The organism is Citrobacter sp. Cpo126 (assembly GCF_030332445.1).
In the GTDB taxonomy this organism is placed as follows: Bacteria; Pseudomonadota; Gammaproteobacteria; order Enterobacterales; family Enterobacteriaceae; genus Citrobacter; species Citrobacter portucalensis.
Genome location: NZ_JAOWHT010000014.1, coordinates 57672 through 115342 on the forward strand (window position 1 = coordinate 57672; position 57671 = coordinate 115342).

At 52.9% G+C, this 57671-nt stretch carries 54 protein-coding genes and 2 tRNA genes (2 of these 56 cut by a window edge); 35 read left to right on the top strand and 21 right to left on the bottom strand.

What is annotated here, in order from left to right:
- The 3 genes from codB to gltB all read right to left on the bottom strand — a co-directional run.
- Positions 1-586, bottom strand: the start of a protein-coding gene (codB, locus tag OGY17_RS00345; protein ID WP_032945130.1) for a cytosine permease. It extends 665 nt beyond the left edge of the window; only the first 586 of its 1251 coding nucleotides appear in the window; the start codon lies at positions 584-586; its stop codon lies off the left edge, out of view.
- A gap of 247 nt (positions 587-833) precedes the next feature.
- Positions 834-2252 carry a glutamate synthase small subunit gene (locus tag OGY17_RS00350; protein ID WP_032945128.1) on the bottom strand — a complete coding sequence of 473 codons (1419 nt, stop codon included), beginning with the start codon at positions 2250-2252 and terminating at the stop codon, positions 834-836.
- A 12-nt stretch (positions 2253-2264) separates the two neighbouring features.
- On the bottom strand, positions 2265-6725 hold the full coding sequence (gene gltB, locus OGY17_RS00355; RefSeq protein ID WP_122973812.1) for a glutamate synthase large subunit: 4461 nt from the start codon (positions 6723-6725) through the stop codon (positions 2265-2267).
- 684 nt (positions 6726-7409) lie between these two features.
- Between gltB and mnmL the strand changes: the two genes are divergently transcribed.
- The 4 genes from mnmL to mtgA all read left to right on the top strand — a co-directional run bounded on the left by mnmL (position 7410) and on the right by mtgA (position 12477).
- Entirely contained in the window at positions 7410-8339 is a 930-nt protein-coding gene (gene mnmL / locus OGY17_RS00360; protein WP_122973815.1) for a tRNA modification radical SAM protein MnmL/YtqA, read from the top strand.
- A gap of 201 nt (positions 8340-8540) precedes the next feature.
- Positions 8541-10877: an aerobic respiration two-component sensor histidine kinase ArcB gene (gene arcB, locus OGY17_RS00365; RefSeq protein ID WP_020996355.1), complete on the top strand. Its 2337-nt coding sequence runs from the start codon at positions 8541-8543 to the stop codon at positions 10875-10877.
- A gap of 230 nt (positions 10878-11107) precedes the next feature.
- Complete coding sequence (elbB, locus tag OGY17_RS00370; protein WP_032945124.1) at positions 11108-11761, top strand: isoprenoid biosynthesis glyoxalase ElbB; 654 nt, start codon at positions 11108-11110, stop codon at positions 11759-11761.
- Positions 11758-12477 carry a monofunctional biosynthetic peptidoglycan transglycosylase gene (gene mtgA, locus OGY17_RS00375; RefSeq protein ID WP_003828772.1) on the top strand — a complete coding sequence of 240 codons (720 nt, stop codon included), beginning with the start codon at positions 11758-11760 and terminating at the stop codon, positions 12475-12477. The genes elbB and mtgA overlap by 4 nt, the downstream gene beginning before the upstream one ends.
- A gap of 66 nt (positions 12478-12543) precedes the next feature.
- Here mtgA and npr read toward each other — a convergent pair whose 3' ends face one another.
- The 11 genes from npr to OGY17_RS00430 form a co-directional block, all read right to left on the bottom strand.
- Positions 12544-12816, bottom strand: coding sequence for a PTS phosphocarrier protein NPr (gene npr, locus OGY17_RS00380; protein ID WP_003828770.1), 273 nt, complete (start codon positions 12814-12816; stop codon positions 12544-12546).
- Positions 12813-13667, bottom strand: a complete 855-nt coding sequence (gene rapZ, locus OGY17_RS00385; protein WP_003025085.1) for an RNase adapter RapZ — start codon at positions 13665-13667, stop codon at positions 12813-12815. The genes npr and rapZ overlap by 4 nt, the downstream gene beginning before the upstream one ends.
- 45 nt (positions 13668-13712) lie before the next feature.
- Positions 13713-14204: a PTS IIA-like nitrogen regulatory protein PtsN gene (ptsN, locus tag OGY17_RS00390; RefSeq protein ID WP_032945121.1), complete on the bottom strand. Its 492-nt coding sequence runs from the start codon at positions 14202-14204 to the stop codon at positions 13713-13715.
- A gap of 83 nt (positions 14205-14287) precedes the next feature.
- The gene (gene hpf / locus OGY17_RS00395) at positions 14288-14575 is read right to left on the bottom strand and encodes a ribosome hibernation promoting factor (protein WP_003025078.1); all 288 of its coding nucleotides are present in this window, start codon (positions 14573-14575) and stop codon (positions 14288-14290) included.
- 22 nt (positions 14576-14597) lie between these two features.
- Positions 14598-16031: an RNA polymerase factor sigma-54 gene (gene rpoN, locus OGY17_RS00400; protein WP_032945120.1), complete on the bottom strand. Its 1434-nt coding sequence runs from the start codon at positions 16029-16031 to the stop codon at positions 14598-14600.
- Between the two features lie 46 nt (positions 16032-16077).
- On the bottom strand, positions 16078-16803 hold the full coding sequence (lptB, locus tag OGY17_RS00405) for an LPS export ABC transporter ATP-binding protein (protein WP_003828761.1): 726 nt from the start codon (positions 16801-16803) through the stop codon (positions 16078-16080).
- A 6-nt stretch (positions 16804-16809) separates the two neighbouring features.
- On the bottom strand, positions 16810-17358 hold the full coding sequence (gene lptA, locus OGY17_RS00410) for a lipopolysaccharide ABC transporter substrate-binding protein LptA (RefSeq protein WP_032945118.1): 549 nt from the start codon (positions 17356-17358) through the stop codon (positions 16810-16812).
- Positions 17327-17902 carry an LPS export ABC transporter periplasmic protein LptC gene (gene lptC, locus OGY17_RS00415; protein WP_008785932.1) on the bottom strand — a complete coding sequence of 192 codons (576 nt, stop codon included), beginning with the start codon at positions 17900-17902 and terminating at the stop codon, positions 17327-17329. Before lptC ends, lptA begins: the two co-directional genes overlap by 32 nt.
- Positions 17899-18465, bottom strand: coding sequence for a 3-deoxy-manno-octulosonate-8-phosphatase KdsC (gene kdsC, locus OGY17_RS00420; protein ID WP_032945113.1), 567 nt, complete (start codon positions 18463-18465; stop codon positions 17899-17901). Before kdsC ends, lptC begins: the two co-directional genes overlap by 4 nt.
- Positions 18466-18485: 20 nt before the next feature.
- A complete protein-coding gene (gene kdsD / locus OGY17_RS00425) occupies positions 18486-19472 on the bottom strand; it encodes an arabinose-5-phosphate isomerase KdsD (RefSeq protein ID WP_003025063.1) in 987 nt (328 codons plus the stop codon).
- 13 nt (positions 19473-19485) lie between these two features.
- Complete coding sequence (locus tag OGY17_RS00430; protein WP_008785929.1) at positions 19486-20463, bottom strand: calcium/sodium antiporter; 978 nt, start codon at positions 20461-20463, stop codon at positions 19486-19488.
- Between the two features lie 215 nt (positions 20464-20678).
- On the opposite strand from OGY17_RS00430, the gene mlaF reads away from it, so the two are divergent.
- The 7 genes from mlaF (at position 20679) to murA (ending at position 25527) form a co-directional block, all read left to right on the top strand.
- Entirely contained in the window at positions 20679-21491 is an 813-nt protein-coding gene (mlaF, locus tag OGY17_RS00435) for a phospholipid ABC transporter ATP-binding protein MlaF (protein WP_003828749.1), read from the top strand.
- 7 nt (positions 21492-21498) lie between these two features.
- Positions 21499-22281, top strand: a complete 783-nt coding sequence (gene mlaE, locus OGY17_RS00440; protein ID WP_003025053.1) for a lipid asymmetry maintenance ABC transporter permease subunit MlaE — start codon at positions 21499-21501, stop codon at positions 22279-22281.
- A 4-nt stretch (positions 22282-22285) separates the two neighbouring features.
- Complete coding sequence (mlaD, locus tag OGY17_RS00445; protein ID WP_003828747.1) at positions 22286-22843, top strand: outer membrane lipid asymmetry maintenance protein MlaD; 558 nt, start codon at positions 22286-22288, stop codon at positions 22841-22843.
- Between the two features lie 18 nt (positions 22844-22861).
- A complete protein-coding gene (gene mlaC, locus OGY17_RS00450; protein ID WP_008785928.1) occupies positions 22862-23497 on the top strand; it encodes a phospholipid-binding protein MlaC in 636 nt (211 codons plus the stop codon).
- Complete coding sequence (mlaB, locus tag OGY17_RS00455) at positions 23497-23790, top strand: lipid asymmetry maintenance protein MlaB (RefSeq protein WP_003025045.1); 294 nt, start codon at positions 23497-23499, stop codon at positions 23788-23790. Before mlaC ends, mlaB begins: the two co-directional genes overlap by 1 nt.
- A gap of 169 nt (positions 23791-23959) precedes the next feature.
- Positions 23960-24214 (top strand): BolA family iron metabolism protein IbaG, encoded by a 255-nt coding sequence (gene ibaG / locus OGY17_RS00460; RefSeq protein ID WP_003025040.1) that lies wholly within the window; start codon positions 23960-23962, stop codon positions 24212-24214.
- 53 nt (positions 24215-24267) lie between these two features.
- Complete coding sequence (murA, locus tag OGY17_RS00465) at positions 24268-25527, top strand: UDP-N-acetylglucosamine 1-carboxyvinyltransferase (protein ID WP_032945112.1); 1260 nt, start codon at positions 24268-24270, stop codon at positions 25525-25527.
- A 56-nt stretch (positions 25528-25583) separates the two neighbouring features.
- Here the strand turns inward: murA and sfsB are convergent, their stop codons facing one another.
- On the bottom strand, positions 25584-25868 hold the full coding sequence (gene sfsB / locus OGY17_RS00470) for a DNA-binding transcriptional regulator SfsB (protein WP_003025035.1): 285 nt from the start codon (positions 25866-25868) through the stop codon (positions 25584-25586).
- Positions 25869-26088: 220 nt separating this feature from the next.
- A complete protein-coding gene (gene ispB, locus OGY17_RS00475; protein WP_003839953.1) occupies positions 26089-27060 on the bottom strand; it encodes an octaprenyl diphosphate synthase in 972 nt (323 codons plus the stop codon).
- Positions 27061-27318: 258 nt separating this feature from the next.
- Here ispB and rplU point away from each other — a divergent pair, with 258 nt between their 5' ends.
- The 4 genes from rplU (at position 27319) to cgtA (ending at position 30188) form a co-directional block, all read left to right on the top strand.
- Complete coding sequence (gene rplU / locus OGY17_RS00480) at positions 27319-27630, top strand: 50S ribosomal protein L21 (RefSeq protein ID WP_003025032.1); 312 nt, start codon at positions 27319-27321, stop codon at positions 27628-27630.
- A gap of 19 nt (positions 27631-27649) precedes the next feature.
- Positions 27650-27907: a 50S ribosomal protein L27 gene (rpmA, locus tag OGY17_RS00485; protein ID WP_003025030.1), complete on the top strand. Its 258-nt coding sequence runs from the start codon at positions 27650-27652 to the stop codon at positions 27905-27907.
- A gap of 127 nt (positions 27908-28034) precedes the next feature.
- On the top strand, positions 28035-29000 hold the full coding sequence (locus OGY17_RS00490) for a DMT family transporter (RefSeq protein WP_008785922.1): 966 nt from the start codon (positions 28035-28037) through the stop codon (positions 28998-29000).
- Positions 29001-29015: 15 nt separating this feature from the next.
- On the top strand, positions 29016-30188 hold the full coding sequence (gene cgtA, locus OGY17_RS00495) for an Obg family GTPase CgtA (RefSeq protein ID WP_003828732.1): 1173 nt from the start codon (positions 29016-29018) through the stop codon (positions 30186-30188).
- Positions 30189-30293: 105 nt separating this feature from the next.
- Here cgtA and dacB read toward each other — a convergent pair whose 3' ends face one another.
- On the bottom strand, positions 30294-31727 hold the full coding sequence (gene dacB / locus OGY17_RS00500) for a serine-type D-Ala-D-Ala carboxypeptidase (RefSeq protein ID WP_191215376.1): 1434 nt from the start codon (positions 31725-31727) through the stop codon (positions 30294-30296).
- A 248-nt stretch (positions 31728-31975) separates the two neighbouring features.
- Between dacB and greA the strand changes: the two genes are divergently transcribed.
- Complete coding sequence (gene greA / locus OGY17_RS00505; protein ID WP_003025019.1) at positions 31976-32452, top strand: transcription elongation factor GreA; 477 nt, start codon at positions 31976-31978, stop codon at positions 32450-32452.
- Positions 32453-32605: 153 nt separating this feature from the next.
- Here the strand turns inward: greA and yhbY are convergent, their stop codons facing one another.
- A complete protein-coding gene (gene yhbY / locus OGY17_RS00510; protein ID WP_003025016.1) occupies positions 32606-32899 on the bottom strand; it encodes a ribosome assembly RNA-binding protein YhbY in 294 nt (97 codons plus the stop codon).
- A 125-nt stretch (positions 32900-33024) separates the two neighbouring features.
- Here yhbY and rlmE point away from each other — a divergent pair, with 125 nt between their 5' ends.
- The 4 genes from rlmE to glmM all read left to right on the top strand — a co-directional run bounded on the left by rlmE (position 33025) and on the right by glmM (position 37965).
- Complete coding sequence (gene rlmE, locus OGY17_RS00515; protein ID WP_003025015.1) at positions 33025-33654, top strand: 23S rRNA (uridine(2552)-2'-O)-methyltransferase RlmE; 630 nt, start codon at positions 33025-33027, stop codon at positions 33652-33654.
- Positions 33655-33753: 99 nt separating this feature from the next.
- On the top strand, positions 33754-35688 hold the full coding sequence (gene ftsH / locus OGY17_RS00520; protein WP_003025013.1) for an ATP-dependent zinc metalloprotease FtsH: 1935 nt from the start codon (positions 33754-33756) through the stop codon (positions 35686-35688).
- A gap of 98 nt (positions 35689-35786) precedes the next feature.
- On the top strand, positions 35787-36635 hold the full coding sequence (folP, locus tag OGY17_RS00525; protein ID WP_048225717.1) for a dihydropteroate synthase: 849 nt from the start codon (positions 35787-35789) through the stop codon (positions 36633-36635).
- Positions 36628-37965 (top strand): phosphoglucosamine mutase, encoded by a 1338-nt coding sequence (gene glmM, locus OGY17_RS00530; protein ID WP_008785919.1) that lies wholly within the window; start codon positions 36628-36630, stop codon positions 37963-37965. The genes folP and glmM overlap by 8 nt, the downstream gene beginning before the upstream one ends.
- Before the next feature lie 44 nt (positions 37966-38009).
- Here glmM and dcuC read toward each other — a convergent pair whose 3' ends face one another.
- Together dcuC and iadA are read right to left on the bottom strand one after the other, a co-directional pair.
- Positions 38010-39476 (bottom strand): C4-dicarboxylate transporter DcuC, encoded by a 1467-nt coding sequence (gene dcuC / locus OGY17_RS00535; protein ID WP_003025006.1) that lies wholly within the window; start codon positions 39474-39476, stop codon positions 38010-38012.
- Between the two features lie 10 nt (positions 39477-39486).
- Positions 39487-40620 (bottom strand): beta-aspartyl-peptidase, encoded by a 1134-nt coding sequence (gene iadA / locus OGY17_RS00540; protein WP_286606220.1) that lies wholly within the window; start codon positions 40618-40620, stop codon positions 39487-39489.
- Between the two features lie 148 nt (positions 40621-40768).
- Between iadA and OGY17_RS00545 the strand changes: the two genes are divergently transcribed.
- The 3 genes from OGY17_RS00545 (at position 40769) to OGY17_RS00555 (ending at position 42258) form a co-directional block, all read left to right on the top strand.
- The gene (locus tag OGY17_RS00545; protein ID WP_103014950.1) at positions 40769-41662 is read left to right on the top strand and encodes a LysR family transcriptional regulator; all 894 of its coding nucleotides are present in this window, start codon (positions 40769-40771) and stop codon (positions 41660-41662) included.
- Positions 41663-41829: 167 nt separating this feature from the next.
- Complete coding sequence (gene secG / locus OGY17_RS00550) at positions 41830-42162, top strand: preprotein translocase subunit SecG (protein WP_003025000.1); 333 nt, start codon at positions 41830-41832, stop codon at positions 42160-42162.
- Between the two features lie 9 nt (positions 42163-42171).
- Positions 42172-42258: transfer RNA gene (locus OGY17_RS00555), tRNA-Leu, on the top strand.
- A 197-nt stretch (positions 42259-42455) separates the two neighbouring features.
- On the opposite strand, the gene argG is transcribed toward OGY17_RS00555, so the two are convergent.
- Complete coding sequence (gene argG / locus OGY17_RS00560) at positions 42456-43799, bottom strand: argininosuccinate synthase (RefSeq protein WP_079934952.1); 1344 nt, start codon at positions 43797-43799, stop codon at positions 42456-42458.
- A gap of 333 nt (positions 43800-44132) precedes the next feature.
- Between argG and OGY17_RS00565 the strand changes: the two genes are divergently transcribed.
- From OGY17_RS00565 to mtr, 12 genes are all read left to right on the top strand, one after another.
- Positions 44133-44209: transfer RNA gene (locus OGY17_RS00565), tRNA-Met, on the top strand.
- A gap of 207 nt (positions 44210-44416) precedes the next feature.
- Entirely contained in the window at positions 44417-44869 is a 453-nt protein-coding gene (gene rimP, locus OGY17_RS00570; RefSeq protein WP_003024996.1) for a ribosome maturation factor RimP, read from the top strand.
- A 28-nt stretch (positions 44870-44897) separates the two neighbouring features.
- The gene (gene nusA / locus OGY17_RS00575; protein ID WP_003024992.1) at positions 44898-46385 is read left to right on the top strand and encodes a transcription termination factor NusA; all 1488 of its coding nucleotides are present in this window, start codon (positions 44898-44900) and stop codon (positions 46383-46385) included.
- A gap of 24 nt (positions 46386-46409) precedes the next feature.
- Positions 46410-49100 (top strand): translation initiation factor IF-2, encoded by a 2691-nt coding sequence (infB, locus tag OGY17_RS00580; RefSeq protein ID WP_032945099.1) that lies wholly within the window; start codon positions 46410-46412, stop codon positions 49098-49100.
- A gap of 149 nt (positions 49101-49249) precedes the next feature.
- A complete protein-coding gene (gene rbfA, locus OGY17_RS00585) occupies positions 49250-49654 on the top strand; it encodes a 30S ribosome-binding factor RbfA (RefSeq protein WP_003024988.1) in 405 nt (134 codons plus the stop codon).
- Positions 49654-50598, top strand: a complete 945-nt coding sequence (gene truB, locus OGY17_RS00590) for a tRNA pseudouridine(55) synthase TruB (RefSeq protein WP_003828704.1) — start codon at positions 49654-49656, stop codon at positions 50596-50598. Before rbfA ends, truB begins: the two co-directional genes overlap by 1 nt.
- A 273-nt stretch (positions 50599-50871) precedes the next feature.
- The gene (gene rpsO / locus OGY17_RS00595) at positions 50872-51141 is read left to right on the top strand and encodes a 30S ribosomal protein S15 (protein WP_000059465.1); all 270 of its coding nucleotides are present in this window, start codon (positions 50872-50874) and stop codon (positions 51139-51141) included.
- A 246-nt stretch (positions 51142-51387) separates the two neighbouring features.
- A complete protein-coding gene (gene pnp / locus OGY17_RS00600; RefSeq protein WP_008785911.1) occupies positions 51388-53520 on the top strand; it encodes a polyribonucleotide nucleotidyltransferase in 2133 nt (710 codons plus the stop codon).
- Between the two features lie 109 nt (positions 53521-53629).
- Entirely contained in the window at positions 53630-54514 is an 885-nt protein-coding gene (gene nlpI / locus OGY17_RS00605; protein ID WP_003024982.1) for a lipoprotein NlpI, read from the top strand.
- Between the two features lie 106 nt (positions 54515-54620).
- Entirely contained in the window at positions 54621-54701 is an 81-nt protein-coding gene (gene yrbN / locus OGY17_RS00610; RefSeq protein WP_010723222.1) for a protein YrbN, read from the top strand.
- Positions 54694-56622 carry a DEAD/DEAH family ATP-dependent RNA helicase gene (locus OGY17_RS00615; protein ID WP_003828643.1) on the top strand — a complete coding sequence of 643 codons (1929 nt, stop codon included), beginning with the start codon at positions 54694-54696 and terminating at the stop codon, positions 56620-56622. Before yrbN ends, OGY17_RS00615 begins: the two co-directional genes overlap by 8 nt.
- 146 nt (positions 56623-56768) lie before the next feature.
- Positions 56769-57671, top strand: partial view of a tryptophan permease gene (mtr, locus tag OGY17_RS00620; RefSeq protein ID WP_032945098.1) — the 5' portion only. It continues 342 nt past the right edge of the window; the window shows 903 of its 1245 coding nt (coding positions 1-903); the start codon lies at positions 56769-56771; its stop codon lies off the right edge, out of view.

Genomic DNA, 57671 nt, shown 5'->3' on the forward strand with positions numbered 1-57671 from the left:
CGGTGGAGAAATCCAGCGGCGTTTGCGGCACTATCGCTTTTAAATGCTCCAAACCGCCGACATCGCTCACTGCCAGCCAGACGGAGTAGCTGCCAAGTACGACGATGGCAGGCACGGCGATGATAGATAAAACGGTCAGCGCTGAGATGCCAAAAAAGATGGTCAGGGTCATCAACAGACCGGAAACCGCAATCAGGATATTGACGTCAATTCCCGTCGCTTTGCCAACCGGGATAGCAAACATGGCCACACCAACGCCAAACCAGCCTACCTGTGTGCCGCCTAACAGCAGAGAGGGAAGCCATGAACCTTTCACACCAAATGAGTAACGCGCCAGAAGGTGGGTTGAGAGCCCTGTTTTTGCGCCGATAAAACCGAGAAATGCAGTGTAAATACCGAGGAGAAGATTACCGAAGAGAACTGCCAGGAAGAAATCATTATAAGAAAGACCGGTACCGAGTGTGCCACCGGTCCACATACTGGCGGAAAAGAATGTGAGTCCCAACATGACAAATGTTAGTGGAACTACGCCTTTTCGCGCCGCCAGAGGGACGGGGCCCTGGCTATAATTGTTGTCTTGCGACACAACGCCTCCATGAATTTTGCCCAAAAAATCCGCCGCATAATATACAGTTCTCAACGTAAAGCAAACGTTTTCGTCTGGTTTTTACATGGTTATTATTCATGATGTTGATCTGTTTGGGGTGTTAAGGTTATTTGCCCTGTTTACTAAACGTGTTGTCAGACTGGCTTAATCGGCAGGTTTGGCGGTATTGCGGCAGGAATTTGGCATCTCACCCACCAGGGCAGATGAGATGCCTTAAGAGGCTGTATTACACTTCCAGGTAGTTCAGGATACCGTCTGCCGCTTTACGACCTTCGGCAATCGCGGTGACTACCAGATCCGAACCGCGCACGATGTCGCCACCGGCGAAGATTTTCGGGTTGCTGGTCTGGAAGGCGTTGTCGCTGCGCTCTGGAGCAATAATGCGGCCCTGAGAATCCAGTTCGACGCTGTGTTTTGCCAGCCACTCCATACTGTGCGGACGGAAGCCAAATGCCAGTACCACCGCATCTGCCGGAACAACGTGTTCGGAACCGGCGACGATCTCCGCACGGCGACGGCCCTTCGCATCCGGTTCACCCATTTCGGTACGCGCCATTTTCACACCGCATACCTTACCGTTGGCGTTCACTTCCACGCCTAAAGGCTGGACGTTGAACTGGAATTCGACGCCTTCTTCACGCGCATTTTTCACTTCGCGTTTGGAACCCGGCATGTTCTCTTCGTCACGACGATAAGCGCAGATGACATGTGCTGCGTTCTGGCGAACCGAGGTCCGCACGCAGTCCATCGCGGTATCGCCACCGCCGAGAACGACGACGCGTTTGCCTTCCATGCTGATGTACGGCTCGTCGCTGCTTTCGCCAAAGCCCATCAACTGTTTGGTATTGGCGATCAGGAACGGCAGGGCATCAAACACACCGGAAGCGTCTTCGTTTTCCAGCCCACCGCGCATCGACTGATAGGTACCTACGCCAAGGAACACGGCGTCATAATCTTTCAGCAGATCGTCAAGCTGTACATCGCGGCCCACTTCCACGTTCAATTTGAACTCAATGCCCATATCGGTGAAGATTTCACGACGGCGGGTCATCACCTCTTTTTCCAGTTTGAAGGCTGGAATACCGAAGGTCAGCAGACCGCCGATTTCCGGGTGGCGGTCAAATACCACCGCCTTCACGCCGTTGCGGGTCAGCACATCAGCACAGGCCAGGCCTGCCGGACCGGCACCGATGATCGCCACGCGCTTGTCGGTTTGACGCACGCCGGTCATATCCGGGCGCCAGCCCATTTCGAATGCTTTATCGTTGATATAGCGCTCGATGTTACCGATAGTCACCGCGCCGAACTCATCGTTCAGCGTACAGGATCCTTCACACAGACGATCCTGCGGGCACACGCGGCCACAGACTTCCGGCAGAGTGTTGGTCTGGTGCGACAGTTCTGCTGCTTCAAAAATACGCCCCTCGTTCGCCAGTTTCAGCCAGTTCGGGATGTAGTTATGCACCGGACACTTCCACTCGCAGTACGGGTTACCGCAGGACAGGCAGCGGTCTGCCTGTGCTTTGGCCTGGCCTTCGGAAAACGGCTCGTAGATCTCGATAAACTCGATCTTACGGATCTTCAGCGGCTTCTTAGGCGGATCAACGCGCTGCAGGTCGATAAATTGGTATACGTTCTGACTCATTGCTGCTACCCCTTACTGCGCCTGCACACGCAGCTCTGCTGCGCTACGACTACGGTGACCCAACAGTGCTTTCACATCACTGGATTTTGGTTTTACCAGCGCGAATTTCGCCGAGAATGCTGGCCAGTTAGCCAGGATCTCTTCGCCGTGTGAAGAGCCGGTATGCTGTACGTGCTCGGTAATCAAACCGCGCAGGTGTTCCTCGTGGATAGCCAGCGAGTCCACGTTCAGCACTTCTACCAGTTCCGGGTTCACGCGTTTGCGGAACTCACCGTCTTCGTCGAGCACGTAGGCGAATCCACCCGTCATACCCGCTCCGAAGTTGACGCCCGTTTTTCCGAGAATACAGACGATGCCGCCGGTCATATATTCGCAGCCGTTGTCGCCAATACCTTCAACCACGGTGATTGCGCCGGAGTTACGTACTGCAAAGCGCTCACCCGCACGACCCGCGGCAAACAGGCGGCCACCGGTGGCGCCATACAGACAGGTGTTACCAATGATGCTCGCCTCATGGCTACGGAAAGCAGAGCCAACCGGAGGACGCACTGCCAGCAGACCGCCCGCCATACCTTTACCGACATAGTCGTTGGCATCACCGGTCAGATACAACTCCACGCCGCCCGCGTTCCACACGCCGAAGCTCTGGCCTGCGGTACCGCTGAAGTGCGCTTTGATTGGGTCAGACGCCAGCCCCTGATCGCCATGCGTTTGCGCGATATAGCCCGACAGCGACGCGCCAACAGAACGGTCGGTGTTGCGGATATCGAACCAGAAGGTTTTGCTCTGGCGCTCGTCGACAAACGGTTTCGCTTGCTGTAACAACTGAGCGTTCAGCACGCCGTTATCAAACGGCGGGTTGTTCTCGGTGCAATGCAGCGCTTTACCCGGATGCGGTTCTGCGGTTTCCAGCAGACGAGACAGTTCCAGTTTCTGTTGCTTGGCGGTAAACCCTTCCAGCTCTTTGAGCAGGTCGGTACGACCAATCAGATCCACCAGACGCTTCACACCCAGTTGCGCCATCAGCTCACGGACTTCGCGGGCGATAAATTCAAAGTAGTTAGTCACTTTGAACGGCAGGCCGTGATAGTGGTTCTTACGCAGTTTGTCATCCTGAGTCGCCACGCCGGTTGCGCAGTTGTTCAGGTGGCAAATACGCAGGTATTTACAGCCCAGCGCCACCATTGGACCGGTACCGAAGCCGAAGCTTTCCGCACCCAGAATCGCCGCTTTAATGATATCGACACCGGTTTTCAGACCGCCATCAACCTGCAGACGAATCTTGTGACGCAGACCGTTAGCGACCAGCGCCTGCTGGGTTTCCACCAGACCAAGTTCCCACGGGCAGCCCGCATATTTCACCGAGGAGAGCGGGCTTGCGCCGGTACCGCCATCGTAGCCAGCAATGGTGATCAGATCCGCATAGGCTTTCGCCACGCCTGTGGCGATGGTGCCAACGCCTGGTTCGGAAACCAGCTTCACGGAGATCATCGCTTTCGGGTTGACCTGTTTGAGGTCGAAAATCAGCTGCGCTAAGTCTTCGATAGAGTAAATATCGTGGTGCGGCGGCGGGGAGATCAGCGTCACGCCCGGCACCGAATAGCGCAGTTTGGCGATGTACGGGGTGACTTTATCACCCGGTAACTGACCGCCTTCGCCAGGTTTCGCGCCCTGAGCGACTTTAATCTGGATGACATCGGCGTTGACCAGATACGCCGGGGTTACGCCAAAGCGACCGGAAGCAACCTGCTTAATGCGCGACACTTTATTGGTGCCATAGCGCGCCGGGTCTTCACCGCCTTCACCGGAGTTCGAGTTGCCGCCGATGCTGTTCATGGCTTCGGCCAGCGCTTCGTGTGCTTCGGGGCTTAATGCGCCGATGGACATAGCTGCGGTATCAAAGCGTTTAAACAGTTCGGTCGCGGGTTCTACTTCGCTAATGCTTACGGCTTCATCGCCAGGCGTAATCGCCAGCAGATCGCGCAGCGTGGCCGCCGGACGCTCATTGACCAGCTTGGCATATTCCTGATAGTCGCTGTACTCGCCGCTTTGTACCGCCTGTTGCAGCGTGCGCACCACGTCCGGGTTGTAGGCATGGTATTCGCCGCCGTGGACGTATTTGAGCAAACCGCCCTGGCTGATAGGTTTACGTGCCAGCCATGCATGTTTGGAGAGGTTCAGCAGATCCTGCTGGAAGTCGCTAAACCCTGCGCCGCTGATGCGGCTGACCACGCCCTGGAAGCACAGCGCCACGACATCATCGTGCAGACCAACCGCTTCAAACAGCTTCGAGCAGCGGTAAGAGGCGATGGTCGAAATGCCCATTTTGGACATGATTTTGTACAGACCTTTGTTGATGCCGTTACGGTAGTTCAGCATCACGGTCCGGTAATCTTTGGCAATCGCCTGAGTGTCGATCAGCCGTCCCAGCGTTTCATACGCGAGATACGGGTAAATGGCCGTCGCGCCAAAGCCGAGCAGGACAGCAAAATGGTGCGGGTCGCGGGCGCTGGCGGTTTCAACGATGATGTTGGCGTCGCAACGCAGACTTTGTTCTACCAGACGCGTTTGCACTGCGCCCACGGCCATCGGTGCCGGAACCGGCAGGCGGTTTTTCGCGATGTTACGGTCAGAGAGCACCAGCAGCACCGTACCGTTACGCACCATCTGTTCCGCCTTATCGCACAATGCTTTGACGGTCTCTTCGAGCGTGGTTTCGGTCACGTCGAAGGTGATATCCAGGCGGTCGGCGCGGTAATGCTCCTCTTTCATGGTGGTGAGCTGGGTAAAATCGGAGTACAGCAGGATCGGCGATTTAAAGCTCAGGCGGTGTGCCTGACCTTCGGCTTCGCAGAAGACGTTCATCTCACGACCGATGCTGGTGGCCAGCGACATAACGTGCGCTTCACGCAGCGGGTCGATCGGCGGGTTAGTCACCTGCGCGAACTGCTGGCGGAAGTAGTCATAAATGATGCGTGGCTGGCTTGAGAGCACCGCAAACGGGGTATCATCACCCATTGAGCCGACCGCTTCCTGACCGTTTTCACCGAGCACGCGGATCACGGAATCCAGCTCTTCGGCGCTGTAGTTAAACTGTTTCTGATAGCTGGCGAGCGTGTCATCGTCCAGTTCGCGGCTGCCGACCTGATCGTCTGCGAGGTCTTCGAACGGCACCAGACGGCGGACGTTCTTCTCCATCCACTCTTTGTACGGATGGCGGCTTTTCAGATCGTCATCGGTTTCGACGGAGTGCAGAATGCGCCCGCTGCGGGTATCGATAACCATCAGCTCGCCAGGGCCGACGCGACCTTTCTCGACGACTTCATCCGGCTGATAATCCCAGATCCCAACTTCAGAAGCGCAGGTAATCAGCTTGTCTTTGGTGATGACGTAGCGCGCCGGACGCAGGCCGTTACGGTCAAGGTTACAGGCGGCAAAGCGGCCGTCGGACATAACAATGCCCGCTGGGCCATCCCACGGCTCCATGTGCATGGAGTTAAAGTCAAAGAACGCGCGCAGCTCCGGGTCCATATCCGGGTTGTTCTGCCAGGCCGGCGGCACCAGTAAACGCATGGCGCGGATAATGTCCATCCCGCCAGCCAGCAGCAGTTCCAGCATGTTATCCATTGAGCTGGAGTCGGAGCCGGTTTCGTTAACGAACGGTGCGGCGTCGTGCAGGTCAGGGATCAGCGGTGTCTGGAATTTATAGGTACGTGCGCGTGCCCACTGGCGGTTGCCGGTGATGGTGTTGATTTCACCGTTATGCGCCAGGTAGCGGAACGGTTGCGCCAGCGGCCAGCGCGGTACGGTATTGGTGGAGAAGCGCTGGTGGAACAGGCAGATGGCCGATTCCAGACGCAGGTCCGCCAGGTCCAGGTAAAAGCGCGGCAGATCCGCCGGCATACACAGACCTTTATAGATATTGACCAGGTTCGACAAGCTACACACGTAGAAGTCTTTATCGTCCTGGAGGCGTTTTTCGATGCGACGGCGCGCGATGAACAGGCGGCGCTCCATATCACGCGGACGCCAGCCCGCAGGGGCGTTGACAAAAATTTGCTCGATACGAGGCAGGGAGGAGAGGGCGATTTCACCGAGAACACCTTCGTTGGTCGGCACGTCGCGCCAGCCGACAATCGACAGGGTCTCCTGCTGTAATTCTTCTTCGACAATGCGACGAGAAGCCGCAGCCAGTTCAGCGTCTTTATTTAAAAAGATCATGCCGACGGCATAGTTTTTAGCTAAACGCCAGCCGCGCTCTTGCGCCACGATGCGGAAAAAGCGGTCAGGTTTTTGTAACAGCAAACCGCAACCATCGCCGGTTTTACCATCGGCTAGAATTGCGCCACGGTGCTGCATGCGGGCCAGTGCGTGTATGGCGGTACGCACTACCTTGTGGCTAGGTTCGCCTTCTATGTGGGCGATCAGGCCGAAACCACAGTTATCCCTCTCAAGGGATTTATCGTACAACATATCAGTGAACCTCCCCAGGCTCTGCGGGATTCCCATCTGGACCGTTGCGCACGGGCACACCAAGAGCATGGCGACGGGGTTTGCGTGTCATACGCTTACCTCGCATTCGCCCTCTTTATCCTTTTCGCATAGGTCAAACAAGTTTGAGGACTTGCTTCAGAGGGAATCTCAATTACTGCATAAATATGATGAGCAGGCTGCTCATCCAGAAAGCTTCCAGCGGATTTCCACGTTATCGGGAATCCACACACAGGTCAAATGGCAATCTTATTTATGCAAAAATGTGCTATAGGGCGATTAACTTTATGAATATGTTGAAATTTAAGGCTTTTTTACATTGATTTAACGCAAGGAGAATGGGGAGCGAAGTGTGATCTGTCTCACTGTCAGAAAGGCTGTATATCCCCCGTCCTCCCTTTGTTTATCGCTATGATTGGCATTTTATGCTGGTTTTTGGAGTTTTGGCGTCTTAAAGATACTGTTTTTATGCTGAGAGTATAAGAAGATAAAAAAAACAGTCGGATATAAGGAAAAGTAATTTCATTTTGAATGAATGAAATTTCGATAATTTTGATTTGTTATGCAATGAATAAAGGCACGCCAGGGCGATTGATCCAGGTCATCGCCGACTGGGGCAAAAAATGGCAGGCTTTGGCCTCTTTTCAAGGCGCGGTCTACCAGATTATGCAGTTACAGAAATTAGTCAATATGTTTGGTGGGGATCTTTCTCGCCGTTATGGGCAAAAGGTTCATAAACTCACGCTTCACGGCGGCTTTAGCTGTCCAAATCGTGATGGCACCATCGGACGTGGTGGATGTACTTTCTGCAATGTCGCCTCGTTTGCCGATGAAGCACAGCAGCACCATTCTATTGCCGAGCAGCTTGAGCATCAGGCGCATCTGGTCAATCGCGCGAAACGCTATCTGGCCTATTTCCAGGCCTATACCAGCACCTTTGCTGAAGTGCAGGTGCTGCGTTCGATGTATCAGCAGGCGGTCAGCCAGGCCAGTATCGTCGGGTTATGCGTTGGGACGCGCCCCGACTGCGTGCCGGATGCGGTACTCGATCTGCTTTGCGAGTATAAAGACCTCGGCTATGAGGTATGGCTGGAACTCGGTTTGCAAACCGCGCATGACAAAACCCTGCATCGTATTAACCGCGGCCATGATTTTGCCTGCTACCAACGCACTACGCGACTGGCACGCGAGCGTGGGCTGAAAGTGTGCTCGCACCTGATTGTCGGTCTGCCGGGAGAAGGGCAGGCAGAATGCCTGCAAACCGTGGAACGTGTAGTGGAGACGGGTGTTGACGGTATTAAGCTGCACCCGCTGCATATTGTGAAAGGCAGTACGATGGCGAAAGCCTGGGAAGCCGGGCGGCTGAACGGAATTGAACTGGACGACTATACGGTTACCGCCGGGGAGATGATCCGTCATACGCCGCCAGAGGTGATTTATCATCGAATTTCCGCCAGCGCGCGTCGCCCAACGCTGTTGGCACCGCTATGGTGTGAAAACCGCTGGACCGGCATGGTCGAACTGGATAAGTACCTTAACAAGTACGGTGTGCAAGGCTCGGCGCTCGGTACGCCATGGGTGCTGCCTGAGAACTAACTCTCCGTAGTCATGTAGGCCTGATAAGCAACGCGCCATCAGGCGGCCCGGCGCACATTGCCTGATGGCGCGTTGCTTATCAGGCCTACGATGGCCTCTCCGCGGTCATTTCACCGATAACCTCCGCATTTCTTGCACAATCTTCAACGTCACGCTGAGAATTGAGTATTATTGTGCCAAGTTGTCGTGAAGGAACCCTCTATGAAGCAAATCCGTATGCTGGCGCAATATTACGTCGACCTGATGATGAAGTTAGGTCTGGTGCGCTTTTCGCTGCTGTTGGCGCTGGCTCTGGTCGTGTTGGCAATTGTGGTGCAGATGGCTGTCACCATGGTGCTGCATGGCCAGGTAGAAAGCATTGATGTCATCCGTTCTATCTTTTTTGGTCTGTTAATTACCCCCTGGGCCGTCTATTTCTTGTCTGTGGTGGTGGAGCAACTTGAGGAGTCCCGGCAACGCCTGTCACGACTGGTACAAAAGCTGGAAGAGATGCGCGAGCGCGATCTGAAGCTCAATGTGCAGTTGAAGGATAATATTGCCCAGCTCAATCAGGAAATTGTTGAGCGTGAAAAAGCCGAAGCAGAGCGCCAGGAAACATTCGAGCAACTGAAGGTTGAAATCAAAGAGCGCGAAGAGGCGCAGATCCAGCTTGAGCAACAGTCTTCCTTTTTACGCTCTTTCCTTGATGCCTCGCCGGATCTGGTTTTTTATCGCAATGAAGATAAAGAGTTTTCCGGCTGTAACCGTGCTATGGAGCTGCTGACTGGCAAAAGCGAAAAGCAGCTGGTGAACTTAAAACCGGCTGACGTTTACTCTCCTGAAGCGGCTGAAAAGGTGATTGAGACCGACGAGAAGGTGTTCCGCCATAATGTTTCGCTCACCTACGAACAGTGGCTGGACTACCCGGACGGGCGCAAAGCCTGCTTTGAAATTCGCAAAGTGCCTTACTATGACCGCGTAGGTAAGCGACATGGTCTGATGGGCTTTGGGCGCGATATTACCGAGCGTAAGCGTTATCAGGATGCGCTTGAGCGCGCCAGCCGCGATAAGACCACCTTTATTTCTACCATCAGCCACGAGTTGCGCACCCCGCTTAACGGCATTGTCGGCTTAAGCCGGATCCTGCTGGATACGGATCTGACTGCGGAGCAGGAAAAATACCTTAAAACAATCCACGTCTCTGCTGTGACACTGGGGAATATTTTCAACGATATTATCGATATGGATAAGATGGAGCGACGTAAAGTCCAGCTCGATAACCAGCCGATCGATTTCACCAGTTTTATGGCGGATCTGGAAAACCTCTCTGGCCTACAGGCGCAGCAAAAGGGGCTGCGTTTTGTGCTTGAGCCGACGTTACCGCTGCCGCATAAGGTCATTACCGACGGAACGCGTCTGCGTCAGATCCTGTGGAATCTGATCAGCAACGCCGTGAAGTTTACCCAGCAGGGGCAGGTGACCGTGCGGGCGCGCTATGACCAGGGGAATATGCTGCATTTCGAAGTTGAAGATTCTGGCATCGGCATTCCGCAGGATGAGCAGGATAAAATCTTCGCTATGTATTATCAGGTGAAGGACAGTAACGGCGGTAAACCGGCAACGGGGACAGGGATTGGTTTGGCCGTGTCGAAGCGTCTGGCGAAAAACATGGGCGGTGACATTACGGTTTCCAGCCAGGCAGGAAAAGGGTCCATCTTTACGCTAACCGTGCATGCCCCTGCGGTAGCGGAAGAGATTGAAGATGCTTTTGAAGACGATGAAATGCCGCTGCCAGCCCTGAATGTGCTGCTGGTAGAAGACATTGAGCTGAACGTTATTGTTGCGCGCTCCGTGCTGGAAAAATTAGGCAACAGCGTGGATGTCGCGATGACCGGGAAAGCCGCGCTGGAAATGTTTACGCCGGGTGAATATGACCTGGTGCTGCTGGATATTCAGCTACCGGATATGACCGGTCTGGATATCTCGCGGGAGCTCACGCAAAAATACGCCCGTGAAGATCTGCCACCGCTGGTTGCACTCACCGCCAACGTACTGAAAGATAAAAAAGAGTATCTGGACGCAGGCATGGACGACGTGCTGAGTAAGCCGCTGTCGGTTCCGGCGCTAACCGCCATGATCAAAAAATACTGGGATACCCGAAACGAAGAGGAGAGCACTGTGACATCTGAAGAAAGCAGTAAATCGCAAGCGCTGTTAGATATTCCTATGTTGGAACAATACCTCGAGCTGGTGGGACCGAAGTTAATTACCGACGGGCTGGCGGTGTTTGAGAAGATGATGCCGGGATATTTGAGCGTGCTGGAGTCCAACCTGACGGCACGGGATAAAAAAGGTGTTGTTGAGGAAGGCCATAAAATTAAAGGCGCAGCAGGTTCAGTGGGGCTGCGTCACCTGCAACAGCTAGGTCAGCAAATCCAGTCGCCGGATCTTCCTGCCTGGGAAGATAACGTTGCTGAATGGATTGAAGAGATGAAGCAGGAGTGGCAGCACGACGTGGCAGTATTAAAAGCCTGGGTGGCGAGTGTGGAAAAAAAATGACCCCGGCTTGACCGGGGTGCGCGAATACTGCGCCAACACCAGGGAAATCGTGGCTGCGCCGTAAATTATTATCATTGTTTACAAGGGCGCAGCCCTAATTTTCAGGCCGCACGCAGTTAAGATAGCAAATCTTAAATAATTTGTTACATGAATCAGTTAAATGTGTGAAGCGTAGCATTTAAATCATAATAACTAATATGTTTCAGCCAGCTTAGAAAAGGAGTACCGCGATGAAAAAAGTGGGTGTAGTGCTCAGCGGATGCGGCGTGTATGACGGTGCAGAGATCCATGAAACTGTTCTCACGCTTCTGGCCATTACCCGCAACGGCGCTCAGGCTGTCTGTTTCGCACCAGATAAACAACAAGCGGATGTGATTAATCATCTGACCGGCGAGTCGATGCTGGAAACTCGCAATGTGCTGATTGAAGCCGCGCGTATCACACGTGGCGATATTCGCCCACTTGCGCAGGCAGTCTCATCGGAACTGGATGCGTTGATCGTGCCGGGTGGGTTTGGTGCGGCCAAAAATCTGAGCAATTTTGCCAGTCAGGGCAGCGAATGCCGGGTTGACAGCGATTTAGCCGCGCTGGCGGTGGCCATGCATCAGGCGGGTAAGCCGTTGGGGTTTATGTGCATTGCGCCTGCCATGTTACCTAAAATTTTTGACTTCCCGCTGCGTCTGACCATCGGCACTGATATCGACACGGCAGAGGTGCTGGAAGAGATGGGCGCTGAGCATGTGCCTTGTCCGGTTGATGACATTGTCGTCGATGAAGACAACAAAATCGTCACCACGCCTGCCTATATGCTGGCGCAGGACATCGCTCAGGCTGCGAGTGGCATCGATAAACTGGTATCGCGTGTGCTGGTGCTGACTGAATGAGAAAAGGAGTAACCGCCTTTCTGCGACGTATTTTTCTGCGGGTGGTGGTTGTCCTCGCCGTATTCTGGGGCGGGGGCATCGCACTTTTCAGCGTGATGCCTGTGCCTTTCTCGGCGGTAATGGTCGAGCGACAGCTGGGCGCATGGCTGTCCGGTGATTTCGGCTATGTGGCGCACTCGGACTGGGTGAGTATGGATGAGATCTCACCGTGGATGGGACTGGCGGTGATTGCTGCAGAGGACCAGAAGTTTCCAGACCACTGGGGGTTTGACGTCACCGCCATAGAGAAAGCGCTGGCGCACAATGAACGCAATGAAAACCGCATTCGCGGGGCGTCGACGTTATCGCAACAGACGGCGAAAAACCTCTTTTTGTGGGATGGACGTAGCTGGGTGCGTAAAGGTCTCGAAGCCGGGCTAACGCTGGGCATGGAAACCGTCTGGAGTAAGAAACGTATTCTGACCGTCTATTTGAATATCGCCGAGTTTGGCGATGGGATATTTGGCGTGGAGGCGGCGGCGCAACGGTATTTTCATAAACCGGCCAGTCGGTTGAGCCTGTCTGAAGCGGCCTTGCTGGCGGCAGTATTGCCCAATCCTTTGCGTTTTAAGGCGAATGCGCCTTCTGGTTATGTGCGTAACCGCCAGGCCTGGATTATGCGCCAAATGCGCCAGTTAGGTGGTGAGTCGTTTATGCGGGAAAATAAGCTGTATTAGCGTAGTTATTGCCGGATGCGGCGTAAACGCCTTATCCGGCCTACTGGCTACGTTCTGTGTACTCGATTAATCTTCATCAAACCCTGAATTAAACAGGGCAATCACTGCGGCCAGGGCTTCTACTTCCTGTGGTCCCGTGGCTTCGACTTCTATCTGACGCCCTTTGGCTGAATCCAGCATCAGCAGAGCGATAACGCTGTTGGCCTCGGCTTCCGTTCCTTCATCATTGCGCAGCAAAACTTCTGCTTCGAAACCCTGCATCAATTCAAACAGTTTCATCGCTGGGCGGGCATGCATGCCCAGCTTATTGGTGATTTCAACGGTTTGCTTCACGGTCATGATTTACGTTTTTCCAGCGTACGATGGCGTGACTGCACGTTTTTACCGCGTGAGCGGAAGTAGTCTGCCAGCTGCTCTGCAATATACACCGAACGGTGTTTCCCGCCGGTACAGCCGATGGCTACGGTAAGGTAGCTACGGTTGTTGGTCTCCAGCATGGGTAACCATAGCTCAAGATAGCTGCGAGTCTGGTAGATAAAATTGTGTACTTCTGTGTGCCTGTCGAGGAATGCGGCGACGGGGCGGTCAAGACCGGTCATTGGGCGCAGCTTCGGATCCCAGTGTGGGTTAGGCAGAAAGCGCACGTCAAAGACGTAATCCGCATCAATCGGGATACCGTGTTTGAAACCAAAGGATTCGAATACCATCGTCAATTCACGTTCACGTTTACCCAGCAGTCGGGTACGTAACATTTCCGCCAGTTCGTGTACGGACATTTCGGAGGTATCAACGATCAGGTCAGCGCGAGAGCGCAGTGGCTCCAGCAAATCGCTTTCCTTATCGATAGCGCTTTCCAGAGACAAGTTCTTGCTGGAGAGCGGGTGTAAACGGCGCGTGTCGCTGTAGCGACGAATCAGCGTGTTACGGTCTGCATCAAGGAACAGCAGCTGTGGTGAGAAACCCTCGGGCAGATTATTCATTGCCTGCTCAAAAATTTCCGGGGACTCAGGCATGTTGCGCACATCAATGCTGACGGCCGCAGAAATCTGGCGATCGGCCAGTGTACGAGCCAGATCGGGCAACAGCACTACGGGAAGGTTATCCACGCAGTAAAAACCCATATCTTCCAGCGCACGCAGGGCGACAGATTTACCTGACCCTGAACGGCCGCTGACGATCATCAGTACCATGTACTGTTTCTCCTCACAACGACAAAAAAGGATGCCATTGGGTTGTTATGCTTCATCCTGTCCACCTTCGGTGTCCGTGATGATTTGATACAACTCCTGGTCACTCTGCGCGGCGCGCAGGCGACGACAGATGGTTTTATCTGCCAGACGTTTTGCGACCAGTGACAACGTATGCAAATGCGTCTTGGTTTGGTCTGCCGGGACCAGCAGAGCGAAAAGCAGATCGACAGGTTGATTATCAATGGCGTCGAAGGCGATGGGTGTTTCGAGTTGAACAAACACACCAACCGCGCGCATCGTGTCTTCTTCCAGCTTTCCGTGCGGGATAGCAATACCATTACCGATGCCGGTACTGCCCATTTTTTCACGCGTCAGAATGGCTTCAAATACCACCTGAGCAGGCAAGCTAAGCTGTTTTGCCGCAAGTTCGCTGATGATTTCCAGTGCGCGTTTCTTGCTTTGGCAGTGAACGCCTGCGCGTGTACATTCCTGGTTAAGAACAGTGCTCAGTTGTAGAGTCGTATCGTTATTTGTCATAATTTCACCTAAGCGCTAACTGTACAAATGGCCCGTTGTGCTACACAACAGGCCGTCCTGCACCCGCTAACTGCCCGGACAAGTTAGTGCTGTTTCAGTTTATCTTTATGTTTTGTTAACTGCCGAGCCAGTTTATCAATTAAACCGTCAATGGCGGCGTACATATCCTGACCTTCCGCGCTGGCATGAATTTCGCCACCGTTCACATGCAGTGTTGCATCCGAGATATGTGTAACCTTCTCCACTTTCAACACAATATAGACCTGATTAATCCGGTCGAAATATTGTTCGAGCTTGGCAAATTTTGTATTCACAAAATCGCGCAGGGCTTCGGTGATTTCGACGTTGTTTCCAGTGATGTTGAGCTGCATAGTGTCTTCCTTATCGGTTGGGTCACACCAGCTGTTTGCGCTGGTTAGACGGCGGAATGGATAAAGACTCTCGGTACTTCGCAACGGTGCGGCGTGCCACCATGATACCCTGTTCTGACAGCATAGAGGTTAACTTGCTGTCACTCAGCGGTTTCGCGGGGTTTTCCGCAGCAATTAATTTCTTCACCAGCGCACGGATAGCTGTGGATGAGGCTTCACCTCCGCCTTCAGTGTTAACGTGACTGGAAAAGAAATACTTCAATTCAAAAATGCCGCGCGGACTGTGCAGATACTTTTGCGTGGTCACACGGGAAATGGTCGATTCGTGCATCTCGACGGCCTGGGCTATATCCGCCAGCACCATCGGTTTCATAAACTCTTCGCCTTGCTCAAAGAAAGCTTGCTGCTGCTCAACGATGCAGCGGCTGACGCGCAGCAACGTATCATTGCGGCTTTCCAGGCTTTTAATCAGCCACTTCGCATCTTGCAGATTGCTACGAATAAACTGGCTGTCGGCATCGTTGCGCGCGCTATTGCACATGGCGGCGTAGTGCTGGTTAATCTGTAAGCGCGGAATGCTGTCGCCGTTGAGTTCGACCACCCAACGATCGTTATGCTTACGCACCAGCACATCCGGAATGACGTACTCCGGCTCGCCGGTCTGGATCGATTGCCCAGGTCTTGGATCCAGCGACTGAATAAGATTGACGGCTTCTTTCAGCACGTCTTCTTTCAGCCGGGTCACGCGCATCAGGGTGCGGAAGTCATGGTTGGCTAACAGATCGAGGTGATCGCTGATGATCAGGCGCGCTTCTTCCAGCCACGGCGTGGCTTTATCAAACTGCGAAAGTTGGATCAGTAAGCAGTCGCGGAGATCTTTGGCGGCCACGCCAACGGGATCAAAGCGCTGAACGCGTTTAAGCACAGCTTCGATTTCGTCCATACCGACGTCGTCATCGCCCATGCTTTCGAGAATATCGTCCAGGGTCACGGTGAGATAACCGGTTTCGTCTACCGCATCTACAATGGATGTCGCAATGGCGCGATCGGTATCCGAGAACGGGGTCAGTTCCACTTGCCACATCAGGTAATCCTGTAGTGATTGCGTGGTCTCACCCTGATACACAGGCAGCTCGTCGTCGATGTAATCTCCGCTGGTGCCCGAAGGCGTCCCGGCGGTGTAAATTTCATCCCAACTGGCGTCAAGCGGCAACTCCTCAGGCATCTCTTTTTGTTCGAGTGCATCTGCGGTGTCGAGGGTTTCGCTGTCCTGTTTTTCCTGGGTATCAATTTCGTCGTGAAGATCGGTTTGCTCGAGCAGTGGGTTACTTTCCAGCGCTTGCTGAAGTTCTTGCTGAAGTTCCAGCGTGGACAGCTGCAACAGACGGATAGCCTGTTGTAGCTGAGGCGTCATCGCCAGTTGTTGGCTAAGCCTGAGTTGCAAACCTTGCTTCATGTTCAGAGTTGTTTTCTCCTGCAGTGACGTGAAGTCTTCTACCCTATCAGAGTCTGAAGTCTTCCCCAAGGTATACGCGCTTAACGTGCTCATCCTGCAGTATTTCTGTTGGCGTGCCGTGCGCGATCAGGTGCCCCTGACTTACGATATAGGCGCGCTCACACACTGCCAGCGTTTCGCGGACGTTATGGTCGGTAATCAGCACGCCAAGGCCGCTGTCGCGCAGGTGTTCGATGATCCGTTTAATATCAATAACAGAAATCGGGTCAACACCGGCAAACGGTTCATCCAGCAGGATAAATTTCGGATTAGCGGCCAGTGCGCGAGCGATCTCCACGCGGCGTCGTTCACCACCGGAGAGCGACTGACCTAAGCTGTCGCGCAGGTGCTCGATGTGGAATTCTTCCATCAGTTCGTTGGCGCGATCTTCCCGCTGCTCGCTGGTCAGATCGTCACGAATTTGCAGTACCGCCATCAGGTTATCAAACACGCTCAGGCGACGGAAAATCGACGCTTCCTGCGGTAAGTAGCCGATGCCGCGACGCGCGCGCGCATGCAGAGGCAGCAGACTGATGTCTTCGTCATCAATGATAATGTTGCCCGCATCGCGCGGGACAATGCCGACTACCATGTAAAAGGTTGTTGTCTTGCCTGCACCGTTAGGACCGAGCAGACCGACAATCTCCCCGGAGTTCACGGTCAGACTGACATCTTCAACCACACGACGGCCTTTATAGGCTTTTGCAAGGTTCTTTGCAGTTAATGTTGCCATAACGAATCAGTTACCTTTTTTCTCTGCCGGAGCCTTGTTTTTGTCCTGCAACTGCGACGGAACCAGAACGGTGGTGACGCGTTTGCCTTTATCGCTGAAGGCCTGCATTTTCTGCTCTTTTACCAGATAAGTGATCTTATCGCCCGTGATGTTGCTATCGAGTTGTTCCAGATATGCCTTGCCGGTGAGAACGACAAAGTCTTTCGCCAGTTCATAGTGCATGTGTGAGGCGCGGCCTTTCACCGGCTTACCGTTGTCCTGCATCTGGTAAAAGGTGGCGGGATCACCGTAACCATCAATCACTTCTTTACCGTCTTCACCGCCAGGGCGGGTCACGACGACTTTATCGGCGTTAATTTTGATGGTGCCCTGAGTCACAATCACGTTACCAGTAAACGTCACCACGTTGCCCTGCATATCCAGGGACTGCTGGTCCGACTCAATGTGAATCGGCTGCTCGGTATCGCCGGTGACGGCCAATGCCGGGATGCTGGCGGCCAGAAGTGAGCTGGCAAGTACAAGATTAAGGCTGAGTTTGTTTGTTTTGGATTTCATATGAGGTTCTAACCTTTTCAATCAGCTCGGCGTTCTTGCTGCGTAAGTTGCCGCGCATCTTCAGTCCGCTGGAGTTAAATGTTGTGCCATACAACGTCACCAGATCATCGGAAGTGACGTCTTGTGTCACCAGGTTAATCTGCGCGTTATCGGTCGTAATTCTGCGTAGTTGAGAGTCAGGCACCAGGGCGTTAACCTCAACATGGCCGTACAGATACAGCATCCGATCGTTGGTCAATTTGGCTTTGTCGGCCTTGATCGTCCAGGTCGGTACTTTATCCTTATCAAACGTGGTTAATACCGGTTGAGTAAACCACGAAACCGCTTGTTCCGAATAATATTCAACGTGTTGTGCGATCAAGTGATAGCTCAGCGCGCCTTCCGGACTATACACGACGGTATCAGTATGTTCGCTCTTATAGGTTGGCTCGTTGTTATTGACGACGACCTGAGTGGTGTCATCTTTGTCTGCCAGATTAATACCAATCATCACAAGGACAGCCAGCGACAGTAGAATGATAACCCAACGTCTGGTTTTGCTCATATCGATTGCCCTTTGGCCTCGTCCAGTTTGCCCTGCGCCAGGAGTAATAAATCGCAGACTTCACGCACAGCGCCACGTCCCCCATCAATGTGGGTGACATAATCAGCTCGCGGGATCAGCAAAGGGTGGGCATCTGCCACCGCGACGCTTAATCCCACTTTAGCCATCACCGGCCAGTCGATCAGGTCATCGCCAACGTAGGCGACATTCTCCGGCGCGATCGCCAGTTTGCTAAGGAGATCGCCAAAGGCAACCAGTTTGTCTGACTGCCCCTGATACAGGTGGGTGATCCCCAAAGTGGCACAGCGATCTTCTACAAGTTTAGCCTTTCGTCCGGTAATAATGGCAACCTCAATACCGGAAGTGAGCGCACAGCGAATTCCGTAACCATCACGGACGTTAAAAGCCTTCAGCTCTTCACCGTTGTTGCCCATATAAATCAGACCATCAGACAGTACGCCATCCACATCCAGGATCAGCAAACGGATGTTTTCTGCCCGGGTGATAACGTCTGCGCTGACGGGTCCATAACAGGTCGCAAGCGACGCACCTGCTTTACTCATTTTCGTTATCCTTGAGTTTCTTACACTACACCTGCACGCAGCAGATCATGCATATGTAACACACCGAGTAATTGGTCGCCATCAGCAACCATTACCGAGGTGATATGGCGGGACTGCATTAAGTTCAGGGCATCGACGGCAAGAATACCCGGACGCACGCGAATGCCTCCAGGGGTCATCACATCGGCAATGCCTAACTGGCGTACATCAACGCCCATATCGAAGACACGACGTAAATCGCCATCGGTGAAAATACCGTCAATCTTCATGGCATCATCGCAAATGACGGTCATGCCGAGATTTTTACGCGTGATCTCAATTAAGGCATCACGCAGGCTGGCGTTTTTGGTCACATGCGGGATCTCGTCGCCCGTATGCATAATATCGTTAACGCGCAGTAAAAGCTTACGGCCCAGTGCGCCACCGGGATGAGACAACGCAAAATCTTCCGCGGTAAAGCCGCGCGCTTTTAATAATGCCACCGCTAGGGCATCGCCCATCACCAGTGTTGCTGTCGTACTGCTGGTCGGTGCCAGACCTAACGGACAAGCTTCCTTGGGCACTTTAACACACAGATGCACATCTGCCGCACGCGCCATACTGCTTTCAGGACGACCGGTCATGCAGATAAGCGGTACATGAAGACGTTTTAATACCGGGATCAGCGCCGCTATCTCATTGGATTCACCGGAGTTAGAGATGGCGATGACCACATCCTGCGGCGAGACCATACCCAGATCGCCATGTGCGGCTTCGCCTGGGTGTACAAAAAATGAGGGGGTGCCGGTGCTGGCAAATGTGGCTGCCATTTTCCGCCCGATATGGCCGGATTTCCCCATTCCCATCACCACCACTTTGCCCGGGCAGCTGAATATTTTCTCGCATGCGAGGGTAAAATTTTGGTTGATGTACTGATCAAGCTCCGCCAGGCCTTCACGTTCAATTGCCAGGACTTCCTTGCCTGCTTGCTGAAAGTCAAAACCCGGTTGCAACTCTAAGTGCGACATAATGCGTTTCCAGTTATCCAACGAGAAGTGGCGATAACCAATACAGCATCGCCAGCCATATGATAAAACCGCCGGTCAGCAGCGCACCTGCGCCGCGACCAATCTGGCGAGGACGTCGCCAGCAGAGTAGTGCAAAAATCACGCTCACCAGCAGCATAACGCTATAGTCACGGGTGAAGGCCATCGGATTGACTTCACCCGGCGTAATCAGCGCCGGTAGCCCGAGGACGATAACGATATTAAAAATGTTTGCGCCGATAATGTTACCGACGGCAATATCGTTTTCACCTTTACGCAGACCCGCAATCGCTGTTGCCAGCTCCGGCAGGCTGGTACCAATGGCGACCACTGTCAGCCCGATAGTAAGTTCGCTCATGGCGAAATAGTTCGCCAGTACGGTCGCGTTGTCCACCACCATACGTGTTGCCATTGGCATGATAATCAGCGCAATGCCCAACCACAAAAATGCGACTGGCAATCCGCCTTCGCGCGGCAGCTCAGCTATCTGCTCACGTGTCAGGCTGTCATTGCCTTGTCGCTCGGCCAGACGGGCGATTTTAACAATGAATAGCAGCCATAGCACGGCCAGAAGCAGAAGAAAGAAACCGTCGCTGCGGCTTAACTGCCCGTCATACAGGACGGATGCAGCTAAAATACTTACCAGCAACATTAGCGGTAATTCACGACGCAGAACATCAGAATGCACGGTAAAAGGATGAATCAGCGCCGACAGGCCTAAAATAAGCAGAATGTTGGTGATGTTAGAACCTATGGCGGTCCCGACAGCCAGATCGAGTTGCCCATTCATCGATGCGGCAATGGAGACAATTATCTCGGGTAACGACGTACCCATGCTGACCACGGTCATTCCAATGATAATGGGAGGAATACCGAAATTTCGACATAAAATGGATGCGGCAAATACCAGACGGTCGGCACCGTAGACCACCAGAAGTAAACCAATTATTAACAGCGCCGTCGCTAAAAGCATCTAAAGTCCTTTCTTCAGGTATACTCGCCGGTCCACTTGAAGGATCTTCTGGAAGCCGTAACGAAGTCTTAATTTTGACTTTATGCGGCTAAAAAGTAAAACAAATGCCAGCTTTCGCTAACCAGGACAGGCAATAATCTGTAAATATGTTGAGTTCATGGCTGAATTGAGCGCCAAACTCTTCGATCAACGAGGCAATAGTAAAGGATGAATCAATGGGGCAGTCTGTGGCGAATCTAGTCGATATGCGCGATGTCAGCTTTTCCCGGGGTGACCGCTGCATCTTTGATAATATTTCCCTGACGGTACCGCGCGGTAAGGTGACGGCGATCATGGGGCCATCAGGCATCGGCAAAACGACGCTGTTGCGTCTGATTGGCGGACAGATCCCCCCGGATAAGGGCGAGATCCTGTTTGACGGTGAGAACGTCCCGGCCATGTCCCGTTCGCGTTTATTTACCGTGAGAAAGCGCATGAGTATGCTGTTTCAGTCTGGTGCGCTATTTACCGACATGAATGTGTTTGACAACGTCGCGTACCCTCTGCGCGAGCATACGACGTTGCCAGCGCCGTTGCTGAAGAGCACGGTGATGATGAAGCTCGAGGCCGTCGGCCTGCGGGGTGCGGCCAAATTAATGCCTTCTGAATTATCCGGTGGGATGGCGCGTCGCGCCGCGTTAGCACGTGCTATCGCGCTGGAGCCAGACCTCATCATGTTTGATGAGCCGTTCGTCGGCCAGGATCCCATCACCATGGGCGTTCTGGTGAAGCTGATTTCAGAACTGAACAGCGCGCTGGGCGTCACCTGTGTGGTGGTATCCCATGATGTGCCTGAGGTACTGAGTATTGCGGATTACGCCTATATAATGGCGGACAAAAAAATAGTGGCCTACGGTAGTGCTCAGGCACTACAAGAAAATGCCGATCCGCGCGTACGCCAGTTCCTGGACGGCATTGCCGATGGACCGGTTCCGTTCCGTTACCCGGCGGGCGACTACCACATCGATTTACTCAAAACAGGGAGTTAAGCCACCCATGTTGTTAAATGCGCTGGCATCACTCGGACATCGGGGAATAAAAACCCTCAGGACGTTCGGGCGAGCCGGATTAATGTTGTTCAATGCGGTTGTCGGCAAGCCGGAGTTTCGCAAACATGCGCCGCTGCTGATACGCCAGCTCTATAATGTCGGTGTCTTATCGATGCTGATCATTATTGTTTCTGGCGTGTTCATCGGTATGGTGCTGGGGTTGCAGGGATACCTGGTGCTGACCACCTACAGCGCGGAAACCAGCCTCGGTATGCTGGTGGCACTGTCATTGTTACGTGAGTTGGGACCGGTTGTTGCGGCGCTGCTGTTTGCCGGGCGGGCCGGGTCGGCCTTAACCGCAGAAATTGGCCTGATGCGGGCGACCGAACAGCTTTCCAGTCTGGAGATGATGGCCGTCGATCCACTGCGCCGGGTGATTTCCCCACGTTTTTGGGCTGGCGTCATTTCATTGCCGCTGCTGACGATTATTTTTGTCGCAGTGGGTATCTGGGGTGGTTCACTGGTTGGCGTAAGCTGGAAGGGTATTGATGCAGGCTTCTTCTGGTCGGCTATGCAAAATGCCGTCGACTGGCGTCTGGACCTGGTTAACTGTCTGATTAAGAGCGTGGTGTTCGCCATTACGGTCACCTGGATTGCATTGTTCAATGGTTATGATGCGATCCCGACCTCTGCCGGGATTAGCCGGGCAACGACACGCACCGTTGTGCACGCCTCTCTTGCCGTTCTGGGGCTGGATTTTGTGCTGACCGCACTGATGTTTGGGAATTGAGTTCATGCAAACGAAAAAGAATGAAATTTGGGTCGGGTTATTCCTGCTGGTTGCGCTGCTGGCAGCGCTGTTTGTTTGCCTGAAGGCGGCGAACGTTACCTCAATGCGTACTGAGCCGACTTACACGATTTATGCGACCTTTGATAATATTGGCGGCCTGAGAGAGCGTTCTCCGGTGCGGATTGGCGGAGTGGTAGTTGGACGCGTATCGGACATCTCGTTAGATCCGAAAACGTACCTGCCGCGCGTGACGCTGGAAATCGAATCGCGTTTTAACCATATTCCTGACACCAGTTCTCTGAGCATCCGTACTTCCGGTCTGCTGGGCGAACAGTATCTGGCATTGAATGTGGGTTTTGAAGATCCTGAGCTGGGAACGTCTATCCTCAAAGATGGCGGTACGATTCAGGACACGAAATCCGCGATGGTGCTGGAAGATATGATTGGTCAGTTCCTTTACAACAGCAACAGTAAAGGTGATGACAATAAGAATTCTGGCGATGCGCCAGCCGCAACTGACGGCAATAATGAAGCCACTACGCCTGCGGGCGCAACGAAATAATCTCAGGAGAATCGACGTATGTTTAAACGATTGATGATGGTGGCTATGCTGGTGATTGCCCCGCTTAGCGCAGCAACTGCAGCCGACCAAACGAACCCGTACAAACAGATGAATGAGGCGGCGCAGAAGACATTTGACCGTCTGAAGAATGAACAACCTAAAATCCGCGCAAACCCGGATTACCTGCGTCAGGTTGTCGATCAGGAACTATTGCCATACGTGCAGGTTAAATATGCGGGTGCGCTGGTACTGGGTCGCTACTACAAAGATGCGACCCCTGCTCAGCGTGAAGCCTATTTTGCCGCATTCCGTGAATATCTGAAGCAGGCCTACGGCCAGGCTCTGGCGATGTACCATGGCCAGACTTATGAAATTGCACCAGAGCAACCGCTGGGTGATGCGACCATCGTGCCTATCCGCGTAACCATCATCGATCCAAACGGTCGCCCTCCGGTACGTTTGGATTTCCAGTGGCGTAAAAACTCCCAGACCGGTAACTGGCAGGCTTATGACATGATTGCTGAAGGCGTAAGTATGATCACCACCAAACAAAATGAGTGGAGCGACCTGCTGCGTACCAAAGGTATTGATGGCCTGACGGCGCAGCTGAAATCTATTGCTCAGCAGAAAATCACTCTGGAAGAGAAAAAATAATGACGCAGTCACTCACCTGGACGCGTGAAGGCGACAAGCTGGTGCTGGTGGGGGAGCTGGATCAGGACGTGTTAAACCCATTATGGGATGCGCGAATTGAGGCGATGAAAGGGGTATCCTGCATCGACCTGAACCAGGTATCCCGGGTAGATACCGGCGGTCTGGCGTTACTGTTGCATCTGATTAATCAGGGCAAGCAGCAGGGAAACAGCGTTTCGCTCACTGGTGTTAACGATAAAGTGTACACGCTGGCGCAGCTTTACAATCTGCCTGACGACGTCCTTCCGCGTTAATTTTTCCAGGCCGGATAAGGTCTTGTGCCGCTATCCGGCAAAACCCCTGAGGGGGATCTGCCACTAAAGCCTTGTCTGATTTATCAGCGAGGCTTTTTGCTTATTTATGACAGCGCCACTTTGCTCTAAGATGTTGGGCTGTTTTCACTATCTGACGAATGAAGAGCCCATGGAAAATAATGAAATTCAGAGCGTGCTGATGAATGCACTCTCCCTCCAGGAAGTCCACGTTTCTGGCGACGGCAGTCACTTTCAGGTTATTGCCGTGGGTGAGATGTTTGAAGGCATGAGCCGGGTCAAGAAGCAGCAATCGGTCTATGGCCCGTTGATGGAGTACATTGCGGACAACCGCATTCATGCCGTGTCGATTAAGGCGTTTACCCCAGCGGAATGGGCGCGCGATCGCAAACTTAACGGTTTTTGAGCTACGGGTGATGTGCCGGTAGCGAAGATAAATTCTTAACAGAGAACAGAATAATGGATAAATTTCGTGTTCAGGGGCCAACTAAGCTCCAGGGCGAAGTCACAATTTCAGGCGCTAAAAACGCCGCACTGCCGATCCTGTTTGCGGCGCTGCTGGCTGAAGAACCTGTAGAGATCCAAAACGTCCCGAAACTGAAGGACGTTGACACATCAATGAAGCTGCTGAGCCAGCTGGGTGCGAAAGTTGAGCGTAATGGTTCTGTGCACATCGATGCGCGTGATGTGAACGTCTTCTGTGCGCCGTACGATCTGGTGAAAACCATGCGTGCATCCATTTGGGCGCTCGGGCCGCTGGTTGCCCGCTTTGGTCAGGGCCAGGTTTCACTGCCGGGCGGCTGCACCATCGGCGCACGTCCGGTTGACCTGCACATTACCGGCCTGGAGCAGTTAGGCGCGACTATTAAGCTGGAAGAAGGCTATGTGAAGGCGTCCGTTGAGGGCCGTCTGAAAGGCGCGCATATCGTCATGGACAAAGTGAGCGTCGGCGCGACGGTCACCATCATGTGCGCAGCAACGCTTGCCGAAGGCACTACCATCATCGAAAACGCCGCGCGCGAGCCGGAGATCGTGGATACCGCGAACTTCCTGATTGCGCTGGGCGCGAAGATCACGGGTCAGGGCACCGATCGTATTACCATCGAAGGTGTTGAGCGTCTTGGCGGTGGTGTTTATCGCGTTCTGCCAGATCGTATCGAAACCGGTACCTTCCTGGTGGCGGCGGCAATTTCTCGCGGCAAAATTATCTGCCGTAATGCACAGCCGGACACGCTGGATGCCGTACTGGCGAAGCTGCGTGATGCGGGTGCGGATATTGAAGTGGGTGATGATTGGATCAGCCTTGATATGCACGGTAAACGTCCGAAAGCCGTCAATGTGCGTACTGCACCGCATCCGGCGTTCCCTACCGACATGCAGGCCCAGTTCACGTTGCTGAACCTGGTAGCTGAAGGGACCGGCTTCATCACGGAAACCGTGTTTGAGAACCGCTTTATGCACGTGCCTGAGCTGAGCCGTATGGGTGCTCACGCAGAAATCGAAAGCAATACCGTGATTTGCCACGGCGTGGAAACGCTCTCTGGCGCACAGGTTATGGCGACCGATCTGCGCGCATCTGCAAGCCTGGTGCTGGCAGGGTGTATTGCTGAAGGTACGACGGTAGTCGACCGTATTTATCACATCGATCGCGGCTATGAGCGCATCGAAGATAAACTGCGTGCGCTGGGCGCAAACATTGAGCGCGTGAAAGGCGAGTAATCGTCAACGTCTCTTGTAACCCCCAGTTCAGTTGGCCGGGGGTTACAGCTCAATGTTCATTCCGGATTCTTTTTCTCTCTGCGACTCCTCATCATCCGCGTTCTGTCGATGAACTCATGCGTTTTGGCATCGTGATAGCGTGACGGCCAAATCACCCAGGGGTCAGTTCCCAGTGCCCGGGCGATAATCAACTCACCTTTTGGCCATGGTCTCGTTAACGCATTGGCCAGCGTTGATGAACTCAATCCATTTTTACGTGATTCAGCGGCCATTGAGGTCCCTTTCTTGCGCAGTCCGGCGATGATGTCGGCCGGATGCCAGTCAATCAGCTTGCTTTCCATCAATTCATCTCTCCTTTGGTTAACGGCTTACGGTTTCACGATCGGTTGTGCCGACACTATAACGCCCGAAGAACGAATGTTCTAAAATGTTCATGTAAAGTGTGCGTATATTCAGAATATGCCAAGGTTCTTCGTGATTATCTGGAAGGGGGAAATGATTACTGGAACTTATAAGAAAATCCCGTGCAGGGCACGGGATGAGGGAGGATGCTGTAGGGAATTAACGGTCGCGCTGTACGGCAATATGTGCCAGACCAATCAGCGCTTCTCTCCACGGTGTATCAGGCAGCACCTGCAGCGCAGCGATGGCTTTATCAGCCTCTTCTTCTGCCCGCTGACGGGTCCATTCCAGAGAACCACAGGCGTTCATCGCTTCCAGAACCGGTTCCAGAAGGTGACGACCATTACCTTGCTCAATGGCCTGGCGGATCATTAGCGCTTGTTCTGGGGTGCCGTGGCGCATGGCATGCAGCAGTGGCAGCGTTGGTTTACCCTCGTTGAGGTCATCACCGACGTTTTTACCCAGCTGCTCGCCATCTGCGCTGTAATCCAGCAAATCGTCAATTAACTGGAAAGCGGTACCGAGATAACGGCCATAATCCTGCAACCCTTTTTCTTGTTCTTCGCTACAGCCAGCCAGAATACCTGAACATTGGGCTGCCGCTTCAAACAAACGCGCGGTCTTACTGTAGATGACGCGCATATAGTTTTCTTCGGTGATGTCCGGGTCGTTGACGTTCATCAACTGCAAGACTTCGCCTTCGGCAATGACGTTGACTGCTTTCGACATGACTTCCAGCACTTTCAACGAGCCAAGGCTGGTCATCATCTGAAATGCACGGGTATAGATAAAATCGCCAACCAGCACGCTGGCCGCATTACCAAACGCCGCATTTGCTGTGGCTTTCCCACGGCGCATGTCTGACTCATCCACAACATCGTCGTGCAGTAGGGTCGCTGTGTGGATAAACTCGATGAGGGCCGCAATCGTAACGTGCGCATTTTCCTGGTAGCCAACGGCCCGCGCGGCGAGGACGGCGATCATTGGGCGAATGCGTTTTCCGCCGCCGCTAACGATGTAGTACCCCAGTTGATTGATCAACTGAACGTCGGAATTGAGCTGTTCAAGGATTGTCGCATTGACCCCCGCCATATCTTGCGCGGTTAACTCATTGATTTTTTCTAAATTCATCGCAAAAGCCGGGCTTCTCGCCCCGATTACCTTACTGTGTGGGAAGGTAACGTCGGGTTTAGGGTTATAAATATATGCTGATTGTACTGAAAAAACGCCGTAGATAAACGTTACCGTACGTGTTGTGTTTTTTTTCTTCATGTATTGACGGTAGCACTTGTCAAAGGCTCGCGTTTTGCGTAATATTCGCGCCCTATTGTGAATATTTATAGCGCACTCTGAATCATCAAAAAGGTGTGCGCGGAAGCGGAGTTTTTTATGTACGCGGTTTTCCAAAGTGGTGGTAAACAACACCGAGTAAGCGAAGGTCAGACCGTTCGCCTGGAAAAGCTGGACATCGCAACTGGCGAATCTGTTGAATTCGCAGAAGTTCTGATGATCGCAAACGGTGAAGAAGTCAAAATCGGCGTTCCTTTCGTTGATGGCGGCGTTATCAAAGCTGAAGTCGTTGCTCACGGTCGTGGCGAGAAAGTTAAAATTGTTAAGTTTCGTCGTCGTAAACACTACCGTAAGCAGCAGGGCCATCGTCAGTGGTTCACTGATGTGAAAATCACTGGCATCAGCGCTTAAGTTAAGGGGAGCAGATTAAATGGCACATAAAAAGGCTGGCGGCTCGACTCGTAACGGTCGCGATTCAGAAGCTAAACGTCTGGGCGTAAAACGCTTCGGCGGTGAAACAGTTCTGGCTGGTAGCATCATCGTTCGTCAACGTGGTACTAAATTCCACGCTGGCTCCAACGTTGGTTGCGGCAAAGACCACACTCTGTTTGCTAAAGCAGACGGTAAAGTGAAATTTGAAGTGAAAGGCCCGAAAAACCGTAAATTCATCAGCATCGTTGCTGAATAAGTTTTTCGCGTCCCGGTAACGGATAAAAGCCCCGCAACACGTTGCGGGGCTTTTTACATTCGACGGCCGGTAAATACGCTCGTCGCGCCGTGACAACCCGGAAACGAGCCCTTGCAGGGAATACGGCATGAAGCAGCAGGCAGGCATTGGTATTCTGTTAGCACTCACAACGGCGGTATGTTGGGGCGCTTTGCCAATAGCAATGAAGCAAGTGCTGGAGGTGATGGAGCCTCCTACCGTGGTGTTCTACCGTTTTTTAATGGCAAGCGTTGGCCTTGGCGCTATTCTTGCGGTTAAAAAAAAGCTCCCTCCGTTGCGTATTTTTCGCAAAGCGCGTTGGCTGGTGTTGCTGGCTATCGCAACCGGTGGGCTGTTCGGTAACTTCATTCTGTTTAGTTCATCCTTGCAGTATTTGAGCCCAACGGCTTCGCAGGTTATCGGTCAGCTGTCACCGGTTGGTATGATGATCGCCAGCGTCTTTATCCTGAAAGAAAAGATGCGCGGCACGCAGGTGATTGGCGCCATTATGCTTCTGAGCGGTCTGGTCCTGTTTTTTAATACCAGTCTGATCGAAATTTTTACCCGACTCACCGATTACACCTGGGGCGTTATCTTTGGTGTCGGTGCGGCGATGGTCTGGGTGAGCTATGGGGTCGCGCAAAAGGTGTTATTGCGCCGCCTGGCATCACCGCAGATCCTGTTTTTACTGTACACTTTATGTACGATTGCGTTGTTGCCGCTGGCTAAACCCGGTGTCATCACGCAGCTCAGCGACTGGCAGCTGGCATGCCTGATATTCTGCGGCCTGAATACGCTGGTAGGATATGGCGCTCTCGCGGAAGCAATGGCGCGTTGGCAGGCGGCGCAGGTGAGCGCTCTTATCACGCTCACACCGCTGTTTACGTTGTTATTTTCAGATTTATTATCACTGGCCTGGCCCGATTTCTTCGCCAGACCGATGCTAAACCTATTAGGTTATCTCGGTGCGTTTATCGTGGTTGCGGGCGCGATGTATTCCGCCATTGGTCATCGAATTTGGGGCGGTTTACGTAAGCATGAAACGGTGGTTTCGCAACCCCGCTCAGGCGAATGATTTACGGAGAGTAAAATGAAGTTTGTTGATGAAGCATCGATTCTGGTCGTTGCAGGTGATGGCGGTAATGGTTGCGTCAGCTTCCGCCGCGAAAAGTACATCCCAAAAGGCGGTCCGGACGGTGGTGATGGTGGTGACGGTGGTGACGTTTGGCTGGAAGCCGACGAAAACCTGAACACGCTGATCGATTACCGTTTTGAAAAATCATTCCGTGCGGAACGTGGTCAGAATGGCGCGAGCCGTGATTGCACCGGTAAGCGTGGCAAAGACGTTACCATTAAAGTACCTGTTGGTACGCGTGTTATCGATCAGGGTACGGGCGAAACCATGGGCGACATGACCAAACACGGTCAGCGTCTGATGGTCGCTAAAGGTGGCTGGCACGGTCTGGGCAACACCCGTTTCAAATCCTCGGTTAACCGTACTCCGCGTCAGAAAACAATGGGTACGCCGGGTGATAAGCGCGATCTGATGCTGGAGCTGATGCTGCTGGCGGACGTGGGTATGCTGGGCATGCCAAACGCCGGGAAATCGACGTTTATCCGTGCGGTGTCCGCGGCGAAGCCGAAAGTCGCTGATTATCCGTTTACCACCCTGGTGCCGAGCCTGGGCGTGGTGCGTATGGACAACGAAAAGAGCTTCGTGGTTGCCGACATTCCGGGACTGATTGAAGGCGCGGCTGAAGGCGCAGGCCTGGGTATCCGCTTCCTGAAACACCTGGAACGTTGCCGTGTACTGCTTCACCTCATCGATATCGATCCGATTGATGGCTCTGATCCAGTTGAAAACGCCCGTATCATTATTGGCGAACTGGAAAAATACAGTCAGGATCTGGCATCTAAACCGCGCTGGTTAGTGTTCAACAAAATTGATTTGATGGACAAGGCTGAAGCGGAAGAGAAAGCGAAAGCGATCGCCGAAGCGTTGGGTTGGGAAGGTAAATATTACCTGATCTCTGCCGCCAGCCAGCTGGGCGTGAAAGATCTCTGCTGGGATGTGATGACCTTTATCATCGAGAACCCGATTGTTCAGGCTGAAGAAGCGAAACAGCCAGAGAAAGTTGAGTTCATGTGGGATGATTATCACCGCCAGCAGCTCGCTGAAGTCGAAGACGAAGCGGAAGATGACTGGGATGACGATTGGGACGAAGACGACGAAGAAGGCGTTGAGTTCATCTACAAGCGTTAATCGCATTAAAAACCCCGGCCATGTTGCCGGGGTTTTTGTTTCCAGGTCTCACTGTAGGCCGGATAAGGCACGTTAATGCCGCCATCCGGCAATCAAATTACCCATTTAGTTGTTCTGATAAATATCCTTGTACAACCGGCTCTCGAAGCGCACCAACGGAATACGGCGATTACGCTGGTCAGCTGGCTCTACCGCATAACCAGATAAATACTGCACGAATGCCATGCGTTGGCCGCTTGCCGTGGTGATGAAACCTGCGAGGTTATAAACCCCCTGCAGCGAGCCTGTCTTCGCCGATACTTTGCCATCCACACCAGCCTGATGCAGACCCGCACGGTATTGCAGAGAGCCGTCGTGGCCCGCCAGCGGCAGCATAGTGATAAAGTTCAGCTCGTTATCGTGTTGAGCGATATATTGCAGCACCTGCATCATGGTCGCTGGGGCAATCAGGTTATGGCGGGAGAGGCCAGAACCGTCGGCAATAATGGTGTTGCCGATATCAACGCCTGCCTGCTGACGTAAAATCTGGCGTACGGCATCAGAACCCGCCCGCCAGGTGCCCGGCACGTTAAATCGGGCATGACCAATCATACGGAAAACGGTATCGGCAATCATGTTGTCCGATTTTTTCAGCATAATCTTAAGCAGGTCGTGCAGCGGTGCCGACTGCTTACTGGCGATCACCGTTCCCGGTTCGTTGACCAGCGTCTGGCGCAGCAGCGTACCGCTGTAGGTGATACCTGCTTGTTTTAGCTCATCTTTGATAATTGCCCCGGCATAGCTGGCACCGTCCTGAATGGCGAACGCCAGCGGCAGCGGATCGGCTCGTTGTGGCAGGCATCCAGTCAGCGTATAGCGGTTGAGATCGCCGGGAACCACATCCAGTTCACAATATTGCGCTTCCGCAGAACCTCGGGCGAGAGTACGCACCTGACTGAACATGGTGACCGGGTAATAAGATGCCACGCGAATAAAGGCGAGATCGTTGGGTTTTTGCGCGCTGTAGAGTGAAACCGAGAAACAGTTTCTATCGACAATAGCCGCTGCGGGTGGTGCGCTAAAACACTGCGTCATGTCGTTCCAGGGCCAACCGGGCGCTTTATCATGACTGGCAAAAATAGAGGTGTCGATTAGGACATTCCCGGCAATTTGCGTCACACCTGATTTTTTCAGGGTTGCCACCATATTGCGAATATCCTGGCGTTTTAGCGTCGGATCGGCACCAAATCGTGCCACTAAGTCACCTTTCAATACGCCGCCTTCCACGCTGCCTTTGGTCTCAAGCGTGGTGGTAAAACGAAAGTCAGGCCCGAGCTGAATCAATGCCGCCAGCGCGGTGATTACTTTCTGGGTACTGGCGGGCAGCGCCATCTGCTGGCTATGAAAATCAATCGCAGGTGCAGGTGCGCCAACCTTCTGTACCATAAGGGCGAGGTTGGCCCCGGCAGGGAGCTGATTGATATACTCGTCGACGTTCGCAGCCTGAACGCTGAACGCTATACTGGCAGTCAATCCGATGGTAAATCTGGAAAATCGCATAATCTCGCGCTAACAACCTGGAAACAGGCCGTCATACTACGGCGCAACGCCCCAAAAAGTAAACGATGACCCATAAGGAACTCCAGGGTAAAATGATCATCAAATAGAGAATTGTAGCTGACCTGGGACCTTGAGCCCCGGGTCGGTATTTTTTTGCTTCTGACTCTGGCATGACACACGCCAGGGTGGGCTTAGCAGCCGGGGTGAGAGCAACTACCCCCTACAGGAATGTTCAAGAGGTATAACAAATGCAAGCTATCCCGATGACCTTACGTGGTGCTGAAAAACTGCGCGAAGAGCTGGATTTTCTGAAATCTGTGCGCCGTCCTGAAATTATTGCCGCTATCGCTGAAGCGCGTGAGCACGGTGACCTGAAAGAGAACGCGGAGTATCACGCGGCGCGCGAACAGCAGGGTTTCTGCGAAGGACGCATTAAAGATATCGAAGCTAAACTGTCCAACGCGCAGGTAATCGACGTTACTAAAATGCCGAACAATGGCCGCGTTGTTTTCGGTGCGACGGTTACCGTTCTGAATCTCGATAACGATGAAGAGCAGACATGGCGTATTGTCGGCGATGATGAAGCCGATTTTAAACAGAACCTGATTTCAGTGAACTCGCCTATCGCTCGTGGCCTGATCGGTAAAGAGCAGGATGACGTCGTAGTTATCAAAACGCCGGGCGGCGAAGTGGAATATGAAGTGACGAAGGTAGAATACCTGTAATTCGCATCTTGGTTAAGATGTTGATACATTGTAAAGAAAGGAAAAAGGCCGCATAGCGGCCTTTTATCAACGAAGAGAGCGTGGCATTTTGCTCTCCTGCTAGCGGAAAACCCCGCGTTTTACACAAACTTCGTGTGCAACTTTGGGATATTCTTAGCGTGGCAGCGAGATTTTACGTTCTTTAGTCGGGCGATACAGTACCAGCGTTTTGCCGATGACCTGTACATTGCAGGCGCCGGTTTCGCGTACGATAGCTTCCACGATCAAGGTTTTAGTATCGCGATCTTCCGAGGCGATTTTCACCTTGATAAGTTCATGGTGCTCTAACGCTTGTTCAATCTCGGCCAGTACCCCTTCGGTCAAACCATTATTGCCAAGCATAACTACAGGCTTGAGCGGATGTGCCAGACCTTTCAGGTGCTGTTTTTGTTTAGTACTCAGATTCATCGTATATTTTTGCTTACGTTGGGATTGAAAACGGGTCATTCTACCGCCATCTCCCATATATCACCAAATAGCTGTGTAGAAATTTACACCATTGGTTACGATGAACTGCCCTTTGGGAATGTGAAATGACAGGTAAAAAGCGTTCTGCCAGCTCGAGTCGCTGGCTTCAGGAACACTTTAGCGATAAATATGTTCAACAGGCGCAGAAAAAGGGGTTACGTTCCCGTGCCTGGTTTAAACTTGATGAAATACAGCAAAGTGACAAAATTTTTAAACCGGGGATGACAATAGTTGATCTCGGTGCTGCACCCGGTGGCTGGTCGCAATATGCAGTTACGCAGATCGGCAACACCGGCCGCATTATCGCTTGCGATCTTTTACCTATGGATCCAATCGTTGGTGTGGACTTCCTTCAGGGCGACTTTCGTGATGAATTAGTCCTGAAAGCGTTACTTGAACGCGTAGGTGACAGTAAAGTACAAGTTGTCATGTCTGATATGGCGCCAAATATGTGTGGAACACCGGCGGTGGATATTCCCCGGGCCATGTATCTGGTAGAGCTGGCGCTTGGAATGGCTCGTGATGTATTAGCGCCAGGTGGTAGTTTTGTAGTGAAGGTGTTCCAGGGCGAAGGCTTCGATGAGTATCTAAGAGAGATTCGCTCCCTGTTTACGAAGGTCAAAGTTCGTAAGCCGGACTCTTCTCGCGCCCGTTCGCGTGAAGTGTATATTGTAGCGACCGGGCGTAAACCATAACCGGCAGATTTCAAACGAAAGTTTGAAAGAAACTGGATATAGAGTATCCTGACGCTGTTTTTAACACAGTTGTAATATGAGGTTAATCCCTTGAGTGACATGGCGAAAAACCTAATTCTCTGGCTGGTCATTGCCGTTGTGCTGATGTCAGTATTCCAGAGCTTTGGGCCCAGCGAGTCTAATGGCCGTAAGGTTGATTACTCTACCTTCCTGCAAGAGGTCAATCAGGACCAGGTTCGTGAAGCGAAGATCAACGGACGTGAGATTAACGTTACCAAGAAAGATAGTAACCGTTACACGACCTACATCCCGGTTAACGATCCGAAGCTGCTTGATAACCTGCTGACCAAAAACGTCAAGGTTGTTGGCGAACCACCTGAAGAGCCGAGCCTGCTGGCTTCTATCTTCATTTCCTGGTTCCCAATGCTGCTGCTGATTGGTGTCTGGATCTTCTTCATGCGTCAGATGCAGGGCGGTGGTGGCAAAGGTGCCATGTCGTTCGGCAAGAGCAAAGCGCGCATGCTAACGGAAGATCAGATCAAAACGACTTTTGCTGACGTTGCGGGTTGTGACGAAGCAAAAGAAGAAGTCGCCGAGCTGGTTGAGTATCTGCGCGAACCGAGCCGTTTCCAGAAACTGGGCGGTAAAATCCCGAAAGGCGTCCTGATGGTTGGTCCTCCGGGTACGGGTAAAACCCTGCTGGCGAAAGCTATCGCAGGTGAAGCGAAGGTTCCATTCTTCACAATTTCCGGTTCTGATTTCGTGGAAATGTTCGTGGGTGTCGGTGCATCTCGTGTGCGTGACATGTTCGAACAAGCCAAGAAAGCGGCACCGTGCATCATCTTCATCGATGAAATCGACGCCGTAGGTCGCCAGCGTGGCGCAGGTCTGGGCGGTGGTCACGATGAACGTGAACAGACGCTGAACCAGATGCTGGTTGAGATGGACGGCTTCGAAGGTAACGAAGGTATTATCGTTATCGCAGCAACTAACCGTCCGGACGTTCTTGACCCTGCGCTGCTGCGTCCAGGCCGTTTCGACCGTCAGGTTGTGGTTGGTTTGCCAGACGTTCGCGGTCGTGAACAGATCCTGAAAGTGCATATGCGTCGCGTACCGCTGTCTCCGGATATCGATGCGGCAATCATTGCACGTGGCACGCCTGGCTTCTCCGGTGCGGACCTCGCGAACCTGGTGAACGAAGCGGCGCTGTTTGCTGCTCGTGGCAACAAGCGCGTAGTGTCGATGGTTGAGTTCGAAAAAGCGAAAGACAAAATCATGATGGGTGCGGAACGTCGCTCCATGGTGATGACGGAAGCGCAGAAAGAATCTACCGCGTATCACGAAGCTGGCCACGCGATTATCGGTCGCCTGGTACCGGAACACGATCCGGTGCACAAAGTAACGATTATCCCGCGCGGTCGTGCGCTGGGTGTGACCTTCTTCCTGCCTGAAGGCGACGCAATCAGCGCCAGCCGTCAGAAACTGGAAAGTCAGATCTCCACACTGTACGGTGGCCGTCTGGCGGAAGAGATCATCTACGGTGCTGAACATGTTTCTACCGGTGCGTCGAACGACATTAAAGTCGCGACTAACCTGGCGCGTAACATGGTTACTCAGTGGGGCTTCTCCGATAAACTCGGTCCGTTGCTGTACGCTGAAGAAGAAGGCGAAGTGTTCCTGGGACGTTCTGTGGCGAAAGCGAAACACATGTCCGATGAAACCGCTCGCATTATCGATCAGGAAGTTAAGCTGCTGATTGAGCGTAACTATGACCGTGCACGTCGTTTGCTGAACGAAAACATGGACATTCTGCACTCAATGAAAGATGCGCTCATGAAATATGAGACCATCGATGCGCCGCAGATTGACGATCTAATGGCTCGCCGCGACGTACGTCCGCCAGCGGGTTGGGAAGAACCGGGTTCTTCTAACAACAACTCTGGTAGCACCGGTAAGCCGAGTGCACCGCGTCCGGTTGATGAACCGCGTGCGCCGGACTCTGGCACTATGTCAGAGCAACTGGGCGACAAATAAGTTATCGTTGATGATGACCGTGTTTTAATTGAAAACCCTGGGGCTTGCTCCGGGGTTTTTCTTATCTGCATATTCAAGATTTTACCAGGGATAAAACTATGAAACTCTTTGCTCAGGGTTCTTCACTGGATCTCAGCCATCCGCACGTCATGGGGATTTTGAACGTCACGCCAGACTCATTTTCCGATGGTGGAGCGCACAACTCTCTGGTTGAGGCGGTAAAACACGCAAACCTGATGATTAACGCCGGGGCGACTATCATTGATGTGGGCGGTGAGTCCACGCGTCCGGGCGCGGCTGATGTGAGTGTGGAAGAAGAGTTGCAGCGAGTGATCCCAGTGGTCGAGGCGATTGCTCAGCGTTTTGAAGTGTGGATTTCGGTCGATACCTCAAAACCCGAAGTGATTCGCGAATGCGCCAGAGTTGGCGCGCATATCATCAATGATATTCGCTCGCTCTCGGAGCCTGGAGCGCTGGAAGCCGCAGCGGAAACCGGATTGCCGGTTTGCCTGATGCATATGCAGGGGCAGCCGAAAACCATGCAGGAAGCACCAAAGTATGAGGATGTTTTTGCTGAGGTAAACCGTTACTTTGTTGAGCAAATAGCACGTTGCGAGCGGGCTGGAATCACAAAAGATAAATTGTTGCTCGACCCCGGATTCGGATTCGGTAAAAATCTCACTCACAACTACACATTACTGGCACGTTTGTCTGAGTTTCATCATTTTAATCTGCCATTGCTGGTTGGGATGTCACGAAAATCAATGGTTGGCCAGTTACTGAATGTGGGGCCATCTGAACGCCTGAGCGGTAGCCTTGCGTGCGCGGTGATTGCCGCAATGCAGGGGGCGCAGATCGTTCGTGTCCATGACGTCAAAGAAACCGTAGAAGCGATGCGTGTGGTGGAAGCCACATTGTCTGCAAAGGAAAAAAAACGCTATGAGTAATCGTAAATATTTTGGCACTGATGGGATCCGCGGTCGCGTAGGCGATGCCCCAATTACTCCTGACTTTGTGCTCAAGCTGGGCTGGGCTGCAGGGAAAGTGCTTGCTCGTCATGGTTCACGTAAAATTATTATCGGTAAAGATACGCGTATTTCCGGCTATATGCTGGAGTCTGCGCTGGAAGCGGGCCTGGCTGCCGCCGGACTCTCAGCCTCATTCACAGGGCCAATGCCAACACCCGCCGTTGCGTATCTGACGCGCGCCTTCCGTGCTGAGGCCGGGATTGTTATCTCCGCTTCGCACAACCCGTACTATGACAACGGGATTAAATTCTTCTCTACCGACGGGACTAAACTGCCAGATGCAGTGGAAGAAGCCATTGAAGCCGAGATGGAAAAAGCGATCACCTGCGTGGATTCCGCTGAACTGGGTAAAGCCACGCGTATCGTTGATGCTGCCGGTCGTTATATCGAGTTTTGCAAAGGCACCTTCCCGAACGAACTGAGCCTGAATGAACTTAAAATTGTGGTGGATTGCGCTAACGGTGCGACGTACCACATTGCGCCAAATGTACTGCGTGAACTGGGTGCAAACGTGATTGCCATTGGCTGTGAGCCAAACGGTGTGAATATCAATGAAGAAGTCGGCGCCACCGACGTCCGTGCTCTGCAGGCGCGCGTGATTGCGGAAAAAGCCGATCTGGGTATTGCGCTGGATGGCGATGGCGACCGTGTCATTATGGTTGACCACGAAGGTAATAAGGTCGATGGCGATCAGATCATGTACATCATCGCCCGTGAAGCCCTGCGTCAGGGTCAGCTGCGCGGTGGCGCGGTAGGTACGCTGATGAGCAACATGGGCCTCGAGCTGGCGCTGAAACAGCTGGGTATTCCGTTTGCCCGTGCAAAAGTTGGCGACCGCTATGTGCTGGAAAAAATGCAGGAAAAAGGCTGGCGTATCGGTGCCGAAAACTCAGGTCATGTGATCCTGCTGGACAAAACCACCACTGGTGACGGTATCGTGGCGGGTCTGCAGGTGCTGGCGGCGATGGTACGCAACCATATGAGCTTGCACGACCTGTGCAGCGGCATGAAAATGTTCCCACAGCTGCTGGTTAACGTACGATACACAGCAGGTAGCGGCGATCCACTGGAACATGAAAATGTGAAAGCGGTGATGGCGGAAGTGGAAGCGGCGCTGGGTAACCGTGGACGCGTCCTGCTGCGTAAGTCTGGTACCGAACCGTTAATTCGTGTGATGGTTGAAGGTGAAGACGAAGCGCAGGTGACTGAATTCGCCCACCGTATTGCCGATGCTGTGAAAGCGGCGTAATTCCGAAGAAAGTGAAAGCCGGAGTCTGAGACTCCGGCTTTTTTTTACTGTACGGCAAGCGGCTGTTTACGTCGGCGCTGCCAGAAGTAACCACCGACCATCAGTAGCACAAGGACTGCCAGCCACGGCAGAACCGCCAGCAGATGCCCAGACCGGGCAAAGGTTAACGCAATCATCAGTAGCCAACCGCCCAGCATCGGAATCGCGGTACGCTTAACAATATCCACAGGCGAGACACCTGCAATCCCTGCGATAGCAATGATTACGCCGGCGATGGGCGATAGCGTACGACCAATACCCGCCGAGATCTGGATAGGCAACATCATGACAGCGATATCGCTACCGATATGACGGCTGATGTCCGGCACCATGGGTGCGAAGGAGAAAAATGCCGCATTCCCGGAGCCCATCAGCGCTGAAATTGCGAAGGTGATCAGGGTCATCAGCAGGATAATAGAGGCGGCGCTGAGGCCAAATTCACCGGAAAGTGACAACAGTGCGTCAACGGCACCAATGGCTTTCAGTCCGGCGGAAAAGACTTCACCGGCGATAATCAGTGTTACGACGGTGGCAAAAACGCTGCCCATGCTGTCGAAAACCTTTTGTACGCCAGCCATCACCTCGCGCGCCTTGCGATGACGGCAGTACTCACAAACCAGCGTAATAGCGAGACTTATCAGTACGGCGGTATCCAGCGTGATCTTGAGAGAGCTGAATACTAAATCGCTGCACACCAGCATCAATACCAGCGGCAGCATGGGCAGAAACAGCCAGGCTATAGGTGCGTCGGCTTCATCAGTCGCCGTTAATGTCTGCATTTGCTGAGCTGCATTGTCGCCACTTTCCCGACGGTCAAAAAAGCGTTGCACAACAATATGCAGTAGGGCGATGAAAAGAATGACGGGCACAACGATCGGCAACTGATCCTGCACGAAATAGTTCACGACCTCGATGCCTGCGGTTTTGGCGGCGAGAACAGAGTTGCCGGAGCCGGGGCCAAACTCAACCGCACAGGTACTGGCGATAACGGCGGCAACCGCGGCGCGGCTACAGCCAAGACGGGTAAGCAGCGGGTAAAGCGTCGCCATCAGCAGCAGACCCAATCCGGTGGCGCTGCTGATAAACAGCGACAGGAATTGACCCAATAGCAGTGCCAGCCCCAGCAGCAGATATGGCGAGTTCAGCCGTTGCAAAGGACGAGACGTCACCCGAACCAGTACCTGGCTTGCGCCAATAGCTGACATGTAGGTGGCAAAACCACCAATCAGCATAATTTGCAGTCCGAGGCCGCCGAGACGCACGCTCAGGGTATCGCGAATAAACTCAAAGGCGTCAAAGGGGCCAAATCCGGTGCTCTTTTTCACCAGGCCACTGAGTGAGGTCATTCCGCTAAAATGCGCGATAAGCAACAGCACAATTCCGGTCAATAACAGTACCGACTGGGGGTGATATTTTTTGAGGATCAGACGTCCGGCAAAAATGATGGCGATTAGCGCCAGTAGCAATGACATTCTTGCCCCCTTACTCGAAGTTGCCGGTAACCAGGCACTCGCCATCCCGCAGCAACGGTTTACCCGCGGCAAACAGATGGGCCAGCGAGAGGTCATCATTGAGTACACAGATATCGGCACGTTCCCCGGCGCAGAGCACGCCCCCGGAAATACCCAGCGAGCGCGCAACGTTTGCCGTCAGCATCGCGATGGCCTGTGGCACCGGAATCCCGACATCAATCAGGCGAGGAAGCAGGTTAAGATTGCCTGCGACCGGTGCCGCGCTTAAACCTTCAACGATACCCTGAGCGTTAAAGCGCGGAACGCTGCCATTGCCGTCAGAACTGATCGTGATGCGCTCCGCCGGAACCTGTGCTTCGAGTGCGTGGAGAATCGCTTGCTCCTGAGGCATAAAACGACTGCCACCGGACGTAACATCGATATGGCCGCCGCGATGGGCGAAAGCAATCGCCTGTTCGAACAAGGGCTCAGTTCTCGCAACATGCGTCGGTGAAATATGGTGAATCGGAATACCCGTATCACACAGCTCAATAAGTTGCGACATCCCTTCCGGCAGATTCCCCAGGTGCACATGCAGCAAGCCTTTTTTCCCAGCCAGCAGGGAAGCGACGCGAATATCGCTCACTATCCTCAGCAACTCCTGGAAAGAGGGGTAAGAGCCACGGTGATCGGCGAGGGCGATTTTTACACCAAGAATTGCCGGAATGAAGGCCATATCATCGCGGATGGATCGCGTAATAGTTGGGCTGGGAACGGCGTAGGCTCCCGTGTGCATAAACGCGCGTAATCCCTCAAGGTTGAGAGACTGCATTTTTGCGTAGAGGTCTTTGGGTGAACGAGAAATGGCATCGGTGCCTAACACGCCAACCACCGTGGTAATACCTGCCTGAATCAGGTCGCGCAGCTTGACGGCGGGCGTCCGACTGGCAAATCCGGCTTCACCACCGCCACCGGTAAGATGAACATGCTGATCGATGATGCCAGGGATAACCCATTTACCCCGACAATCGATGACCTCGTTGATGCCATCAAACAATGAAATATCTTTTTCTACCGCCACAATTCGGTCGGCATGAATGAGCAGGGAGCAGAGGCCTAAATCCTCAGGAGAAAAAACACGGGCATTGGTCAATAAAGTAAACATAGCGGTCCTGTCAAACGTCGAGGGTGAGAGTCGGCAGGTGAAACGAAATATTGTTGTTATGATGCCCACCATAAAGCCATTACTATAACTATGACTATTACCGATTTGTTATTGGAGGATGCGGTTATGGCATGGCGGAGAGCACAACGTGGATTGTAAGTGGCTGGAAGATTTTCTGGCCTTGAGCCAGCATGGAAACTACTCTCAGGCCGCGGCGCAGCGGCATATTACTCAACCGGCGTTGAGTCGGCGTATAAAGGCGCTGGAAGAGGTGCTGGGCGTGCCTTTGTTTGACCGGACAACGACCCCTGTCACGCTGACGCGCTATGGTGAACGCTTTGAACCTTATGCCCGGCACGTTCTCAGCACGTTAAGAGAGGCAAGCCATGAGCTGTCGGCGATGACGCCAGCAACGGATAACACGCTGGTGATGGTTAGCCTGCATACGCTGTCGGTGAATATCCTGCCGGATATGATCAACTACCTGCGACAGAGTGAGCCGCAGTTAAACTTTACGGTAAACGCCAGTATCCAGGGGATAGACAACCACTTCAATGCCCTGATGAACCGGCAAATTGATTTACTGGTAACCTACGATTTACCGTCTGCCCAGCCAGGGCTGGAGATCGCCGGAGGGTTAAAACGTTCACTATGGCGGTATGAGCGATTTATACCGGTTATTTCCGCCCAGTTGGCTGATGCGCTTAATGATCCGCATGCTCCGATTCCGTGGCTTTGCTACAGCGACTACACCTTTGTCAGACGTATTATTGAGTCGGCAGAACAACGCGTCCGCCCACGGCTAAAAAAAGTATTTGAGAGTGGTTTAAGCGAAACGATACGAGAAATGGTACTGCGCCATATGGGAATGGCCTGGTTACCTGAATCGATGGTGGCGGAAGAATTGGTGAATCAGCAAATTATTCACTGCTGGCCAGAAAATACAGACCTGATTTGTGAAATCCCCGTTGTGGTATGGGCGAATCTTGAGGATCAACGTGCCGTTATGCAGAGATGCTGGGAGAAGTTGCTGCGTTTTTGATTGATATGGCGATTTTTTCCGCAGTTGATACAATGCTAACAAATTGCCCTTGCGAAGGTTATTCGCTTTGGTTAGTATTCACACCCGCTTCAGTGGGAAACAGTAAATATTCCCGCTTTAATGGTCGAAGCATTGTACGCGGCAACTCCGCAAGGAACAGGTTGATTATGCACGAAGCTCTTTTAGTAGTTTTCCTTATTGTGGCAATTGGCCTGGTAGGCTTGATCATGCTGCAGCAAGGCAAAGGCGCTGATATGGGAGCCTCTTTTGGCGCAGGCGCTTCTGGTACTCTGTTTGGTTCAAGTGGTTCTGGTAACTTCATGACCCGTATGACAGCTGTATTGGGAACCTTGTTCTTCATCATCAGTCTGGTGCTGGGTAACATGAACAGCAATAAGACCAATAAAGGAAGCGAGTGGGAAAATCTGAGCGCACCGGCGAAAACCGAGCAAACTCAGCCAGCTGCTCCGGCTCAGCCGACCAGCGATATCCCACGCTAAGTATTCTGTACCGAGGTGGTGGAATTGGTAGACACGCTACCTTGAGGTGGTAGTGCCCTAACGGGCTTGTGGGTTCGAGTCCCATCCTCGGTACCAAATTCCAAAAAAAAGACGCTGCAAAGCGTCTTTTTTTTCGTCTGTTATTTGTGGCTATCCTGTAGGTCGGATAAGGCGTTAACGCCGCCATCCGACATTATTACAACGCCTGATGGCGCTACGCTTATCAGGCCTACAGGCATCCTATATTCCGCGCATAAAAAAGGCCGCTTTCGCGGCCTTAAGATAGTGAATCTTTACTTCGCCTTATTTTCCAGATTCTCAACCTGCGGCAGGCCGGTTGCGGAAGAGGCGGTCAGCAGGCCAGACTGCGCATAGCCGAACAGCTTCTCGCGGGTATCGGTGATATCCAGATTACGCATGGTCAACTGACCGATACGGTCGTCCGGAGAGAATACGGAGTCGCCTTTTTCCATCGTCAGACGTTCTGGTTTGTACGTCAGATTGTCAGACACGGTGTTGAGGATTGAGTAGTCATTACCGCGACGCAGTTCCAGCGTCACTTCACCGGTAATCTGGCTGGCAACCCAACGCTGCAGACCGTCACGCAGCATCAATGCCTGCGAGTCGAACCAACGGCCCTGATACAGCAGTTTGCCCAACTGACGACCATGAGAGTGATATTGCTCAATGGTGTCTTCGTTATGGATACCGGTCAGCAGACGCTCGTAAGCGATGTGCAGCAATGCCATCCCCGGGGCTTCGTAGATGCCACGGCTCTTCGCTTCAATGATACGGTTTTCAATCTGATCGCTCATACCCAGACCGTGACGGCCGCCGATACGGTTGGCTTCCAGCATCATCTCAACGTCGTCGCTGAAGGTTTTACCGTTCAGAGCAACCGGATGACCCTGTTCAAAACGTACGGTCACTTCTTCTGCCGGGATCTTCACGCTCTCATCCCAGAACTTCACGCCCATAATCGGGTTAACGATTTTGACGCTGGAGTTCAGGAATTCCAGATCTTTTGCTTCGTGAGTCGCACCGAGCATATTGGAGTCTGTTGAGTACGCTTTCTCAACGGACATTTTGTAGTCGAAACCACAGGCAATCATAAATTCGGACATCTCATGGCGACCGCCGAGTTCATCGATAAAATCGGTATCCAGCCATGGTTTGTAAATCTGCAGTTCGGCGTTGGTCAGCAGACCGTAACGATAGAAACGTTCAATATCGTTACCTTTATAGGTGCTACCGTCACCCCAGATATTTACGCCATCTTCTTTCATGGCGGCAACCAGCATGGTGCCGGTCACGGCACGGCCCAGCGGGGTGGTATTGAAATAGGTCAGTCCGCCGGTGGTGTTGTGGAATGCACCGCACTGAATGGCAGCGATCCCTTCGGCAACCAGCTGCTTACGGCAATCTACCAGGCGAGCATTCTCAGCACCATATTCCATTGCACGGCGAGGAATGGCGTCATAGTCATCCTCATCCGGCTGGCCCAAATTCGCAGTATATGCATATGGGACAGCCCCTTTTTGTCGCATCCACAGCAGTGCTGCACTGGTGTCCAGGCCGCCGGAAAAAGCGATACCAATACGTTGACCTACCGGGAGATGCTTGAGAATCGTCGTCATAAAATAAAACCCTGCTTGATAGACTGGTGAAGAGGTCGGCTTATTATACTAATTGCATTTTTATGCAAAATAAATGAGTTTTCATTTAATCATCTTTTCTGGATGACAGGAAGAGTTTAGTGATAATTTCGTTAAATAACGGCGTGGGCGGCATATTTATCTTGCTGGGCTAGCGCTGGGCAGCATTCATTGATTTGCATAGTCGTAACAAGGTTGACATAACGCATAGTGAATCAATATACTGTGCGCAGATTTTACGTCCCGTCTCGGTACCAAATCCCAGCAGTATTTGCATTTTTTACCCAAAACGAGTAAAATTTGCCACGTTTCAGGCGCGGGGTGGAGCAGCCTGGTAGCTCGTCGGGCTCATAACCCGAAGGTCGTCGGTTCAAATCCGGCCCCCGCAACCACTTTCCCTTAGAGTTCTTTTTCAAATATACTGTGAAGACTTAGGCCTTCGTAGCTGGATTTGAAAAAAATTCTTTCGGAAGGTTCTCCGAACCGCAGGTGCGGTTATAGGGTTCAGTTATCTAAAGCCCCGATTTATCGGGGTTTTTTGTTATCTGACTACAGAATAACTGGGCTTTAGGCCCTTTTTTTATGTCTTGGGGGTGGGCTTGTCCACATTAGAGCAAAAATTAACAGAGATGATTACAGCGCCAGTTGAAGCCCTGGGCTACGAACTGGTCGGCATCGAATTTATTCGTGGTCGCACATCCACACTGCGCATCTATATTGATAGTGAAGATGGCATCAATGTTGATGATTGTGCTGATGTGAGCCATCAGGTAAGCGCCGTGATGGATGTCGAAGACCCAATCACCGTTGCCTATAACCTGGAAGTCTCCTCTCCGGGTCTCGACCGTCCTCTGTTCACAGCTGAACACTACGTGCGTTTCCTGGGTGAAGAAGTCACGCTGGTTCTTCGTATGGCGGTACAAAACCGTCGTAAATGGCAGGGCGTTATCAAAGCGGTGGACGGTGAGATGATCACGGTCACAGTCGAAGGCAAAGATGAAGTGTTCGCGCTGAGTAATATCCAGAAGGCGAACCTGGTTCCCCACTTTTAACAGTCTGGATTGAGGTGAAAAGCCCGCGATGAACAAAGAAATTTTGGCTGTTGTTGAAGCCGTATCCAACGAAAAAGCGCTGCCACGCGAGAAAATTTTTGAAGCGCTGGAAAGTGCGCTGGCTACAGCAACAAAGAAAAAATATGAGCAAGAGATCGACGTTCGCGTAGAAATCGATCGTAAAAGCGGTGATTTCGATACCTTCCGTCGTTGGGTAATCGTAGAAGAAGTTACTCAGCCGACCAAAGAAATTACGCTGGAAGCGGCACGCTTCGAAGACGAAAGTCTGAACGTGGGCGAATATGTTGAAGATCAGATTGAATCTGTCACCTTTGACCGTATCACCACCCAGACCGCGAAGCAGGTTATCGTACAGAAAGTACGTGAAGCTGAACGCGCAATGGTTGTTGATCAGTTCCGCGAACACGAAGGCGAAATCGTCACCGGTGTGGTGAAGAAAGTAAACCGCGACAACATTTCTCTGGATCTGGGCAGCAATGCTGAAGCTGTGATCCTGCGTGAAGACATGCTGCCGCGTGAAAACTTCCGCCCAGGTGACCGTATTCGTGGCGTTCTGTACTCAGTTCGCCCGGAAGCGCGCGGTGCACAGCTGTTCGTAACCCGTTCCAAGCCGGAAATGCTGATTGAGCTGTTCCGCATTGAAGTGCCGGAAATCGGCGAAGAAGTTATCGAAATTAAAGCGGCTGCTCGCGATCCGGGATCGCGTGCGAAAATCGCCGTTAAGACCAACGACAAGCGTATTGATCCGGTCGGCGCCTGTGTTGGTATGCGCGGTGCGCGCGTTCAGGCGGTTTCTACCGAACTGGGCGGCGAGCGTATCGATATCGTCCTGTGGGATGATAACCCGGCGCAGTTCGTGATTAACGCAATGGCGCCAGCAGACGTCGCTTCTATCGTGGTGGATGAAGACAAACACACCATGGATATCGCGGTTGAAGCCGGTAACCTGGCTCAGGCAATTGGACGTAATGGTCAGAACGTCCGCCTGGCTTCACAACTGAGCGGTTGGGAACTCAACGTGATGACCGTTGATGACCTGCAAGCGAAGCATCAGGCTGAAGCACATGCAGCCATCGATACCTTCACCAAATATCTCGATATCGATGAAGATTTCGCGACCGTTCTGGTGGAAGAAGGTTTTGCGACGCTGGAAGAACTGGCCTACGTGCCAATGAAAGAGCTGCTGGAAATTGACGGCCTGGATGAACAGACCGTTGAAGCGCTGCGCGAGCGTGCTAAAAACGCACTGACCACTCTGGCACTGGCCCAGGAAGAAAGCCTCGGTGATAACAAACCGGCTGACGATCTGCTGAATCTGGAAGGATTGGATCGTGAGATGGCCTTCAAACTGGCGGCCCGTGGTGTTTGTACGCTGGAAGATCTCGCTGAACAGGGCATTGATGATCTGGCTGATATCGAAGGGTTGACCGACGAAAAAGCCGGTGAGCTGATTATGGCTGCCCGTAATATTTGCTGGTTCGGCGACGAAGCGTAATAAACTGTAGCAGGAAGGAACAGTATGACAGATGTAACCGTAAAAACGCTGGCTGCAGAGATACAGACTTCCGTAGATCGCCTGGTACAGCAATTTGCTGATGCCGGTATCCCGAAGTCTGCTGACGACTCTGTGTCCGCACAAGAGAAACAAACCTTACTGGCGCATTTGAACCGTGAAAACGGCTCAGCGCCGGATAAGTTGACATTGCAGCGTAAAACGCGCAGTACTCTCAATATTCCAGGTACCGGTGGAAAAAGCAAATCGGTACAAATCGAAGTCCGCAAGACACGCACCTTTGTGAAACGCGATCCGCAAGAGGCTGAACGCCTTGCCGCGGAAGAGCAGGCGCAGCGTGAAGCGGAAGAGCAAGCCCGTCGTGAGGCAGAAGAAGCTGCCAAACGCGAGGCGCAACAAAAAGCCGAACGTGAGGCCGCAGAACAAGCTAAGCGTGAAGCCGCTGATAAAGCGAAACGTGAAGCTGCGGAAAAAGACAAAGTGAGCAATCAACAGACCGACGATATGACTAAAACCGCCCAGGCCGAAAAAGCCCGCCGTGAAAATGAAGCCGCAGAACTGAAGCGTAAAGCGGAAGAAGAAGCACGTCGCAAGCTTGAAGAAGAAGCGCGCCGCGTAGCGGAAGAAGCTCGCCGTATGGCGGAAGAAAACGAGAAAAATGGTGTGAATAACGCTGAACCTGTCGAAGACACCAGTGATTATCACGTCACCACCTCTCAGCATGCTCGCCAGGCTGAAGACGAGAACGATCGTGAAGTTGAAGGCGGTCGTGGTCGTACTCGCAGCACTAAAGCCGCGCGTCCGGCGAAGAAAGGCAATAAACACGCTGAATCTAAAGCTGACCGTGAAGAAGCACGTGCAGCGGTTCGCGGTGGTAAAGGCGGCAAGCAGCGTAAAGGTTCCGCTCTGCAGCAGGGCTTCCAGAAGCCAGCTCAGGCTGTTAACCGTGACGTTGTGATCGGCGAAACCATCACCGTTGGCGATCTGGCGAACAAGATGGCGGTTAAAGGCTCTCAGGTCATCAAAGCGATGATGAAGCTGGGCGCAATGGCGACCATCAACCAGGTCATCGACCAGGAAACCGCACAGCTGGTTGCCGAGGAGATGGGCCACAAAGTTATCCTGCGTCGTGAAAACGAGCTGGAAGAAGCAGTAATGAGCGACCGTGACACCGGCGCTGCGGCTGAACCGCGTGCACCGGTTGTAACCATCATGGGTCACGTTGACCACGGTAAAACCTCCCTGCTGGACTACATTCGTTCCACGAAAGTGGCTTCTGGCGAAGCGGGCGGCATTACCCAGCACATCGGTGCGTACCACGTTGAAACTGACAACGGTATGATCACCTTCCTGGATACCCCGGGTCACGCCGCGTTTACCTCCATGCGTGCTCGTGGTGCTCAGGCAACGGATATCGTGGTTCTGGTTGTTGCAGCAGACGACGGCGTGATGCCGCAGACCATCGAAGCTATCCAGCACGCGAAAGCGGCAGGTGTGCCGGTGGTGGTTGCAGTCAACAAAATCGATAAACCGGAAGCGGATCCAGATCGCGTTAAAAACGAACTGTCCCAGTACGGAATCATGCCGGAAGAGTGGGGCGGCGAGAGCCAGTTCGTTCACGTTTCTGCGAAAGCGGGTACCGGTATCGACGAACTGCTGGATGCTATCCTGCTGCAGGCCGAAGTACTGGAACTGAAAGCTATCCGTAAAGGTATGGCGAGCGGTGCGGTTATCGAATCCTTCCTGGATAAAGGTCGTGGCCCGGTCGCTACCGTCCTGGTTCGCGAAGGTACCCTGAACAAGGGCGATATCGTTCTGTGTGGCTTCGAATATGGCCGCGTTCGTGCGATGCGTAACGAACTGGGTCAGGAAGTACTGGAAGCCGGTCCGTCCATTCCGGTGGAAATCCTCGGTCTGTCCGGTGTTCCGGCTGCCGGTGATGAAGTGACCGTCGTTCGTGACGAGAAGAAAGCGCGTGAAGTTGCACTGTACCGTCAGGGCAAATTCCGTGAAGTTAAACTGGCTCGTCAGCAGAAATCTAAACTTGAGAACATGTTCGCCAACATGACCGAAGGCGAAGTTCACGAAGTGAACATCGTGCTGAAGGCTGACGTACAGGGTTCTGTAGAAGCGATTTCCGACTCTTTACTGAAACTGTCTACCGACGAAGTAAAAGTGAAGATCATCGGTTCTGGCGTAGGTGGTATCACCGAAACCGACGCGACCCTGGCTGCGGCATCCAACGCGATTCTGGTTGGCTTCAACGTACGTGCTGATGCCTCTGCACGTAAAGTTATCGAATCAGAAAGCCTGGATCTGCGTTACTACTCCGTCATCTATCATCTGATCGACGAAGTGAAAGCAGCGATGAGCGGCATGCTGTCTCCGGAACTGAAACAGCAGATCATTGGTCTGGCTGAAGTTCGTGATGTGTTCAAATCACCGAAATTCGGCGCTATCGCAGGCTGTATGGTTACCGAAGGCACGATTAAACGTCACAACCCAATCCGCGTACTGCGCGACAACGTGGTTATCTATGAAGGCGAGCTGGAATCCCTGCGCCGCTTCAAAGATGACGTTAACGAAGTCCGTAACGGTATGGAATGTGGTATCGGCGTTAAGAACTACAACGACGTTCGCGTTGGCGATATGATCGAAGTGTTCGAGATCATCGAGATCAAACGTACAATTGCTTAAGGTTGTTCGGGTGTAGGCCGGATAAGGCGTTTACGCCGACATCCGGCAATGTAATGCCTGATGGCGCTACGCTTATCAGGCCTACAGCCTAATCACCGAATTATTTTCAAAAGGGGCTGAATGCCCCTTTTTTGTCTGGAGAATTTATTATGGCGAAAGAATTTGGTCGCCCGCAGCGTGTCGCGCAGGAGATGCAGAAAGAAATCGCACTCATCCTGCAACGCGAAATCAAAGACCCGCGCGTTGGTATGATGACCACCGTATCGGGTGTTGAGATGTCCCGTGATCTGGCATATGCCAAAGTATTCGTGACTTTCCTCAACGATCAGGACGAAGCTGCCGTGAAAAACGGCATTAAGGCACTGCAGGAAGCCTCTGGTTTTATCCGCTCTCTGCTGGGTAAAGCAATGCGTCTGCGTATCGTGCCTGAGCTGACCTTCTTCTACGACAACTCGTTGGTTGAAGGGATGCGCATGTCCAACCTGGTGACCAGCGTGGTGAAACATGACGATGAGCGTCGTGTGAACCCAGCGGACGACAGCAAGGAGGACTGATGAGTCGTCCTCGTCGTCGTGGTCGCGATATTCACGGTGTCCTGCTGCTGGATAAACCGCAGGGCATGTCCAGCAATGACGTGCTGCAAAAAGTAAAGCGCATCTACAATGCCAACCGCGCGGGACATACCGGCGCGTTGGATCCGCTGGCGACAGGTATGCTGCCTATCTGCCTTGGTGAAGCGACAAAGTTTTCACAGTATTTGCTGGATTCTGACAAACGCTATCGCGTGGTTGCCCGTCTGGGCCAGCGTACTGACACTTCCGATGCCGATGGGCAGATCGTGCAGGAGCGTCCGGTAACCTTCACCGCAGAACAACTGGCGAGCGCGCTGGAGACTTTCCGCGGCGATATCGAGCAGATTCCGTCGATGTATTCGGCGCTGAAGTATCAGGGTAAGAAGCTGTACGAATATGCGCGTCAGGGCATTGAAGTGCCGCGTGAAGCGCGCCCGATTACCGTCTATGAGCTGCTGTTTATCCGTCATGAAGGTAACGAACTGGAGCTGGAAGTTCACTGCTCCAAAGGCACCTATATTCGTACCATCGTTGACGATCTCGGTGAGAAGCTGGGCTGCGGCGCGCACGTAACGTATCTGCGTCGTTTGACGGTCAGCAAGTATCCGGTGGATCGTATGGTCACGCTGGAACACCTGCGTGAGCTGGTCGAACAGGCAGAACAGCAGAACATTCCGGCGGCTCAGTTGCTTGATCCTTTGCTGATGCCAATGGACAGTCCGGCATCGGACTATCCTGTTGTTAATTTGCCTTTAACATCGTCGGTTTACTTTAAAAATGGTAATCCGGTACGGACGACAGGCGCCCCGCTGGAAGGGCTGGTACGCGTGACGGAAGGCGATGACGGCAAGTTTATTGGCATGGGGGAGATGGACGATGAAGGTCGTGTCGCCCCCCGCCGCCTGGTGGTTGAGTATCCTGCATAGCGCTCTCTGTCTTGCGATAAAAGGGCGCTGCGAGTAGAATACTGCCGCTTAACGTCGCGTGAATTGTTTAACAATCTGCGTGGCGTATACACAAAATCATTCGAGCTGCATCAAGGCGGCAAGTCTGAGGATCCTCAGGAGCTTACTTAGGTAAGTGACTGAGGTGAGCGGACGCAGCCAACGCAGAGTCAGTTTGAAGGATAAAGTGTATACACTGGGATAGCTGAATTAGAGATCGGCATCCTTTCATTCTTATCACTTTGGAGTTTTAAAATGTCTCTAAGTACTGAAGCTACCGCTAAAATCGTTTCTGAGTTTGGTCGTGATGCAAACGACACCGGTTCTACCGATGTTCAGGTTGCTCTGTTGACTGCACAGATTAACCACCTGCAGGGCCACTTTGCAGAGCACAAAAAAGATCACCACAGCCGTCGTGGTCTGCTGCGCATGGTTTCTCAGCGTCGTAAACTGCTCGACTACCTGAAACGTAAAGATGTTGCACGTTACACCGCGCTGATCGAGCGTCTGGGCCTGCGTCGCTAATTCTTTCGAGTTTCAGAAAGAGGGGGCCTTCATGGCCCCTTTTTTCCAGCAGATGGCAGCAATTCGCTGGAAACTAATGTATTGTTGCTATGAATGATCTTCCGTTGCAGAGGTTCGCGCGGCTAATGAGAGGCTTTACTCATGCTTATGGGTTAGGGTTGTCATTAGTCGCGAGGATGCGCAGAAGATCGGGTATTAACGATGGCGCAAAAATGTGCCGTCAAAAAATAGAGAAAGGATATTATTTTGCTTAATCCGATCGTTCGTAAATTCCAGTACGGTCAGCATACCGTTACGCTGGAAACCGGCATGATGGCGCGTCAGGCGACTGCCGCTGTTATGGTTAGCATGGATGACACCGCGGTATTCGTTACCGTTGTTGGTCAGAAAAAAGCGAAACCAGGCCAGGACTTTTTCCCGCTGACCGTTAACTATCAGGAGCGTACCTACGCTGCTGGCCGTATCCCGGGTAGCTTCTTCCGTCGTGAAGGCCGTCCGAGCGAAGGAGAAACCCTGATCGCGCGTCTGATTGACCGCCCGGTTCGCCCGCTGTTCCCGGAAGGCTTCGTTAACGAAGTTCAGGTTATCGCGACCGTTGTTTCCGTTAACCCGCAGGTTAACCCGGACATCGTGGCAATGATTGGTGCATCTGCTGCGCTGACTCTGTCTGGTATCCCATTCAACGGCCCGATCGGTGCTGCACGTGTTGGTTACATCAATGACCAGTACGTACTGAACCCGACTCAGGACGAACTGAAAGAAAGCAAGCTGGACCTGGTTGTTGCAGGTACTGAAGCAGCCGTACTGATGGTTGAATCCGAAGCTGAACTGCTGAGTGAAGATCAGATGCTGGGCGCTGTTGTGTTCGGTCACGAACAGCAGCAGGTTGTGATTCAGGCGATCAACGAGCTGGCGAAAGAAGCTGGCAAACCGCGTTGGGACTGGCAGCCAGAAGCCGTCAACGAAGCGCTGAACGCACGCGTTGCCGCACTGGCAGAAGCTCGCCTGAGCGATGCTTACCGTATCACTGACAAACAAGAGCGTTATGCTCAGGTTGACGTGATCAAATCTGAAACCATCGCGACTCTGGTGGCTGAAGACGAAACCCTGGACGCTAACGAACTGGGTGAAATCCTGCACGCTATCGAGAAAAACGTTGTTCGTAGCCGCGTACTGGCAGGCGAGCCGCGCATCGATGGCCGTGAAAAAGACATGATCCGTGGCCTGGACGTGCGTACTGGCGTTCTGCCGCGTACCCACGGTTCCGCACTGTTCACCCGTGGCGAAACTCAGGCGCTGGTTACTGCGACCCTGGGCACCACGCGTGATGCGCAGAACCTCGACGAACTGATGGGCGAGCGTACTGACAACTTCCTGTTCCACTACAACTTCCCTCCGTACTGCGTAGGTGAAACCGGTATGGTCGGTTCTCCGAAGCGTCGTGAGATTGGTCACGGCCGTCTGGCGAAGCGTGGCGTACTGGCAGTAATGCCGGAACTGGATAAATTCCCGTACACCGTACGTGTGGTTTCTGAAATCACCGAATCTAACGGTTCTTCTTCCATGGCTTCCGTATGTGGTGCTTCCCTGGCGCTGATGGACGCAGGCGTGCCGATCAAAGCAGCCGTTGCGGGTATCGCGATGGGTCTGGTGAAAGAAGGCGACAACTTTGTTGTTCTGTCTGACATCCTGGGCGACGAAGACCACCTGGGCGATATGGACTTCAAAGTGGCGGGTTCCCGCGACGGTATCTCTGCACTGCAGATGGATATCAAAATTGAAGGTATCACCAAAGAGATCATGCAGGTTGCTCTGAACCAGGCTAAAGGTGCGCGTCTGCACATCCTGGGTGTGATGGAACAAGCGATCAACGCTCCGCGTGGCGATATTTCTCAGTTCGCTCCGCGTATCCACACTATCAAGATCAGCCCGGACAAGATCAAAGACGTTATCGGTAAAGGCGGTTCTGTTATCCGTGCTCTGACCGAAGAAACCGGCACCACCATTGAAATCGAAGATGATGGTACCGTGAAGATTGCTGCGACCGACGGTGAGAAAGCGAAATATGCTATCCGTCGTATCGAAGAGATCACCGCAGAGATCGAAGTAGGCCGTATCTACAATGGTAAAGTGACCCGTATCGTTGACTTTGGCGCATTCGTTGCCATTGGTGGCGGTAAAGAAGGTCTGGTACACATCTCTCAGATCGCTGACAAGCGCGTTGAGAAAGTGACCGACTACCTGCAGATGGGCCAGGAAGTACCGGTCAAAGTTCTGGAAGTTGATCGCCAGGGCCGTGTACGTCTGAGCATTAAAGAAGCAACTGAGCAGTCTCAGCCTGCAGGCGAACCGGAAGCTCCGGCAAGCCAGGGCGAGTAAGGTTGCCATTGCCCTCCGTGAAAGCGGAGGGCCTTTAACCCGGCAGGATGCCTTGTTAGCAACCGGGGAACCTGGACGTTCATTCAATCGTTGTCTTCGGGAGTGGGAAATGAAGCCTTTTTTGCGCTGGTGTTTCGTTGCGACAGCACTCACGCTGGCTGGATGCAGTAATTCCGCCTGGCGAAAGAGTGAAGTCCTCGCAGTACCATTGCAACCGACTTTGCAGCAGGAAGTGATTCTGGCACGTATGGAACAAATTCTTGCCAGTCGGGCTTTAACCGATGACGAACGCGCACAGCTTTTATATGAGCGCGGAGTGTTGTATGATAGTCTCGGTCTGAGGGCACTGGCGCGAAATGATTTTTCACAAGCGCTGGCAATCCGACCAGATATGCCTGAAGTATTCAATTACTTAGGTATATATTTAACGCAGGCAGGCAATTTTGATGCTGCCTATGAAGCGTTTGATTCTGTACTTGAGCTTGATCCAACTTACAACTACGCGCACTTAAATCGCGGTATCGCATTGTATTACGGCGGTCGCGACAAGTTAGCGCAAGATGATCTGCTAGCGTTTTATCAAGACGATCCCAATGATCCTTTCCGTAGTCTGTGGCTTTATCTTGCCGAGCAGAAGCTCGATGAGAAGCAGGCTAAAGAAGCGTTGAAGCAACGCTTTGAGAAATCGGATAAAGAGCAATGGGGATGGAACATTGTCGAGTTCTACCTGGGCAACATTAGCGAAGCAACGCTGATGGAACGCCTGAAGGCGGACGCAACGGATAACACCTCGCTCGCTGAGCATCTCAGTGAAACCAACTTCTATTTAGGTAAGTACTACCTAAGTCTGGGGGATTTGGACAACGCTACGGCATTGTTCAAACTGGCGGTGGCTAACAACGTTCATAACTTTGTTGAGCACCGATACGCATTGTTGGAATTATCGCTCCTGGGCCAGGACCAAGATGACCTGGCAGAATCGGACCAGCAATAGCTGACGTACACATCAGCCCGTAATCTTTTTTGATTGCCATCACCTTCACGGGTGAGGGCGTTGTTGTTCGTTAATACACCTACTTTGAGCCGGTTCACACTTTTCAATGAAAATTGCAGATCAATTTCATGATGAGTTATGTAGACTGGCCGCCATTAATTTTGAGGCACACGTACTACATGGCTGAATTCGAAACCACTTTTGCAGATCTGGGCCTGAAGGCTCCTATCCTTGAAGCCCTTAACGATCTGGGTTACGAAAAACCATCTCCAATCCAGGCAGAGTGCATTCCGCATCTGCTGGGCGGCCGCGATGTTCTGGGTATGGCCCAGACAGGTAGCGGCAAAACTGCAGCGTTCTCTTTACCGCTGCTCAACAATCTTGATCCTGAGCTGAAGGCACCTCAGATTCTGGTGCTGGCACCGACCCGCGAACTGGCGGTTCAGGTAGCAGAAGCCATGACGGATTTCTCTAAACACATGCGCGGCGTGAACGTGGTTGCCCTGTACGGCGGCCAGCGTTATGACGTGCAATTACGTGCCCTGCGTCAGGGGCCACAGATCGTCGTCGGTACGCCGGGTCGTCTGCTGGATCACCTGAAGCGCGGTACTCTGGACCTCTCCAAACTGAGCGGTCTGGTACTGGACGAAGCTGACGAAATGCTGCGTATGGGCTTCATCGAAGACGTTGAAACCATCATGGCACAGATCCCGGAAGGTCATCAGACCGCTCTGTTCTCTGCAACCATGCCGGAAGCGATTCGTCGTATTACCCGCCGCTTTATGAAAGAGCCGCAGGAAGTACGTATTCAGTCCAGCGTAACTACCCGTCCTGACATCAGCCAGAGCTACTGGACTGTGTGGGGCATGCGTAAAAATGAAGCGCTGGTGCGTTTCCTGGAAGCGGAAGACTTTGATGCGGCGATTATCTTCGTACGTACCAAAAATGCGACCCTGGAAGTAGCAGAAGCGCTGGAGCGTAGCGGTTATAGCAGCGCTGCACTGAACGGCGACATGAACCAGTCCCTGCGTGAGCAGACTCTGGAGCGTCTGAAAGATGGCCGTCTGGATATTCTGATTGCAACCGACGTTGCGGCCCGTGGTCTGGACGTTGAGCGTATCAGCCTGGTTGTCAACTACGACATCCCGATGGATTCCGAGTCTTACGTTCACCGTATCGGCCGTACCGGTCGTGCGGGTCGTGCGGGTCGTGCGCTGCTGTTCGTTGAGAACCGCGAGCGTCGTCTGCTGCGTAACATCGAACGCACCATGAAGCTGACTATTCCGGAAGTAGAACTGCCGAACGCAGATCTGCTGGGCAAACGCCGTCTGGAAAAATTCGCTGCTAAAGTACAGCAGCAGCTGGAAAGCAGCGATCTGGATCAGTACCGTGCTCTGCTGGCGAAAATGCAGCCGGAAGAAGAGCTGGATATCGAAACGCTGGCAGCTGCACTGCTGAAAATGGCTCAGGGCGAACGTCCTCTGATCCTGCCGCCAGATGCGCCGATGCGTCCGAAACGCGAATTCCGCGATCGTGATGACCGTGGTCCGCGTGACCGCAACGATCGTGGCCCTCGTGACCGTAATGACCGTGGTGGTGAAGACCGTCCGCGTCGTGAACGTCGTGATGTTGGTGACATGCAGCTGTACCGCATTGAAGTGGGCCGTGATGACGGTGTTGAAGTTCGTCATATCGTTGGTGCGATTGCTAACGAAGGTGATATCAGCAGCCGTTACATCGGTAACATCAAGCTGTTTGCTTCCCACTCCACCATCGAACTGCCGAAAGGTATGCCGGGCGACGTGCTGCAGCACTTTACCCGTACTCGCATCCTGAACAAGCCGATGAACATGCAGCTGGTTGGCGATGCAGTTCCGCACACTGGTGGTGAGCGTCGTGGCGGTGGTCGTTTCAGCGGTGAGCGTCGTGAAGGTGGTCGCGGTGAAGGTCGTAACTTTAGCGGTGAACGTCGTGAAGGCGGTCGTGGCGATGGTCGTCGTTTCAGCGGCGAACGTCGTGAAGGCAACCGTGGTCCGCGTCGTGACGATTCTTCTGCTCCGCGTCGTGATGACTCTGCTGGTCGTCGTCGTTTCGGCGGTGATGCATAAGCCTTTTAGCTTTATAGCTGTAAAGTAAAATATACGGCCCCGATCTCAACAATCGGGGCTTTTTTTATTTCAATTGTACTCGTGTACTGGTACAGTGCAGCACATTGAGATGTAGTCACAATATAAATGACTGGAGAGATGGCTAAATGGCAACACTAACCACCACCCAAACGTCACCTTCGCTGCTCGGCGGCGTGGTGATCATCGGCGGCACCATTATTGGCGCGGGGATGTTTTCCCTGCCAGTGGTCATGTCCGGGGCGTGGTTCTTCTGGTCAATGGCAGCGCTGATCTTCACCTGGTTCTGCATGCTGCACTCCGGGCTGATGATCCTTGAAGCTAACCTCAATTACCGCATTGGCTCCAGTTTCGACACCATCACGAAAGATCTGCTGGGCAAAGGCTGGAACGTGGTGAACGGCATCTCGATTGCTTTCGTTCTCTATATTCTGACCTACGCGTATATCTCGGCGAGCGGGTCGATCCTGCATCACACCTTCTCCGAGATGTCGTTGAACGTTCCGGCGCGTGCGGCAGGTCTTGGCTTTGCGTTACTGGTGGCGTTTGTGGTGTGGTTAAGTACCAAAGCGGTGAGCCGCATGACGGCAATTGTGCTGGGCGCGAAGGTGATTACCTTTTTCCTGACCTTCGGCAGCTTATTGGGACACGTTCAGCCCACAACGTTGTTTAACGTGGCGGAAAGCAATGCTTCGTATACGCCGTACCTGCTGATGACGCTGCCGTTCTGTTTGGCCTCATTCGGCTATCACGGCAATGTCCCGAGCCTGATGAAGTACTACGGCAAAGATCCGAAGACCATCGTTAAGTGTCTGGTGTACGGCACGCTGCTGGCGCTGGTGCTGTATTCCGTATGGTTGCTGGGGACGATGGGCAATATCCCGCGTCCGGAATTTATTGGTATTGCACAGCAAGGCGGTAACATTGATGTGCTGGTACAGGCGTTGAGCGGTGTACTAAACAGCCGCAGTCTGGATCTGCTGCTGGTGGTGTTCTCCAACTTTGCGGTGGCGAGTTCATTCCTCGGCGTT

Coding starts and splice junctions, on each gene's coding strand:
- mlaF (WP_003828749.1), top strand. CDS start 20,679: ATGGGGCAGTCTGTGGCGAATCTAGTCGATATGCGCGATGTCAGCTTT.
- mnmL (WP_122973815.1), top strand. CDS start 7,410: ATGCAGTTACAGAAATTAGTCAATATGTTTGGTGGGGATCTTTCTCGC.
- ispB (WP_003839953.1), bottom strand. CDS start 27,060: ATGAATTTAGAAAAAATCAATGAGTTAACCGCGCAAGATATGGCGGGG.
- greA (WP_003025019.1), top strand. CDS start 31,976: ATGCAAGCTATCCCGATGACCTTACGTGGTGCTGAAAAACTGCGCGAA.
- cgtA (WP_003828732.1), top strand. CDS start 29,016: ATGAAGTTTGTTGATGAAGCATCGATTCTGGTCGTTGCAGGTGATGGC.
- yhbY (WP_003025016.1), bottom strand. CDS start 32,899: ATGAATCTGAGTACTAAACAAAAACAGCACCTGAAAGGTCTGGCACAT.
- ftsH (WP_003025013.1), top strand. CDS start 33,754: ATGGCGAAAAACCTAATTCTCTGGCTGGTCATTGCCGTTGTGCTGATG.
- elbB (WP_032945124.1), top strand. CDS start 11,108: ATGAAAAAAGTGGGTGTAGTGCTCAGCGGATGCGGCGTGTATGACGGT.
- mlaB (WP_003025045.1), top strand. CDS start 23,497: ATGACGCAGTCACTCACCTGGACGCGTGAAGGCGACAAGCTGGTGCTG.
- rplU (WP_003025032.1), top strand. CDS start 27,319: ATGTACGCGGTTTTCCAAAGTGGTGGTAAACAACACCGAGTAAGCGAA.
- OGY17_RS00350 (WP_032945128.1), bottom strand. CDS start 2,252: ATGAGTCAGAACGTATACCAATTTATCGACCTGCAGCGCGTTGATCCG.
- hpf (WP_003025078.1), bottom strand. CDS start 14,575: ATGCAGCTCAACATCACTGGAAACAACGTCGAAATCACCGAAGCCCTG.
- yrbN (WP_010723222.1), top strand. CDS start 54,621: ATGAAAATTGCAGATCAATTTCATGATGAGTTATGTAGACTGGCCGCC.
- murA (WP_032945112.1), top strand. CDS start 24,268: ATGGATAAATTTCGTGTTCAGGGGCCAACTAAGCTCCAGGGCGAAGTC.
- gltB (WP_122973812.1), bottom strand. CDS start 6,725: ATGTTGTACGATAAATCCCTTGAGAGGGATAACTGTGGTTTCGGCCTG.
- ptsN (WP_032945121.1), bottom strand. CDS start 14,204: ATGACAAATAACGATACGACTCTACAACTGAGCACTGTTCTTAACCAG.
- rpmA (WP_003025030.1), top strand. CDS start 27,650: ATGGCACATAAAAAGGCTGGCGGCTCGACTCGTAACGGTCGCGATTCA.
- lptC (WP_008785932.1), bottom strand. CDS start 17,902: ATGAGCAAAACCAGACGTTGGGTTATCATTCTACTGTCGCTGGCTGTC.
- rbfA (WP_003024988.1), top strand. CDS start 49,250: ATGGCGAAAGAATTTGGTCGCCCGCAGCGTGTCGCGCAGGAGATGCAG.
- rlmE (WP_003025015.1), top strand. CDS start 33,025: ATGACAGGTAAAAAGCGTTCTGCCAGCTCGAGTCGCTGGCTTCAGGAA.
- rapZ (WP_003025085.1), bottom strand. CDS start 13,667: ATGGTACTGATGATCGTCAGCGGCCGTTCAGGGTCAGGTAAATCTGTC.
- mtgA (WP_003828772.1), top strand. CDS start 11,758: ATGAGAAAAGGAGTAACCGCCTTTCTGCGACGTATTTTTCTGCGGGTG.
- nlpI (WP_003024982.1), top strand. CDS start 53,630: ATGAAGCCTTTTTTGCGCTGGTGTTTCGTTGCGACAGCACTCACGCTG.
- folP (WP_048225717.1), top strand. CDS start 35,787: ATGAAACTCTTTGCTCAGGGTTCTTCACTGGATCTCAGCCATCCGCAC.
- truB (WP_003828704.1), top strand. CDS start 49,654: ATGAGTCGTCCTCGTCGTCGTGGTCGCGATATTCACGGTGTCCTGCTG.
- iadA (WP_286606220.1), bottom strand. CDS start 40,620: ATGTTTACTTTATTGACCAATGCCCGTGTTTTTTCTCCTGAGGATTTA.
- npr (WP_003828770.1), bottom strand. CDS start 12,816: ATGACCGTGAAGCAAACCGTTGAAATCACCAATAAGCTGGGCATGCAT.
- OGY17_RS00615 (WP_003828643.1), top strand. CDS start 54,694: ATGGCTGAATTCGAAACCACTTTTGCAGATCTGGGCCTGAAGGCTCCT.
- arcB (WP_020996355.1), top strand. CDS start 8,541: ATGAAGCAAATCCGTATGCTGGCGCAATATTACGTCGACCTGATGATG.
- kdsC (WP_032945113.1), bottom strand. CDS start 18,465: ATGAGTAAAGCAGGTGCGTCGCTTGCGACCTGTTATGGACCCGTCAGC.
- lptA (WP_032945118.1), bottom strand. CDS start 17,358: ATGAAATCCAAAACAAACAAACTCAGCCTTAATCTTGTACTTGCCAGC.
- glmM (WP_008785919.1), top strand. CDS start 36,628: ATGAGTAATCGTAAATATTTTGGCACTGATGGGATCCGCGGTCGCGTA.
- nusA (WP_003024992.1), top strand. CDS start 44,898: ATGAACAAAGAAATTTTGGCTGTTGTTGAAGCCGTATCCAACGAAAAA.
- rpsO (WP_000059465.1), top strand. CDS start 50,872: ATGTCTCTAAGTACTGAAGCTACCGCTAAAATCGTTTCTGAGTTTGGT.
- dcuC (WP_003025006.1), bottom strand. CDS start 39,476: ATGTCATTGCTACTGGCGCTAATCGCCATCATTTTTGCCGGACGTCTG.
- mlaC (WP_008785928.1), top strand. CDS start 22,862: ATGTTTAAACGATTGATGATGGTGGCTATGCTGGTGATTGCCCCGCTT.
- OGY17_RS00430 (WP_008785929.1), bottom strand. CDS start 20,463: ATGCTTTTAGCGACGGCGCTGTTAATAATTGGTTTACTTCTGGTGGTC.
- lptB (WP_003828761.1), bottom strand. CDS start 16,803: ATGGCAACATTAACTGCAAAGAACCTTGCAAAAGCCTATAAAGGCCGT.
- kdsD (WP_003025063.1), bottom strand. CDS start 19,472: ATGTCGCACTTAGAGTTGCAACCGGGTTTTGACTTTCAGCAAGCAGGC.
- ibaG (WP_003025040.1), top strand. CDS start 23,960: ATGGAAAATAATGAAATTCAGAGCGTGCTGATGAATGCACTCTCCCTC.
- mlaD (WP_003828747.1), top strand. CDS start 22,286: ATGCAAACGAAAAAGAATGAAATTTGGGTCGGGTTATTCCTGCTGGTT.
- sfsB (WP_003025035.1), bottom strand. CDS start 25,868: ATGGAAAGCAAGCTGATTGACTGGCATCCGGCCGACATCATCGCCGGA.
- mlaE (WP_003025053.1), top strand. CDS start 21,499: ATGTTGTTAAATGCGCTGGCATCACTCGGACATCGGGGAATAAAAACC.
- infB (WP_032945099.1), top strand. CDS start 46,410: ATGACAGATGTAACCGTAAAAACGCTGGCTGCAGAGATACAGACTTCC.
- dacB (WP_191215376.1), bottom strand. CDS start 31,727: ATGCGATTTTCCAGATTTACCATCGGATTGACTGCCAGTATAGCGTTC.
- rpoN (WP_032945120.1), bottom strand. CDS start 16,031: ATGAAGCAAGGTTTGCAACTCAGGCTTAGCCAACAACTGGCGATGACG.
- argG (WP_079934952.1), bottom strand. CDS start 43,799: ATGACGACGATTCTCAAGCATCTCCCGGTAGGTCAACGTATTGGTATC.
- OGY17_RS00490 (WP_008785922.1), top strand. CDS start 28,035: ATGAAGCAGCAGGCAGGCATTGGTATTCTGTTAGCACTCACAACGGCG.
- secG (WP_003025000.1), top strand. CDS start 41,830: ATGCACGAAGCTCTTTTAGTAGTTTTCCTTATTGTGGCAATTGGCCTG.